Genomic DNA, 57,671 nt, shown 5'->3' with positions numbered 1-57,671 from the left:
CGAGGAAATGAGTCTCGCCGAAGGGGGTGTAGCGGGTGGCGCCTATGCTGATGAGGGCGTGGGCCGGGCGCCCCGCCTGGGCCAGCAGCCCCTGGATATGCTCGGCCGGGCCCTCATCCTGCTGATGGTTGAACTTGTCGATGGCCCAGTCGAGCAGCTGCTGATGGAAGTAGCTGTAATCCACAGCCGCGCTGTCAACCCCATAGGGATGCAGCTCGCCATCGCGCTCCAGGTAGCAGGCGATGCGATAGTCGTCGAGCTCGCAACCCGGGGCAAAATGGCTAAGGGGCAACAGAGTGGCCGCCAGCCCCTTGCTCTCCTCCCCCCAGTTCTTCTTCTCGCTGATCTTCCTGGCGTTGGGGCGACGGATGGAGCAGTCGTTGTAGGCGCCAAACGCCTTGGGATGTATGGCCACCACCTGCTCCCCGTCGTACGCCAGCTCGCACCAGAGCGCCACTTCGGGTTCGATTTGCACCTTCTCGTCGCCGCTCACCGCCGCCTCTGGCAGGAAGATGGCCTCGCCGCTCAATGGGAAGACGCCGAGCTGGCCCGGATGGCCTGGCACATAGAAGGGGAACAGCGCCTTGGGGGCAACCTTGTCCGCGACCTTGACGGCGACGAAGTCCGCCGCCTCGCCGGCCTGCTCCAGATGGCCGGCGAAGTTGCCCGCCACCCCCAATCCGATGAAGTTGCTCAATTCAGTGATCTGCATCTGTGGCTCCATTGGCGCGGCCCGGGCCGCCGCCTCGTTGTCTATGTTCAGGGCGGCAGGGCTACCGCCAAAGAGGGAGCTTATTAGAGCACAGCCCCCTGGCTGCGCCCAGTCGCCCCGCCGCAAGCTGTGCACCAGGGCGGATTTTCCCTCACCATATGGTCATAAAGAGAGCAGTCAGCGCCAAGCTGTGATCCCGGTGCTTGGGCGAGCCCCGCGCTTTTGCTAGTCTGCCCTATTCATTTTCCGTTTGGGTGCCGGTGCCGAGCCATGACCACACATTTTCAGGGTCGCTTCGAGGTGGAGTTCAAATACCGCCTGGCGGATAGCGCGGCCTTCCTCCGTGCTCTCGAGGCCCTCGGCCCCGAGCTGATGGTGGCGGACAATCATGAGCAGGACTGCTACTTCGACACGGCGGACCGCGCCCTGGCGAGGGAGCAGAAGAGCCTGGTGATCCGCACCATGGCGCCCTCCGGCATCCGGCTCTGGATAGTCAAGGGACCGGGGCCCGATCGCTGCGAGGCGGTCAACATCACGGATGCGGACAAGGCCATCAGCATGGTGCGCACCCTGGGCTACCAGCCGGTGCTGACCATCGCCAAGCGGCGCAGCATCTACTTTCTTGGCCCCTTCCACCTGACCCTGGACAGCCTTGCCGGGATAGGGGATTTTGCCGAGCTCGCCATCATGACCGACGAGGAGGCCGCACTGCCCGCTTACCGGGAGCAGTTGCTGGCGCTGGCCGCCCGGCTGGGGCTCAGCCCCGAGATGCGGGAGACCCGCTCCTATCGCACCCTGTGCGAGCAGTCAGCTCACCTTCGAACCTGTGAAAAGAGGAAACAAGAGGAATCAGCCCCATGATCGACAAACTCGCCTGGCTCACCTTCAAGGAGGGGCAACTGCTCTGTGCCCGCTCCCACGGCAAGGCACTCTATTACATCCCCGGCGGCAAGCGTGAGCCGGGCGAGAGCGACGAGGCGGCCCTGGTGCGGGAGATAGCGGAGGAGCTGGCGGTCAGCCTCAAGCCCGAGACCCTGCGCCTCGCCTGCGAGTTCAGCGCCCAGGCCGACGGCAAGCCGCAAGGGGTGCAAGTCAGGCTGCGCTGCTACACAGGGGAGGCTGACGGCAGCCCCACCGCCTCGGCGGAGATCGCCGAGCTGCGCTGGCTGGACAGCCGTCATCTGAGCGAGGTCTCCCCTGTCTCCCGCCTGCTGTTCCAGTGGCTGGCTGAGCAGGGGCTGATCCGCTAGAAAACTGACTCGTGAACAGCCTTCCAGCTCCTCCGCAGTGAGACTGGCTGACAGAGCAAGATTGAACCGTTAATCCCGAATGGATTGGCAATTGGATACAAGAAGAGGAGTTTCAATGGAGATCCTTGAGGTCGATAGCACCAGAGGCATCAAGCCTGCGTTGATCACACTGCTGCAAGATTGCGTGGCCAGCGGCGCCTCGGTGGGCTTCCTGCCGCCCCTGCAGGAAGAGCGGGGATTGGAGTACTGGCAAGGCATCGAAGGGGAGCTGGCCGACGGGGTGCGCAAACTCTGGGTGGCCTTCGATCAGCACCATCTGGTGGGCGCCCTGCAGCTCGCCCTGTGCACCAAGGCCAACGGCGGTCACAGGGCCGAGGTGGAGAAGCTGATGGTACACAGCCAGGCCCGCGGCAAGGGGGTGGGTCGCGCCCTCATGCAGGCCATGGAGCAAGGGGCCCGGGAGGCCGGGCGCACCCTGCTGGTGCTGGACACCCGGGTCGGCGACATCGCCTCCACCCTCTACCGCCAGCTGGGCTACCAGGAGGCCGGCCAGATCCCGGACTTCGCCCGCAACGCGGACGGCACCCTGGCGGCGACCCAGTTCTTCTACAAGCAGCTCTGAGGGGCGAGAGCCCAACGCAACAAGGCCAGCCCCCAGGCTGGCCTTGTTTATTGGCGCGTTCACTGCTCAAATGACCCCTTCATCCAGAAACGGCAAGGAGCCATCATGATATTGGAAGTCGCCCCGCTGCAAATCATCCCAGGCCAGGCTGCCGCCTTCGAGCAGGCATTCGCCCAGGCCCAGCGCATCATCAGCACCCTGCCCGGTTACGCCGGCCACCAGCTGCAACGTTCACTGACCGACTCACACCGCTACCTGCTGCTGGTCAACTGGCAACGGCTAGAGGATCACACCCAGGGCTTTCGCGGCTCCCCCCAGTACCAGGAGTGGAAGGCGCTGCTCCATCACTTCTACGATCCCTTCCCCACTGTGGAGCATTTTCAGGCCGTACAACCTTGATCAGCCCAGGATGAGCTTGGCCGATCACGGCTGAGGCATCACGCCACACCATCGGCCAGGCGCTCGGCCCTGTGCGCGATCCGCGGCTCGGCGAAGTCGGCCTGGGCCGCGATCAGCTGCAACTCGTAGGCATCCGCCTGCCAGGTCTGGCGCAGCACTTCATCGACAGCGGCGTTGGTGCGCTCGAAGGCGGCCACCGCATCAAATCCGGCCTGCAGGTTGGCCAGCATCAGGGCGCTGATGAGATCCCCCACCCCCACCGGCTGGCGGGCAAACTGGTAGAGCGGCCGGGCGATGAGATAATCCCCCTGCGGGGTGGCCAGCAGCATCTCGAAACGGCCGGGATCACTGGCAGCGCGCCCCAGGTGCTTGACCAGCACCATCTTGACGCCGCTTTCCAGCAGCTGGTGAGCGGCGGCGCGGGTCTGGGCCAGGGTCGTCAGGTGGACGCCGCACAAGGTCTCCAGCTCCAGCAGGTTGGGGGCCATGATGTCCGCCACCGGCAGCGCCTGCTCGGTGAGGAAGCGGGTCACGCCGGGGGCGACTATGCACCCCTTCTCCGGGTGCCCCATGACGGGATCGCAAAAATAGATGGCCGCCGGATTGGCCGCCTTGACGGCCGCAACCACCGCCAGGATCTCGTTCCCCTGCTCCGCCGATCCCAGGTAGCCGCTCAGCACCGCATCGCAGCGCCCCAGCACCTCGATATCCATCAGCCCCTGACAGAGGGCGCTGATATGGCCGGCGGGCATCGCCATCCCCTGCCATCCCGCCGCGTACTGGGTGTGATTGGAAAACTGCACCGTATTGACGGGCCAGACCTCCATGCCGAGACGGCGCATGGGGAAGACGGCGGCGCTGTTGCCGGCACAGCCAAATACCACGTGGGACTGGATAGAGAGAATGCGTTTCATCGACACCACCACTGAAGAAGCATGAGGAAAGCGGGCAATATATCGGATGCAGAGCGGGCTCTGCCAGCGATTCCCGGCAACCCTCGCCATTTATGCGGCAAAAAGACCATTCAATGGAGTGTTACACCAACTTCCCCCCACGCCTGCCCAACCCGGCAAGCCAGGACCGCCTCGGCCTCGTCGGCGTGATATGGTTTCTTCACACCCTTGCTTGATGGCATATGAGAGCGTTTTGATACCAGGCGGCGGATGGCGGGAGAGAGAGTCGAGGAAGAACAGCGAGGCGCGACGGCAGGCAAGCCGGGGCCAAGGACCCCGGGCTTTGTAGTTAAGGCTTAAGGCCTTGCGAAGTGATAGACCCAGCCTTCGTCCAGAGGGAAGTCGGAGGGCGCAGAGACAAGATCCGGCAGGGAGACGACGGCCCCACCGGCGGCATATTGCAGCGCCATCAGGGCGCAGAGGGCGGCGTCGTAACGATCCGTCCCGGCCACCACATCAGGTGGCAAGGAGGCTGCTATCTCCTCCCTGGCCGGTGAGGCCTTGCCTGCTACCTTGGCGAGGGCCGGATAGACCTCCAGCACGGCGCGATCGGCGTGGGGCTCCAGCCTGGGCACAAGCTGCAGATCCCCGAGGCGCGGCAACATGGAGAGCGCCAGGGTGGCGTTGTTGCCGAGCCTGTCGAAGGTGGCCGACAGCGGCTTCTTGCCGTATTGCTGATGCAGCCAGCGCTCGCAGTCCCGATAGGCATAGGGGTTGTCTATCTCCCGCTGGGGGACGGCGCACTCGACTCCCCTCCCCGCCAGCAACTCGCCGAGGGCACGGGGAAAGGCCAGCGGGGCATCGATGCCAAGCGCCAATCGCGGGCAGGCCAGCACCTGCATCAGCGCCATCTCGTCTTGCAGCGCCGGGCGCAGCAAGGCGTCCAGATCCGGCGCCACCCTGGAGCTCAACCTGAACAGGGGGGAGACCCCGAGCCAGTGCAACTGCTGCGTGCGGGCCTGCCAGCCCACCACGGCCACCGCCTGGGCATTGCCCTGCCAGCCCCTTACATCCCAACCGATGCCGATGGCATCCAAGTGTTCCGTTGTCATGCCCCTGTCACCTCTGCGCACTATTGATGGAGCACAGGGTAATGGCTGCGTCCCCTAAAGCAAGGCCGGGCGCCCTTCCTAGAAGGATTTCTTGAAATTGATGAGGGGCAGTATGGGGAAGATGCCGTTCTCGGCGTAGTTGGCGAGGCCTATCTGCAGGCCATCGAGGTGCTTGGTGGCATTGATGAAGCCAAGCTGGAAGGTGGTGCGCTCGGCATAGTTGACGAAGCCGAGGTTGGCCAGGGCGTTGCCCTTGGCGATGTTGACCGCCCCCCAGTTAAGCCCCCGCACGTTGTTGGTCAGGTTGACGAAACCCAGGTTGACCCCGGTGTCCTGCCCCTCATGCCAGTTGACGGCGTTGATGGCGACCCCGCCGAACTGATGGCGCACCCGGGCGGTGCCGAAGAAGATGCCCAGCTGCAAGCCGGTGAACTGATCCACATCGGAGAGGGCGAACACCGGCAGATCTATGCCCTTCACCTGACCGGTGCGGCCATACAGGAAGGAGGCGCGCGCCCCTTCCACCTGGTGGGAGGAAGGCAGGTTGATGCCGGGCAGGGAGATCTGGACCGGGGTGCTGGCCTGGGCCACGCCGGCGAGGGCCAGCGCGGAGCAACCGAGCAGCAGGGCGAGAGGTTTCATCGGGATTCCTTGGCAGTCTGAATGACGTGCCAGCCTATCAGCGCGGCGCCGGTGCGGCGAGGGCGCGCCGGACCCAGTGCGTCACCTCTCGTCTGATCCGCCTCCCTCGACGGGCGTCGCTGACAAAAAAATTCAAACAGAAATTAACATTTATGTCATTTACACCAAACCGCATTTGGTTGCAGAATGCTCAAACGTGTGTTTGAACAGAGCAAGCAACACGTAAACAGGGATGACATGCAGTACCCGTAAGAAGGGCCGATTGGCCCACAACAACACTGTTCTGCCGAACTGGAGACCGATGATGAATATGGACGTGATCAAGAGCTTTACCGAGCAGATGCAAGGCTTCGCCGCCCCCCTCACCCGCTACAACCAGCTGCTGGCCAGCAACATCGAACAGCTGACCCGGTTGCAGCTGGCCTCCGCCAACGCCTACGCCGAACTGGGCCTCAACCAGTTGCAGGCCGTGAGCAAGGTGCAGGACACCCAGAGCCTGGCGGCCCTGGGCACAGTGCAACTGGAGACAGCCAGCCAGCTCTCCCGCCAGATGCTGGATGACATCCAGAAGCTGAGCGCCCTCGGCCAGCAGTTCAAGGAAGAGCTGGATGTCCTGACCGCGGACGGCATCAAGAAGAGCACGGGCAAGGCCTGATAACCCCTGGCTGCCCGTTCGGGCAGCCACATCTCCCCACGACTCGACGGTACGGGCTAGTTCCCGCCTCGGGTGTGGGTGAAGGAGAGCACATGAGCCAACCATCTTATGGCCCGCTGTTCGAGGCCCTGGCCCACTACAATGACAAGCTGCTGGCCATGGCCAAGGCCCAGACAGAGCGCACCGCCCAGGCGCTGCTGCAGACCAATCTGGACGATCTGGGCCAGGTGCTGGAGCAGGGCAGCCAGCAACCCTGGCAGCTGATCCAGGCCCAGATGAACTGGTGGCAGGATCAGCTCAAGCTGATGCAGCACACCCTGCTCAAAAGCGCAGGTCAGCAGAGCGAGCCGGTGATCACCCCGGAGCGCGGCGATCGCCGCTTCAAGGCCGAGGCCTGGAGCGAACAACCCATCTATGACTACCTCAAGCAGTCCTACCTGCTCACCGCCAGGCACCTGCTGGCCTCGGTGGATGCCCTGGAGGGCGTCCCCCAGAAGAGCCGGGAGCGGCTACGTTTCTTCACCCGTCAGTACGTCAACGCCATGGCCCCCAGCAACTTCCTGGCCACCAACCCCGAGCTGCTCAAGCTGACCCTGGAGTCCGACGGCCAGAATCTGGTGCGCGGACTGGCCCTCTTGGCCGAGGATCTGGAGCGCAGCGCCGATCAGCTCAACATCCGCCTTACCGACGAATCCGCCTTCGAGCTCGGGCGGGATCTGGCCCTGACCCCGGGCCGGGTGGTACAGCGCACCGAGCTCTATGAGCTGATCCAGTACAGCCCGACTACCGAGACGGTGGGCAAGACACCTGTGCTGATAGTGCCCCCCTTCATCAACAAGTACTACATCATGGACATGCGGCCCCAGAACTCCCTGGTCGCCTGGCTGGTCGCCCAGGGCCAGACGGTATTCATGATCTCCTGGCGCAACCCGGGCGTGGCCCAGGCGCAAATCGATCTCGACGACTATGTGGTGGATGGCGTCATCGCCGCCCTGGACGGCGTAGAGGCGGCCACCGGCGAGCGGGAGGTGCACGGCATCGGCTACTGCATCGGCGGCACCGCCCTGTCGCTCGCCATGGGCTGGCTGGCGGCGCGGCGCCAGAAGCAGCGGGTGCGCACCGCCACCCTGTTCACTACCCTGCTGGACTTCTCCCAGCCAGGGGAGCTTGGCATCTTCATCCACGAGCCCATCATAGCGGCGCTCGAGGCGCAAAATGAGGCCAAGGGCATCATGGACGGGCGCCAGCTGGCTGTCTCCTTCAGCCTGCTGCGGGAGAACAGCCTCTACTGGAACTACTACATCGACAGCTACCTCAAGGGCCAGAGCCCGGTGGCCTTCGATCTGCTGCACTGGAACAGCGACAGCACCAATGTGGCGGGCAAGACCCACAACAGCCTGCTGCGCCGTCTCTACCTGGAGAACCAGCTGGTGAAGGGGGAGCTCAAGATCCGCAACACCCGCATCGATCTCGGCAAGGTGAAGACCCCTGTGCTGCTGGTGTCGGCGGTGGACGATCACATCGCCCTCTGGCAGGGCACCTGGCAGGGCATGAAGCTGTTTGGCGGGGAGCAGCGCTTCCTCCTGGCGGAGTCCGGCCACATCGCCGGCATCATCAACCCGCCGGCCGCCAACAAGTACGGCTTCTGGCACAACGGGGCCGAGGCCGAGAGCCCGGAGAGCTGGCTGGCAGGCGCGACGCACCAGGGCGGCTCCTGGTGGCCCGAGATGATGGGCTTTATCCAGAGCCGTGACGAAGGGTCGGATCCCGTCCCTGCGCGGGTCCCGGAGGAAGGGCTGGCCCCCGCCCCCGGCGACTATGTCAAGGTGCGGCTCAACCCCGTGTTTGCCAGCGCCACAGAGGAGGACGCCGCATGAGTGCACTGCCTCTTGAAGTGGGCCAGAAGGCCCGTCTCAGCAAGCGGTTCGGGGCGGCGGAGGTGGCCGCCTTCGCCGCGCTCTCGGAGGACTTCAACCCCCTGCACCTGGACCCGGCCTTCGCCGCCACCACGGCGTTCGAGCGGCCCATAGTCCACGGCATGCTGCTCGCCAGCCTATTCTCCGGGCTGCTGGGCCAGCAGTTGCCGGGCAAGGGGAGCATCTATCTGGGCCAGAGCCTCAGCTTCAAGCTGCCGGTCTTTGTCGGGGACGAGGTGACGGCCGAGGTGGAGGTGACCGCCCTTCGCGAGGACAAGCCCATCGCCACCCTGACCACCCGCATCTTCACCCAAGGCGGCGCCCTCGCCGTGACGGGAGAAGCCGTGGTCAAGCTGCCTTAAGCACCGGCGGCATGTAGACACAATCAGCCCGGCCCCTGCCGGGCTGATTGTTCTCTCCCGCTCCCCTTGCCCCCTTTTTCGGGGCAATTCGGCCCAGGCCCTTTCCCTGCCCCGCCTAACTGCCTAAAATGGCCGCCCTGCCGTGTAGGCATTCATCCAGCTAGAGGATTTCCCATGGAGACGTTTCTGCTCGAAGGTCACCCCTTCGTTGCCTTGTGTGACCTGATCAAGCATCAGGGTTGGGCCGATTGTGGCGGTGCCGCCAAGGCGCTGGTCGCCGAGGGCCTGGTGGAAGTGGACGGTCAGGTCGAGACCCGCAAACGCTGCAAGATAGTCGCCGAGCAAGTGGTCAACTTCAACGGCATGAAGGTGGTGGTGAAGGAAGGCGTCAGCCCCGAGATCATCTGATCCCTGCTTGAATAAGGGCGCCAACGCGCCCGTCAGCATTCAGCTGGCCTTGATCGACAGGGTCAGCACGAAACGCGCCATCGCCTCATCTCCGTTGAGCGACGGGCAGGTGGCCACCACCTGGATGGGGCGGTTGATGCGCTGCCCGGTCGCCAGGGACTCGTCTATCATGGCGTCTATGGCCTCCCCGGCCGCGCAGTCAAACTGCACGTCCCCCTCGGGGCGCTTCAGAAACTCCCCCTGCACATCCTTGAAGGCAAAGTGCACCTTCTTGCGCCGCGCCCGCCCCTTCTCCATCACCAGCAAGCCCCCCACCAGATCGGCGCCGGTGGCCAGCGCCCCGAAGTACATGCTGCCCAGGTGGTTGCGGGTACGCCAGCCGAGGGGAATGCGGATGCGCAGCGCCTTGGCATTCATCTCTTCGATGACGGGGGCACAGAATCCGATAACGGGAATATAGCGCCAGGCGAACAGGCGCAGTGCCAGATTGGCTTTGAAGCGTTGCAGGTCCATTGCAAACTGATCCGATGAGTGATTGTGACCGAAATGTTGCCAGCCCCCACCCCAATAGACAAGCCTCCATTGCCGTCGTTGTGAGGACGATCGACTCCCGAGTGCATTTGAAAATCAAATGATGGGCGCCGCTGCATTCGATGGGCAAATGATAACCCCGGGCATTCGCCGCCACAGCGACGCCATTTCCTCCTGATGGCGGAGTTTTTTTCAAGAAAGAACTCATATGGCACTTTCATGACGACCCTAGCCAGCTGAAAGCTAACGATAAACGGAGTTGCCCCGGCGCTAGTCCACTCATCCGCCAGCGCCACTGGGATTAGTCACAGTAACGAAATGCCTCCCCCCTCGCTAGGCTCTGCTGGCTCGTGAATGGCCAGCTGGCACCGAGTCATCCTGTGACACCAATCTCAGCATAAGGATAGAGAGATGAGTAACGTTCAACAGCTGTTCAACGGGGGCGAGAGCGCCGGTACCTTCCTGCTCAACTTCAACAACAACCGTGCCTTTGAGCTGTTTGGCCGGGAGTATCTCAAGTGCTACGCCAACCTGGCGGTCAAGGGCAAGATGAGCAAGCCCCTGCCCACAGGGCCGCTCAGCTACGCCGTCGACTTCGCCATGGATTGCGGCTGCAGCTCTGTGCTGTTCGACTTCAACCTCGCCTACAAGAAGACCTTTGGCAACCAGGCCCAGGCGCCCCTGTGGCGCGAGTCGGACTACGAGGCCGAAATAGTGCTCTGCCAGCTGGTGCGTGAGGCCCCCGCCAGCCGCCTGAACAACCGGGATCAGTTCGCCGAGGCCGAGGCCTTCTTCAACGACGTCAACCTGCCCACCACCGCCAGGAACCTGGGGAGCGATCCCTATGCCGACAAGGATGGCCTGGTGGAGTTCATCGTGGCCAACGAGCTGCTGGACGATCCCGCCGTCATGGCCAAGCTGGCGGAGCAGAAGGCCTACCTCATCGCCATCACCTCAGTGGTCACCGCCTACATCAACCGCTACGCCGAGGCCTATGGCGAGCAGTACAAGACGGACGCGGATCTCTGGGCCCGGGCCCTCTCCAAGATCCCCCTGATGGGGCCGAGCAAGATAGATCAGCAGAGCTACAGCCGCCACATCAAGGGGCTCAGCATCGCCACCGACTTCATCAACTTCATCATGGACGTGGTGGTGAGCCAGGGCACCACGGCGCTGGCGAGCTTCAACAAGTTCCTGCAAAAGCAGGGGGATGCCATCCGCTTCGGGGTGGAGAACAACAAGGACTTCTACAAGACCATCACGGTCGGCATCACGGTCGAGGTGTTCAAGGTGGGCAGCGAGCTGGTCTATGTGCCCAAGATCAAGCAGTACCGCATCAACTTCGACCGCCAGAACAGCAAGTTCACCTCCGCCTGTGCCAGCGCCGAATTCGTCGACATCCACTTCAACTATCTCTATGCCGCCAATGTGTTCGACTACGAGGCGCTCAAGGATCCGGAGATCAAGCGCGACTTCGACAACTTCATCCAGAAGCAGCGCAAGGCCCAGATCGAGGAGGCCGATACCTTCTTCAACGACGACTTCCCGCCTCTGCAACCCAAGCAGATCGCACGGAGCAAGGCGACGGTCTGATCTTCCCCCATCTTGGAAACAACACAGCCGGCATCTGCCGGCTGTTTTTTATAAAGGGCTTCAGGCCCTCTTCTCTTCGAGCCAGGCGCCCTGGCTCTGCATCTCGAACAGCTGGGCGTAGTGGCCCCCCAGCGCCATCAGCTCCCCATGGGTGCCGCGCTCGCTCACCTGACCGCGGGAGAGCAGCAGTATCTCGTCCGCATCCACAATGGTGGAGAGCCGGTGGGCGATGGCGATGGTGGTGCGGCCACGGCGCGCCGCCGAGAGCGCCTGGGAGAGCGCCAGCTCGGTCTGGGAGTCCACGCTCGCGGTCGCCTCGTCCAGGATGAGGATGCGCGGATCCCCCACCAGGGCGCGGGCAAACGAAAGCAGCTGGCGCTGGCCGGCGGAGAGGTTCTTGCCCCCCTCCTCCATCAGGGTCTCCAGGCCCTTGGGCAGATGGCGCACGAACGCGGCCAGTTGCACCTCCTCCAGGGCCTGCCAGAGCCGCGCCTCATCGATGCCGTCACGACCAAGGCGCAGGTTTTCTGCCAAGGTCCCGACGAAGATGAAGGGATCCTGCTGCACCAGGCCTATGCTGCGTCGCACCGCCGAGAGCGACAGCGTGCTCATGGGGTGATCATCGAAACGGATGCAGCCCTGATCCAGCGGATAGAAGCCCATCAGCAGGCTGATGATGGTGGACTTGCCGCTGCCAGTGTGGCCCACCAGCGCCAGCATCTGGCCGGGACGGGTGGCGAAGCTCACCTCCTGCAGCACCGGCTGCTGGCCATCGTAGGAGAAGCTCACCCGCTCGAAACGCACCCGTCCCGCCAGGGGCAGCGTCTCGCCTTGCGTGCTCTCCCGGGATTCGTCCAGCAGGGCGAACACCCGCTCCCCCGCCACCATGGCTTGCTGCAGCTGGTTGAGCTGGTTGGTCATCTCGATGAGGGGCTCGATCATGCGCCCCAGATAACTGATGAAGGCGTAGAGCACCCCCACCTGGATGGCGCCACCCGCGCTCAACCCCTCCTTGGCAAACAGGGCCAGCAGGCCGATGAGCACCATCATGTAGAAGAGATCGATGAGGGGGCGCAGCAGTATGCCGTTGATCTTGAGGCTCTTGATCCTGGCCTGCCAGTGCTGCTGGTTCACCTCGGCAAAGGCATTGGCGAAGTGGCGCTCCTGCACCATGGCCTGAATGACCGGCATCCCCTGCAGGGACTCGTTGAGCCGGCTGTTGATGTCGGAGAGCAGGCTGCGGGTCGCCCGCACCACGGGCACGCTCAGGCGCTGGTAGAGCCACATCACGGCCCCCACCGCCGGCAGCAGGGTGGCGCACACCAGCATCAGGCGCAGATCCAGCAGCGCCATGGAGATGAGGATGCCGCACAGCAGCACCACTTTTTGCACCAGCAGCCCTATCACCTGCACATAGAGGTTCATGATCGCCTCTGTGTCGTTGGTGATGCGGGAGATGAGGGAACCCGAGCGATGCTTGTCGAAATAGCGGGCAGGCAGCCGGATGGCGGTGGCAAACACCTGCTCGCGCAAAGTCTGCACCACCGCCTGGGCGATGCGGTTGAAGCGCAGGGATTGCAGGTAGAAACCCGCGGCCGAGAGCACCTGCAACCCCAGATAACCGGCGGCCAGGGCGGCGATGTGGGGCCACACCAGCTGGCGCGGCGCCAGGTAATCGTCGATGAAGAGCTTGATGAGCAGGGGCCCGGCCACTTCGGCGCCGGTAGCCAGCAGCAGGCAGATGCCCGCCTGCACCAGCCAGCGGGGATAGCGGGCGCAGTAGGCGAGCAGGCGTTTGATGGTTGGATTCACAGACTTGCCTCCAGCACAGCGTTCCCAAGGAATTGACTCTCTTTGCTCCCTTCTCCCCTCGCGGGAGAAGGGAGGATGAGGGGAACCACGCGTCTCATCATCAAACTCACAGGCTCTCCTCCACGTCTTGCTCCAGGCGCTGATAGCGCACCATGTCTGCATACCAGCCGTTGTGGGCCATCAGGGCGCCGTGAGCACCGCGCTCGCTGATGGCTCCCTGATCCAGCACCAGGATCTCGTCGGCCTGCTCCACCGCCGTCATGCGGTGGCTGACCAGAATGAGGGTCCGTCTGTGGGCCTTGAGCGCCAGCAGTATCTGCTGCTCGGTGTGGGCATCCACCGCCGACAGGGCGTCATCCAGCACCAGGATAGGCGCCGCCAGCAACAGGGCGCGGGCGATGGCGAGCCGCTGCTTCTGGCCCCCGGAGAGGGTCATCCCCTTCTCCCCCACCTCGGTCTCATACCCCCTGGGGAAGCGAACGATGTCGTCGTGCACGCAGGCGATGCGGGCCACCCGCTCTATCTCCTCCCGGCTCGCCTCCGGCTTGCCGAGGGCGATGTTGGCGGCGATGGTGGTGGAGAAGAGGAAGGGCTCCTGGGGCACGTAGGCAAACTGGCTGCGCAGGGTGCCCAGGGGCAGCTGGTCGATGGGCACACCGCCCATGGCAATGGCACCTGCCGTGGGATTGGCAAGCCGCATCAAGAGCTTGAGCAGCGAGCTCTTGCCCGCCCCGGTGCGCCCCACCACCCCCAGCATGGCGCCGTGTTGCAGGGTAAAATCCACGCCATGCAGCAGGCTGCGCTGCTCCAGCCGATAGCCCAGGCCCCTGGCTTCAAGCGGCAGGGCCGAGACAAAGGCCGCAGGCCGGGCCGGCTCTTCGATGTCGCTGCGCTCCCCCAGCATGCTCTCGATGCGGGAATAGGCGGCGCTGCCCCGCTCTATGATGTTGAACAGCCAGGCGATGGCGAACATGGGCCAGATGAGCTGCCCCAGGTACATGGTGAAGCTGGTGAGCTCCCCCAGGGTCAGCTTGTCTTGCAGCACCAGGGCGCTGCCGCCGGCCACCGCCAGGAAGTAGGAGCAGCCGATGCAGAGGTAAATCACGGGATCGAACTTGGCATCGATGCGGGCCACCGCCATGTTGCACTCCCCCGCCTGGCGGGTCAGCTCGGCGAAGCCCTTGTCTTCCAGGGACTCCACCGCATAGGACTTGAGCACCCGCACCCCGGAGAGGGCCTCCTGGGTCTTGTTGTTGAGGCGGGAGAAGGCCCCCTGCGCCGCCTTGAACTCCTTGTAGATCTGGGTGCCGAAGCGGTTCATGAAGAAGGCCATCACCGGCAGCGGCAGCAGGGAGAGCAGGGTCAGCTGCCAGGAGTACTGGCTGCACATGATGGAGAGCACCAGGATACCGACGATGAAGGAATCCACCAGGGTCAACACTCCTTCGCCTGCGGTCATCTCCACCGCCTGGATGTCGTTGGTGGCGTGGGCCATCAGATCGCCGGTTCGGTGGCGCTGGTAAAAGTCCGGGCTCATGCGGGTGAAGTGGCTGAACAGGCGGTTGCGCAGCACATAGGCGAGCCGGTAGGAGGCGCCAAACAGCATGACCCGCCACACGTAGCGCAGCAGGTAGATGAGCAGGCCAAGGCCCAGCAGCCCCGCCAGATAGCCCATCAGGGTGCCCTCATCGAGCTCCCCCCTGGCGATGCCATCCACCACCCAACCCACCACCTTGGGGGGGATCACGGTCAACAGGGCCACCATCATCAACAGGGAGATGGCCATCAGATAACGCCGCCACTGATCCTTGAAAAACCAGCCAAGCCGCAAAAATACGCTCACAGTAAAGTCCTTGCTCGCGGCACAGCGGGGGCCGCTTGGTCATAAGAGAAGCTCAATACAATCGCCCCCGAGGTGGGGGCGATGGGAGTGGGTCATCATAGCCTGAAGCGGACGACTTGAGAACGATTGCTATCTCACCGGTTCACAGCCGCTTGTCCGGGGGCGAGAACGGGAAGGCGACCGACTCCTGCTGCTCGCCGGTCAGCAGGAAGTGGGAGACCTCTTCCCGGGTCTGGGTGAAGACTTGCTGCAACTGGGTCAGCTCCCCCTCGCTCAGCTCCTCTTGCAGCCGCAGCCGCCACTCCAGCTCGCCGGCCAGCAGTTGCAGGCGGGAGGCGGAGATGTTGGCCGACACCCCCTTCAGGGTGTGCAGCAGACGGCAGGCCACCTCGGGTTGCTGGCGGCGCAGGGCGGAGCGAATGTCCCACAGATCGTCCTTGTGCTCGGAGAGGAACAGCTTGAACAGGATCTGCAGCGCCTCCCTGTCCTGCTCCAGCCGGCGCAGCGCATCCTCCAGATCCAGCACCCCCATCAGATCCGGCGGCTTGACCTCGAGCGGCACCCGCCGCTCGCCGCTGGCGTTCTTCACCCACTGCAGCAGGTTGTTGTAGAGATCCAGCTTGCTGACCGGCTTGGTGACATAGCCGTTCATGCCGACCCCAAGGCAACGCTCCCTGTCCCCCGGCATGGCGCTGGCGGTGAGCGCTATGATGGGGACGTCGTGCTTGTCCACCATCTTGCGGATCTGGCGGGTCGCATCCAGCCCATCGAGCACCGGCATCTGCAAATCCATCAGGATGACGTCAAAGGGCTGCTCCGCCACCTGCTCCACCGCCTCGCGGCCATTGTCCACCACAGTGACCACGGCCTCGACCCGGCGCAGGTACTCCATGATGAGCTGCTGGTTGACGCGGTTGTCTTCGGCCAGCAGCACCCGGGTCCCGTGCAGCAGCTCCCTGAAGTGCTGCTGATCCCCCTGCGCCTCGGCCTGACGGACCTTGCTGTCGTGGGAGCTGCCGTTGAGCAGCTCATCGACCTTGGCCAGCAGGGCGTTCTCTGTCATGGGCTTGGCCAGGAAGTGGGTCAGCCCCATGCTCTCCATGCGCCCGTGCAGCCCCTCCCTGGACCAGGCGCTGGTCATCAATATGGGCAGGCGCCGCCACTGGCTGTGCTGATACATCTCGAGGGCGAGATCCAGGCCGTCCTCCTGTCCCATGCGCCAGTCGAGGATGGCGAGCCGGATGTGGTGCCCCTCCTCGCGCAACACCTGGCGGGCACGGGAGAGGCTGTTGACCGCGATCACGGAGGCACCGGCCCGGCCCAGTATGTCCTTGGCGAGCTCCAGCACCAGTTCGTTGTCATCCATCATCAGGATGAGGGGCTGATGATCGAAGAAGACCCGGCGCCCGGAGACCCCATAGACGGCCTGGGACAGGGGGATCTCGAAGAGGAAGGTGGAGCCCACCCCGGGCTTGCTCTGCACCCTGATCTCCCCCCCCATCAGCCCCACCAGCCGCTGGGAGATGTTGAGCCCGAGCCCCGAGCCGCCATATTTGCGGGTGTTGCCCGCCTCCAGCTGGGTAAAGGGCTGGAACAACTGCGCCTGCTTCTCCGGCGCTATGCCGATGCCGGTGTCCCGCACACTGAAGCACACCCGCATCGGGTATTGATTGACTAGAGTGATGGCCACCTCCACCTCCCCCCGCTCGGTGAACTTGATGGCGTTGTTGACCAGGTTGACCAGCACCTGGCCGAGGCGCAGCGGATCGCCGCGCAGAAAGTCGGGCACCGCAGGCGACTTGTTGATGATGACCTCGATCTGCTTGCGCTCCGCCAGATCCGCAAACATGGCGGCCAGGGAGTCGAGCTGTTCGCTGAGATCGAAGTCGATCTCCTCCAGGGTCAGCTTGCCGGACTCCACCTTGGTGAGATCCAGGATGTCGTTGATGAGCAGCAGCAAAGTATCAGACGAGGACTTTATCTTGTTGAGATAGTCCCGCTGCTGCTGATCGAGGTTGGTCTGCAACGCCAGGGCACTGAAGCCGATGATGGCATTCATGGGGGTGCGGATCTCGTGGCTCATGTTGGCCAGGAAGTCGCTCTTGGCCTGGGCCAGCAAGGCGGCGTGGCGGGACAGCTCGCTCAGCTTCTGGTTGCGGCGCCACAGGGTCGCGGCTACCAGCGAGAAGCAGAGCAGCGCGCCACCCAGCACCATCAGGTAGAAGCGGCTCTTGAGGGAGGAGGCCAGATCCAGCTTGCTCTGTTTCCAGGCCGGCAGCGAGGCCAGCCCCTTCATCTCGACGATCTGGTTGCGCAGGCGATGGTATTCCATCACCTGCTGATTGAGCTCCTGGCTGAGCTGGGTCAGGGCCGTGACTTTAGGCTGCCCGGGGTAGGTCTCCATCAGGTGCAGTTGCAGTTGCCGCAGTTGACGCTGCTCGCTGGTGTCCCAGCTGCGCCTGAGGTAGTGGCTCAACCGGGAGAGCTCGGTGAGATCGCGGGCTTGTTCGGCCCCGGCCGGCAGGGTTGCCAGCAGCGCCTTGAGCTGGCTCTGGAAACGGGGCGCCAGGTATTCGATGGTCATCTCCATGGTGTAGAGCCTGGCGAGATCCAGCAGATAACCGTCGATGTCCCGTTGCAGCGCCAAGGACTTGGGATCATCCACCGACCCCGGGTCTTCGCGCACCTGGCTCACGAAGCGATCCAGACTGTTCGACAGCAGGCTGAGGCGCTGCTGCACGCTGCCATCGCTGGCCTTCTCGCGCCCCAGCAGATAGACGGTGTCGGTATTGACCCGGTTGAGCACCAGCTCTGCGGCCACGCTCAGATCGGAGGCGCGTTGTTGCTGGCTCAGCAACTGCCAGCAATAGGCAGAGAACGCCAGCAGCGATACGATGATAAGGCCAAAGACAACACGATGGTCCCGTGCAACACTCTTCATCCCGTCTCGATTCTCATGTCATGGTCGGCCATCCGGTGCCCCAGGGTCAGGGCCGAACAGCCGAGTGTGAAAAACAACTGAGCGCTATGTTACCGTTAGTCTGCTCTGTGAATGCAATAAAGATGTTGCCGGGCCATGAATAAAGGAGCCAATTATGTCACTTGTCACTACCTATTGTAGCCACTGCTTTACCCGCAATCGCCTGCCCGGCGACAAGGTGGATGCCAGTGCAAAGTGCGGTCGCTGCCACCAACCGCTGTTTTCCCACTCCCCGGTGTCGGGTCGCCTGGCGCACTTCGATGCCCTGATCCAGTCCGACATACCGGTGGTGGTCGACTTCTGGGCCAGCTGGTGCGGCCCCTGCCTGCAGTTCGCCCCAGTCTTTCAAGAGATAGCCCAGGAGCTCGAACCCCGCATCCGCTTCGTGAAGCTAGACACCGAACAGGAGGCCGCCATCGCCAGCCGCTACGCCATTCGCAGCATCCCGACCCTGATGATCTTCAAAGGGGGGCAGATCCTGGCTCAGCGCAGCGGCTCCCTGCCAAAGAGCCTGTTCAAGGAGTGGCTGCTTTCCGTCACGGCAGCGCCCAAATGAAAACAGAATGTTTAATTTCTGTTTAATAGCAGATCCATTTTCACTTGACTCTGTGAGTCGCCACATGATTTGACCACATCCCCCTATTTCAAACAGGGGGATAAATGTAACCTCGGCAACACAACAACAACCATAAATTAACCGAGAGAACAACATGCATACCTCTGCAGTCCCTTCCGCCCCTACACGCTGGCTGGACATCAAGGCCGGGATCGTCATCCTGGACGTTCTGCTGCTCTGCGCCATGCTCGCCTGGCTTCCGTTTGATCCCATGATCAACAAAGGCCTCGGCATCCTGATCTTCATCGCCATCCTCTGGCTGACCGAGGCGGTGAACATCACCATCACGGCCTTGTCCATCCCGGTGCTCGCCACCCTGCTCGGGGTGTTTGACATGAGCAAGTCGCTGACCGACTTCGCCAACCCTGTCCTCTTCCTCTTCTTCGGCGGCTTTGCCCTGGCGGCGGCCCTCTCCAAGCAGGGGCTGGATACCCAGATCGCCGCCAAGGTGATGCAGCTGGCCAAGGGTCACCTCGGCTGGGCAGCCATAGTGCTGTTCACCATCACGGCCGCGCTCTCCATGTGGATCAGCAACACTGCCACCGCCGCCATGATGATGCCGCTCGCCCTCGGCATGCTCAAGGGGCTCGATATTCACAAGGAGCGCCGCACCCTGGTCTTCGTCCTGCTTGGCGTCGCCTACAGCGCCAGCATCGGCGGTATAGGCACCCTGGTGGGCAGCCCCCCCAATGCCATCGCCGCCGCCCAGATGGGGCTGGGCTTCACCGACTGGCTGAAGTTCGGCATCCCGGTGGTGCTCATCTTCATGCCGGTAGGCATAGGCCTGCTCTATTGGGTGACGCGCCCCAACCTGTCGCACCAGGTCAGCACAGAGCAGGTCACCATAGAGTGGACCGGCCAGCGCAAGACCACCTTGCTCATCTTCCTGACCACAGTGCTGCTGTGGATTGGCTCCCAGCCCCTAGCCGCGGCGCTCGGCGGCATTCCCCAGTTCGATACCCTGATCGCCATGGGCGCCATCCTGGCCATCGCCGTCAGCCGGGTCGCCAGCTGGGATGACATCAACCAGAACACCGACTGGGGCGTGCTGCTGCTGTTCGGGGGTGGCCTGACCTTGAGCGCCATCCTCAAGCAAACCGGTGCCAACGCCTTCCTGGCGGAGCACCTCTCCAGTGCGCTCTCCACCATGCCCATCTTCATCATACTGCTCTGCCTTGCCGCCTTCGTGGTGTTCCTGACCGAGCTGGTCTCCAACACCGCCACCGCCGCCCTGCTGGTGCCTCTGTTCGCCGGTGTGGCCGAGGCGCTGGGGGTCTCCCCCATAGTGGTGTCTGTGCTTATCGCCGTCGGCGCCTCCTGCGCCTTCATGCTGCCGGTGGCCACCCCGCCGAACGCCATCGTCTTCGCCAGCGGTCACATCCAGCAGCGGGAGATGATGCGAGCCGGTCTGGTGCTGAACCTGGTGTTCACCGTCATCCTGACTCTGCTGGCCTATTTCTTCGGCGATATACTGCACTGATCCCAGTGCCAGGCTGATGGGCCCAGCCCCTGCGCCGCCGCACACCCCAAACCCGCTAACACACCAGAGCCCCGCACCCTCGGGGCTCTGTTTATTCTTCCCCCCTAGAGCTTCCCCCCAGCCTCTCCCCCTCTCCTTGCCACTGGCCCTGCCCCTGTGACGCGCCCCGGGCCATTAACACGGCCTTAAGAAAGTACCTCCATGATGCGGGCAACGGCGCGCCGGCAACAGGCGTATGGAAAGCCGGTATGCATCACAACGAGAGGAAAAAAATCATGGAGAAAGCGATGGAAAGCGGCAAGGCCATCAGGGTGTGGGATCCCCTGATCAGGGTGTTTCACTGGGCAACCGTCCTGCTGTGCGTGCTCAACCTGTTCATCCTGGATGAGGGCAGACGCAATCACCGCTATGTCGGATACGCCCTGGCCGGATTGCTGGTGCTGCGCATCCTGTGGGGATTTGCCGGCTCAGACTACGCCAGGTTTGCCCAGTGGTTTCCGACCCCGGCCCGCCTGGGCCGCTACCTGCAGGCCAGCTGGCAGGGCAAGCACCCCTATCATGCCGGCCACAATCCGCTGGGTGCCTTGATGATACTGCTGCTGTTGACCTGTCTGGTGGGGACAGCCGTCACCGGGATCATGACGGGGTACGAGCAGCTGTTTAATGAGGATCTCATGGAGGAGCTGCACGAGTTCTTTGCCAAGGCGCTGCAGATCGCCATCTTCATCCATGTGCTGGCGGTCATCGTCCTCGATCGCCTGACCCGGGGGGATCTCATCAGGGCCATGATCACCGGCAGGAAGCGCGTGCCGGTCGGCACCGAGATCGTCGACAAACGCTGAGGCCTTCTCGATCAGATGACATAAAAAAACCCCGCGATGCGGGGTTTTTTCATACTGGGTGTGGTCAGCCGACGTTGCAGCTCTTCAATTTCCAGATCCGGTCCACGTAGTCCTGGATGGAGCGGTCGGAGTTGAACTTGCCCATGGTGGCCGAGTTGATGATGGCCTTCTTCGCCCACAGCGCCGGATCCCGATACCAGGTATCGATCAGCTTGTGTGCTTCCGAGTAGGAGGCAAAATCGGCCAGGGTCAGGTAGGGATCCCCCCCTTCCAGCAAGGAGCGCTTGATGGAGGCGAGTTCCCCCGGGCGACCCGGCGTGAAGTAGTCGGTGTCGAACCAGTCCAGCACCGCCTTGAGCTCGGAGTTGGCATAGTAGAAGTCGTACGGGTTGTAACCGCGCGCCTTCAGAGACTTCACCTCGTCCACATTCAGACCGAAGATGGCGCAGTTCTCGGCCCCTGCCTCTTCCGCGATCTCGATGTTGGCACCATCCAGCGTCCCGATAGTGATCGCACCATTGAGCGCCATCTTCATGTTGCCTGTCCCTGAGGCCTCGTAGCCTGCGGTGGAGATCTGCTCGGAGACATCCGCCGCCGGGATCAGCTTCTCGGCCAGGCTCACGCGGTAGTTCGGCATGAACACCACTTTCAGCTTGCCCTGGATGCGGGCGTCGTTGTTGACCCGCTCCGCCAGCTTGTTGATGGCGTAGATGATGTCCTTGGCCAGCTTGTAACCGGGCGCCGCCTTGGAGCCGAAGATGAACACGCGCGGGTGCATGTCATAGTCCGGGTTCGCCAGCAGGCGACGGTAGAGCGCCATGATGTGGATGAGATTCAGCTGCTGACGCTTGTACTCGTGCAGACGCTTGATCTGGACGTCGAAGATCGCCTCGGCCGAGACATCGATGCCGGTTTCGGCCTTGATGACCTTGACCAGCTTCTCCTTGTTATGACGCTTGATGGTCATGAACTGCTGCTGGAACGCCTTGTCGTCGGCAAACTTGGTCACGCTGCGCAGCTTGTCCAACTGCAGCGGCCACTCCTTGCCCACCACCTCGTTGTAGAGGGCGGCCAGCTCGGGGTTGCAGGCCAGCAGCCAGCGACGGGGGGTCACGCCGTTGGTGACGTTGCACATCTTCTCTGGCCACAGCTCGGCATACTCGGGGAAGAGATCCTCTTTCACCAACTTGGAGTGGATCTCGGCCACGCCGTTCACCTTGGAGGAGCCGATGACGCACAGGTTGCCCATGCGCACCTTGCGCACGTCCCCTTCTTCGATGATGGAGAGCTTGGCCTTGATGGCGTCGTTGCCCGGCCACTTGGGTTCCACCAGCTCGTTCAGGAAGCGGGCGTTGATCTCGTAGATGATCTCGAGATGACGGGGCAGCACCTTCTCGAACAGGCTGACGGACCACTTCTCCAGCGCTTCCGGCAGCAGGGTGTGGTTGGTGTAGGAGAAGACCTGGTAGCAGATGGCCCAGGCGGCATCCCAATGCAGGTCTTCCTCGTCCACCAGCACTCGCATCAGCTCGGGGATGGCCACTGTCGGGTGGGTATCGTTGAGCTGGATGGCAATTTGCGCGGCAAAGTTGCGGAAGTCCGCACCATGGACCCGCTTGTAGCGGCGCATGATGTCCTTGATGGAGCAGGCACAGAAGAAGTACTGCTGGATCAGGCGCAGCTCTTTGCCTGCATCTGTCTCGTCGTTCGGGTAGAGCACCTTGGAGATGGTCTCGGCCTGGGCCTTCTCGGCTTGGGAGTCGATGTAACCACCGGCGTTGAACACGTCCCAGTCAAAGAACTCGGAGGCGCGGGACTCCCACAGCCGCAGTATGTTGACGGTGTGACCGCCAAAGCCCACCACAGGAATATCCCAAGGCACCCCTTTGATCTTGCGACCGGCGTGCCACACCTTCTTCAGGCCGCCCTTGTCACCGAACACGGTTTCCACGTAACCGTAGAGCGGGATCTCCTGCACCGACTCGGGGCGGCAGATCTCCCAGGGGTTGCCATATTCACGCCAGGAGTCCGGGCGCTCGATCTGGCGGCCATCCTGGATCTCCTGACGGAACAGACCGTGCTCGTAATGGATGCCGTAGCCCACCGCCGGGTAGTTCAGGGTGGCCAAGGAGTCGATGAAGCAGGCGGCCAGACGACCCAGGCCGCCGTTGCCAAGGGCCATGTCCGGCTCTTGTTCGCACAGATCGGTCAGTTCCAGACCGAGTTCACCCAGGGCCTCTTCGCAAATCTTGTACAGAGAGAGGTTGTGCAGGTTGTTGGAGGTCAAACGCCCCATCAGGAATTCAGCAGAGAGATAGTGAATCGCACGAGTATCTTTCTTGAAGTGAGTCTGCTGAGTACGGGTCAGGCGCTCGTACACCTGTTCGTTGACGGCGGCAGCGGTCGCTTTCCACCATGCTTCTGGCGAGGCTTTCTGTTCGCTTGTACCCAAGGTAGAACGCAGGTGACGCACGATACTCGCCTTGAGCTGATCTTTATCCAGTTGGAGATCCTGGTCTGTCTTCTTCTTGGTAGCCATAAACCATTTTCCTTCGTTACAAATAAAAAATGTTATCCCCTTGAGGGACCGGCGCTGTTGTTATCTCAGAATATGTTCCGGCGTGGGCATACTAGCTAAAGCCGGGGGTTTAAAAGTTAACGTGAGTCACACTTTAACGTATAAAAATGACAGTTTCACCATGAAAACCCTTTCCTATATCCCGCCTGAACAAAATAAAAATAACCTTAAAAATCAAAACATTGAATGAAATTCAAAAAGATGGATTCATGAATAGGTTTTCAATGATTGCCAGCGGCTGAAAATACGTGAAAATAAGCGCCAACTCGGCCGGCGATGAAATCGCTTTCAATGCTTGGTGTATCAACGCGGCAATAAAAGGAAGCTGCCCCAATTGGGGCAGCTTCCTGAGCTGAATTAACCATGGGCCTTGAACTGGTTACTCATGGGGTCGTAGTGATAACCAATCTGCTGCAGACGGGTGGCCAGCTGATCCTCCGTCATGTCGTAGTAAGCCAGCAACTCTTCCAGGCCATCGCACTCCAGCCGCAGCTTCTCGTTGATGATCCCGAGCAGAATATTGGCGTCCAGCCGTTGCAAGGTGCTCACATCCATCTTGGTCCCTCCTCTTGCCATACATACTGTATAACCATGAGCGCCGACCCGCGCTTTGTCTACAGGTTAAAAAACACCCGCCCCACCATCAATATAAATAGTATTTAAATTCAAATGGTTAATAAAAAACCCTGTTAGTCGGCTCACATTTTTAATCACAAACGCCTTGTCACTGGCATGAGATGGAACTACTGTATGCGCATACAGCATGGTTATTCATACAGGACACACATATGAGCCAGCCCCTGAGTCATCGCCCACTCTCCTCCTCTGCCGGTGTGATCACCACTTGGCCCACCCGCCATCAGGGCAAGGCGGAGCATGAGCATCGACTGGCCATGGATCTCCATGAAGCCCCGCTGCTGGATGCACTGGGAAGATTGAGCCAGAGCGACAGCGGCTGGATTTTGCTCATAGCCCCGCCAGGGCTGCCCGTGGCCAAGCAACTGCAGGCACAGGGGATCAACCCCGCCCGGGTACTGGTGGTCCACGGCCCCAAGATCAAAAACTGGCAACGTCTGCTGGAGCAGAGCCTGGCCAACGGCCATTGTGCCGCCGTCTTGACCTGGTTGCCCGAACGGGTTGCCCTGGATCGCAGCCGCCTCAGCACCCTGGGGCAGCGTGCCGGGGTCCTGACCCGCTTCTTCGAGCCCACCCCATCCAAAGGTGGCCCCCTTTGTTACGGTGGGCAGGACGTCTACCTGAACCATTGAGGCACGTCGACCCGCGCCAGCTGGCAGGGCTCCCCGCCCCCGCGCATCAGTCAGGCAGTAACCAAGACGAGAAAGGCGACCCTGGGGTCGCCTTCTGTCATATGGCCTGTGTGATGGGCTGCTATCTGCCCGGCGCCCCGCCAGGGGCTTGCACCAGATCAGGCGAGCCTGGTATCCAGCTCGGCGATCTTGGCAGACCAGTAGGCCGGGCCGGTTTCATGGATATTGTTGCCTTGGGAGTCGACCGCCACTGTCACCGGCATGTCTTCCACCTCGAACTCATAGATGGCTTCCATTCCCAGATCGGCGAAGGCTACCACACGGGCCTTCTTGATGGCCTTGGCCACCAGGTAGGCGGCGCCCCCCACGGCCATCAGATAGACGGCCTGGTGCTGCTTGATGCTCTCGACGGTTTTCGGACCCCGCTCGGACTTGCCTATCATGCCGATGAGGCCGGTTTCACCCAGCATCATGTCGGTGAACTTGTCCATCCGGGTGGAGGTGGTGGGGCCGGCCGGGCCGACCACTTCGTCACGTACCGCATCGACCGGGCCGACGTAGTAGATGAAGCGGTTGGTGAAATCGACCCCTTCCGGCATGCCTTCGCCATTTTTCAGCATGTCGGCAATGCGCTTGTGGGCCGCGTCACGGCCGGTGAGGATCTTGCCGGAGAGCAGCACTGTGTCGCCGCTCTTCCAGCTGGCGAGTTCGGCCTTGGTGATGCCGTCAACATTGACCCGGCGCACGTTGCCGCCCGCTTCACGGGTGATCTGTGGCCAGTCTTCCAGCTTCGGCGGAGTCAATTCGGCGGGGCCAGAGCCATCGAGCTCGAAGTGAACGTGGCGAGTGGCGGCGCAGTTGGGGATCATCACCACCGGCTTGGAGGCGGCATGGGTCGGGGCGGATTTGACCTTCACGTCCAACACTGTGGTGAGGCCGCCCAGACCCTGGGCACCAATCCCCAGCCGGTTGACCTTGTCATAGAGCTCGACCCGCAGCTTCTCTTCTGTGGTCTCTGGACCCCGGGCGATAAGCTCCTGAATGTCGATGTGCTCCATCAGGGCTTCCTTGGCGAGCACGGCCGCCTTCTCGGCGGTGCCGCCGATGCCGATCCCCAGCATGCCAGGCGGGCACCAGCCGGCCCCCATGGTCGGCACGGTTTTGAGCACCCATTCGACCACGTCGTCGGAGGGGTTGAGCATCACCATTTTGGACTTGTTCTCGGAGCCGCCGCCTTTGGCCGCAATGCTCACTTCCACCTTGTCCCCCGGGATCATGTCGATGTGCACCACGGCAGGGGCGTTGTCCTTGGTGTTCTTGCGACTACCGGCCGGATCCGCCAGCACGCTGGCACGCAGCGGGTTGTCCGGGTTGGTGTAGGCACGGCGGGTGCCCTCATCCACCATCTCCTGGACCGTCATGTCGCTGTCCCACTGCACCTGCATGCCGATCTTGACGAAGCAGGTGACTATGCCGGTGTCCTGGCACAGAGGGCGATGCCCTTCGGCAGACATGCGGGAGTTGATCAGGATCTGGGCCAGGGCATCCTTGGCGGCCGGGTTGATCTCGCGGTCATAGGCAGCCTTGGCGGCATGGACAAAATCGAGGGGGTGGTAGAAAGAGATGTACTGCAGGGCGTCAGCAATGGAATCGATAAAGTCCTGTTTTCTAATGATGCTCATATCATCCTCACTGGTCCTTGTCGTCGCTTGCGCGAGCAAGGGCTTCCATATGAGCCGGGCCTTCGGCAGGCGGCGAATGCGCACAGAGCCGGCGACTACGGCGTGTTTTTATAACGGTGTTTTTCTTAAAAATGCCGGCGGCCATGATACGCTTGAGCACCTGAACCGGCTAGGGAGCTGGGTGCAAACTGTTGCCTGTGTAACAAAAAATGAAACCAAGACTGCATATCCACCATTTCGACCCGCAAGCATCGCTTCACGCCCTGTTTGCCCGCTTGCAACACCAGGCCTGGGCCATCTTGCTGGAATCGGCAGGCCCAACGGGCGCCGACAACCGCTTTGACATCATCAGCGCCGATCCGCTCGCCACCCTGGAGACCCGGGGTGCCAGCACCAGCCTGCGCCACGCAGGCAGCCAGACCCTGCATGAAGAAGATCCCCTCACCCTGCTCGCCCGCACCCAGCAGGCCCTGCTGGGGGATCTGGTGCAGGATGAACATGACCTGCCCTTCATCGGGGGTGCCCTGGGGCTCTTTGGCTACGATCTGGGGCGGCGATTCGAGCGTCTGCCCACTCAGGCCAGTGCGGACATCCAGGTACCCGACATGGCGGTGGGGATCTACGACTGGGCACTGCTGCGGGAGGTCGCGACCGGCCGCTGGCAGCTGGTGCACTGGGGAGATGAGGCCGGGCTCGCCAGACGATTGCAGTGGCTGGCGGCGCAAACCCCGCAGGCCAGCGCCCCCTTCGCCTTGCAGGGAGAGTGGCAGAGCAACATGAGCCGGGCCGAGTACGGCGAGAAGTTCGCCCGCATCCAGGCCTATCTGGCGGCGGGGGATTGCTATCAAATCAACCTGACCCAGCGCTTCAGCGCCCCCTATGGCGGGGACGAGTGGTCCGCCTATCTCGCCCTCAGTGCCGCCAACAAGGCCCCCTTCTCGGCCTTTGTCCGGCTGCCCCAGAGCGCCATTTTGAGCCTCTCCCCCGAGCGCTTCCTGCTGCTCGATGGCCGCCACATCGAGACCAAGCCCATCAAGGGCACCCGGCCCCGTCATCCGGACCCCGCTACTGATAAACAAGTGGCCGAGTCGCTCGCCAGTGCCGACAAGGACAGATCGGAGAACCTGATGATCGTGGATCTGCTGCGCAACGACATAGGCCGGGTCAGCCGCCCGGGCTCCGTCAGCGTGCCTAGCCTGTTTGCGGTGGAGTCCTTCCCCGCCGTGCATCACCTTGTCTCCACCATCCACGGTGAGCTGGATGCGCGCTGGCAGGGGGTGGATCTGCTGCGGGCCTGTTTCCCTGGCGGCTCCATCACGGGGGCCCCCAAGATCCGGGCGATGGAGATCATCGAGGAGCTAGAGCCGGTGCGACGCAACGCCTATTGCGGCAGCATCGGCTACCTGAGCCAGCACGGCCGGATGGACACCAGCATCTGCATTCGCACCCTGATAGCCGAGGCCGGCCGGCTCCATTGCTGGGCGGGAGGGGGCATCATCGCCGACTCAGACCCGGACGCCGAATATCAGGAGACCTACGACAAGGTGGCCCGCATCCTGCCGCTGCTGGATGCCCTGCGCCAATGAGCCTGTGACTGCCCTCGCCCGCCCCAAGGAGACCAGGACCGAGATGGATATCGAGATGAACCGCACCGAGCTGCTGACCCGTTTCCTGTTGCAGCGCCCCGCCCCCGCCCACCGCCTGATGCTGGCGGGGCTCAAACCGGCGGCTGTGCTGATCCCCCTGGTGGAGCGTCCCCAGGGGCTGCATCTGTTGCTGACCCGCCGCAGCCCTACCCTGCGCCACCACCCGGGGCAGATAAGCTTCCCCGGCGGGCGCCAGGACCCTGAAGATGAGAGCCTGATCCACACGGCCCTGCGAGAGACCCACGAGGAGCTCGGGATCCCCGCCTCCCAGATCCGGGTCATCGGCAGCCTCACCCCCCTCAACACCATCTCCCTGTATGACGTCCTGCCGGTGCTGGCCATGATAGACCCCGACTATCGGCTTGCCCTCAGCCCCGATGAGGTGGAGCAGGCCTTCGAGGTGCCCCTCAGCCATGTGCTGGATCCGGCCCATCACATAGCCCTGACCCTCCCAAGGGCGGGCAAGCGCCACACCATCTACTGGATCCCCTGGCAACACTCCTTCATCTGGGGGGCCACCGCCAGCATGATCCGCCAACTGGCCCAGCACCTGTCAGGACAACATATTGATAACCTGGCGAGGTGAAAGATTATCCATTTAACATTCAACTAACACCGCATATGATAAATAAATTTTGATTATTTATTCTTTTGATCACATTTCTATAAGAAAGTGCGGGTTTCAGCCTCATAAAGGTGAATCTGATCAACATTTTTGATTAAAAAAAAAGTATTCTTGCGCCGACTAATTAAAACCACACATTCGGGGTGAGACACATGTCCAATACTGTCACTGGCGCACAGGACGTTGCAGCCGCACAGGAGCAAGGGATCCGCTCGGTCCAATCACGCGGTTGGAGCAAACAAGACACCACCTGGGTTATCAGCCTGTTCGGCACCGCCGTCGGCGCCGGCATCCTGTTCCTGCCCATCAACGCCGGCATGGGTGGCTTCTGGCCACTGGTGGTGATGGCGCTGCTGGTCGGCCCCATGACTTACCTGGCCCACCGTGGCCTGGCGCGCTTCGTGCTCTCCTCCAAGAAGCCAAATGCGGATATCACCGAAGTGGTGGAAGAGCATTTCGGCGTGGGCGCCGGCAAACTAATCACCCTGCTCTACTTCTTCGCCATCTACCCCATAGTGCTGATCTACGGCGTGGGCATCACCAATACCGTCGAGAGCTTCCTGGTCAACCAGCTGCAGATGACGGCGCCACCGCGCTGGATCCTCTCCATAGTGCTAATCATGGCCATGATGTCGGTCATGCTGGCCGGTGAGAAGCTGATGCTGAAGGTCACCGAGTTCCTGGTGTACCCGCTCATCGCCATCCTGGCGGGCATCTCCCTCTACCTGATCCCGGACTGGACAGGTGCCGCCCTGGCCCAGGTGCCTTCCGCCAAGGATTTCGCCACCACTCTGTGGCTGACCATCCCTGTGCTGGTGTTCTCCTTCAACCACAGCCCGGCCATCTCCAGCTTCGCCCTGGCCCAGCGCCGTGACCACGGTGACAACGCCGTCGCCAAGTCAGACGCCATCTTGAAGCGCACCGCCATCGTACTGCTGGGCTTCGTGATGTTCTTCGTCTTCTCCTGCGTGATGAGCCTGACTCCGGCCCAGCTGGCAGAAGCCAAGTCCCAGAACATTGCCGTGCTCTCCTACCTGGCCAACCAGCATGCGAGCCCCTTCATCTCCTACTTCGGCCCGCTGGTTGCCTTCGTCGCCATCGTCTCCTCCTTCTTCGGTCACTACCTGGGTGCCCGTGAAGGTCTGAAGGGCATGGTGATGCAGCAGATGCGCTCCTCCGGCAAAGAGCCGAACCACAAGAAGATTGAGCTGTTCATCATCGCCTTCTTCATTCTGACCCTGTGGAGTGTGGCCGTGATCAACCCCTCCATCCTCGGCATGATCGAATCCCTGGGTGGCCCCATCATCGCTACCATACTGTTCCTGATGCCGATGTACGCCATCAAGCGCGTCCCGGCCATGGCGAAATACCAGGGCCAGATCAGCAATGTGTTCGTGGCAACCATGGGCCTCATCGCCATCTCTGCCATCCTCTATCAGCTGGTCGGCTAACCCCGTCCCCGATAGCCAGGGTCAACCGGATCGCCGGCTGGCCCGGCCAGAGACCCACAGCCCGGCAGGCACAGCGTGCCGGGCTGTTTTCATTGCTCTGCCCCGGGGCCCCTGCAAGGGCCAGGATCAAGACCATCTTCCGTATCAAGCGCCCTCCCCCAGTCGTTTCCCCCGCTGCGTTGCCGCCCGTGCAATCTGCCCCTCTCCCCACGCCCCCCCTTGGGCGAAAAGCAGGGATGACAGCCTGGTAGCCCCTTGCTGCCGAGTGACCCGTATCCCCGCTCACTTTCCCTTCTGACCTTCGCCAGCCCTTTGCCGGGCGATGGATGCGATGCCGCGCCAGCATGGTGCCACCAGGGCCGCCCCTCAGGGGCCTGGGTTTGCACCCGATACGCGGGATGTCGTCGTTCGCCCACGATCCGATGCGGCGACACAGAACGAGAGCCCTGATGCGCCAGCCCGGCGCCCATATGCCCGCTGACGAGCCTTGGTGCTTTGCCGCTATGGCGACGCAGCGGCTGACTGCCCATTCGGGCAAGAGCCTATCGACCCCAGCCGCGCCTGCGGCCCTTCTTGCCAGAGGAGATAGGCGCGACCGCCCTCACCAGCAGGCGCGTCCTCCCATGGACGAGAGGCCCACAGCGGTAGCGAGCAGATTGGATTAAGGAAGGGACAAGTGTCGCTGACACAAGATCGCAGGCAATAAAAAGCGCCCTCCGAAGAGGGCGCCAGTATTTAGGGAAAAGCTAAGGGGATCAGGCTTCGCGGCTGGGGACCGGGGCGGCGTCCAGCAGGCTCTCATCCTCGGCCATGCAAGCGGCTGCGGTAAACAGCACGTCGGTGGAGCTGTTGAGGGCCGTCTCGGCGGAATCCTGCAGCACCCCTATGATGAAGCCAACGGCGACGACCTGCATGGCGATGTCGTTGCTGATGCCAAACAGACTGCACGCCAGCGGGATCAGCAGCAGGGAACCGCCGGCCACGCCGGAGGCGCCACAGGCGCTGACGGTGGCGACCACGGAGAGCAGAATGGCGGTAGCCAGATCCACTTCCATCCCCAGGGTGTGCACCGCTGCCATGGAGAGCACAGTGATGGTGATGGCGGCACCGGCCATGTTGATGGTGGCACCCAGCGGAATGGAGACAGCATAGGTGTCTTCCGGCAGACGCAGCTTCTCGGCCAGCGCCATGTTGACCGGAATGTTGGCGGCGGAGCTGCGGGTGAAGAAGGCGGTCACGCCACTCTCTTTCAGGCAAGTCAGCACCAGCGGATAGGGGTTGCGCTTGATCTTCCAGAACACGATGAGCGGGTTGACCACGAAGGCGATGAACAGCATGCAGCCGATCAGCACCACCAGCAGCTGGGCATAGCCAAACAGGGCATCGAAACCTGTCTCGGCCAGGGTGGATGCCACCAGACCCAGGATGCCGAGCGGCGCACAGCGGATCACAGCTCTGACGATGCTGGAAACCCCGTGGGACAGGTCGGTGATCAGCGCCTTGGTGCTGTCACCCGCGTGACGCATGGCGATGCCAAGGCCGATGGCCCAGGCCAGGATACCTATGTAGTTGGCATCCAGCAGCGCCTTCACCGGGTTGGTCACCACGTTGAACAGCAGGGTCTGCAGTACCTCGGTGATGCCGCCCGGCGGGGTGATCTCCGCGCTGCTGGCCACCAGATGCAGGTTGGAGGGGAACAGGAAGCTCGCCATCACGGCCACCACGGCTGCGAGGAAGGTCCCCAGCACATAGAGCAGCAAGATCGGCTTCATGTTGGTCTTCTGACCCTGCTTGTGACCGATGATCGCCGACATCACCAGCACGAAGACCAGCAGCGGGGCGACCGCCTTCAGGGCACCGACGAACAGGCTGCCAAGCAGACCCGCCGCCTTGGCCCATTCAGGCATGAACATGGCAAGGAGGATACCGAATACCAGACCGACCAGGATCTGGCTAACCAGACTGGTGCTGTTGACCAGTTTTATGAGGGGGTGTTGTTGTGTCATCAAATAGTCCCTGTGCACTCATGGTGCGTGAATCATTAGTCCTGTTGGCAACCTGCCGCGCGCATTGACACCGGCCTGTGGACGGTGGTGCCGTTGGCAAACCTTCTTCTGGATCTGTCCAGTACGCGTGGTGTTGCGGACAAGGAATATCCCATCTGCCACCGTTTTTTTCCACATAATCACTGAAAAATATCAGGGTTACCTCACAAAAAATCTACAACAATGTGATAACACAATATCAACCACGGTCGAATTGTCACCAAACCAGTCCGATCATCGGCCGATGTGGGGGCGACAGTGGTATCATGCCGCTCACTTTGCACTGGAGTCTGTTGCCATGATCACCTCTTTATTGACCCGACACTTCGGCTTCGATCGGCTGCGACCCGGCCAGGAAGCGGTGATCAGCCGCCTGCTGGCCGGCAAGAGTGCGGCGGCCATCTTCCCGACCGGCGCAGGCAAGTCCCTCTGCTATCAGTTGCCCGCGCTGGCACTGCCCCATCTGACCCTGGTCATCTCCCCCCTGCTGGCGCTGATGCACGATCAGCTCGCCTTCTTGCAGCGCAAGGGGATTGCCGCCGCGACCCTGGACTCCAGCCAGACCCCCGAGGAGAGCCGCCGGGTGATGCAGCAGGCCAGTGACGGCCAGCTCAAGATCCTGATGATCTCGGTGGAGCGCCTCAAGAACGAGCGCTTTCGCCGCTTCATCGCCCAGGTGCCGCTCTCCCTGCTGGTGGTGGATGAGGCGCACTGCATCTCGGAATGGGGTCACAATTTTCGGCCCGACTATCTGAAGCTGCCGGACCATCGCCGCGATCTGGCCATTCCTCAGGTACTGCTGCTCACCGCCACCGCCACTCCGGCGGTCATGGCAGACATGCAGGCCAAATTTGCCATCGAGGCCGAGGATCTGGTAGTGACAGGCTTCTATCGCCCCAATCTGGATCTCGCCGTCATTCCGCTGGCTGGCAGTGCCCGCGATGGCTGGCTGCGTGACGAGTTGCGCCGCGATCCCGCGGCCCCCACCATCGTCTACGTCACCCTGCAGCACAGCGCGCAGCAGTGTGCCGATCAGTTGCAGGCCATCGGCATCCGCGCCTGTGCCTATCATGCGGGGCTGGATCCTGCCCTGCGCAGCCAGATCCAGCACGACTTCATGGCCGGCCGACTCGACTGCATCGTCGCCACCATCGCCTTTGGCATGGGCATCGACAAGGCCGATATCCGCCGTGTCATTCACTACGATCTGCCCAAATCCATCGAGAACTACAGCCAGGAGATAGGCCGCGCCGGACGTGATGGCCTCCCCTCCCGCTGCATGGTGCTGGCGAGCCGCGCCCAGTTGCCTGTGCTGGAAAACTTCGTCTATGGGGATACCCCGGACAGGGACGCCATCCTGAGCTTGCTCCAGATCCTGCAACAGAGCGGGGCCGAGTGGGAATTTGGTCTGCTGCGCCTCTCCAACGAGACCAACATTCGCCAGCTCCCCCTCAAGACACTGCTGGTCTATCTGGAGATGGCGGGGATCATTGCCCCGGCCTACAGCTACTTTGCCGAGTACCGCTTCAAGTTCGTGCTGGAAAAACGGGAGATCCTGGCCCGCTTCAACCCCGATCGCCGCCAGTTCCTGGAGCAACTGTTTGCCTGTGCTCCCCAGGCGCGCAGCTGGTGTACCATGGATTTCGATGCGCTGTGGCAGGGTTATCAGGGGGAACGGCAAAGAGCCGCCGCCGCGCTGGACTATCTGCAGCAGCAGGGCTGGATAGAGCTGGAAAGCAAGCAGATGACGGAGGTATATCGGGTCGTGCGCCAGCATATCGACCCGACGGCACTGGCCGAAGAGCTGCATGGACTGTTTGAAAAGAAAGAGCAGAGCGAGCTGGCCCGACTCCAGGCCCTGCTGGGGTTCTTTACCTCGAGCCGCTGCCTGAGCCATGAGCTGGCCCGCTATTTTGCCGATGAAGAGGCGCCCGAGCAGTGCGGGCACTGCTCCGTCTGCCGGGGGGAGATAGCCGTGCTGCCGCCGTTGCCGCCGCAGGGCTTGCCCAACGAGCACGGCTTGCGCGCCTGGTGCGATCCTCTGATTGCCCTGTGTCACCAGCGCCATCCCCGGATCCTGACCCGCTTCCTGTGTGGTATCGCCACCCCCCTGACCACCCGGACCAAGGCGAGAAACCTGGCCGGTTTTGGCCAGTTGGCGGCCCATCCCTTCGCCGAGGTGCTGGCGGCGGTGACGGCGATCTATCCTGCCGAATCTTGATCACCAGCTTGCCGGACGCTGAAAAAATAAGACCCTCGCGGATGCGAGGGTCAAGCCAACGGAAACGTGCTTAAACAGAGCTTAGTATCTGCACAATCACCCACTCTCTTGCTAAAGCGATGACTGCTCGACACAGGGCCAATCTAGAGCAGCCAGAATGTAGCGTCAATGTAAAAATTAGAGCTTTAACACCAAACAACGGCCATTACGTTAACGTAAGCGTCACCATATTTCACCTCTTCTCCCCTGCCGCCCTTGCCCCGCCTGCACTTCAATTCCACAAACCGGGGAGCCATCATTTTCTGCCCCTGCCACACAAACATTTATTTTTTATGTCTTTGACATTTGCATCACTGTCGTGGCAAAAATAATTTAACAGTCAGTAACATAGAGATGTCATTGGCTGCCTCTTCCCGCATTAGGATCGGGAAGCTCCCGTACAAACTTAAACCAATGATGGCGATGGATTACTGGGGGCTGTTGACTAGGCTTAAGAGGTAAACAGAACAAAAGTAGTGATCCACTCTTTTTCAGGGTAAGCGACTATAACGAGGGCTAAGTTATGGGCATCTTCGAGCACTATCAACAGCGGTATGAGAAGGCCAGAGAGGAGGAGTACAGCATCCAGGAGTTTCTGGATATGTGCAAACAGGACAAATCCTGCTACGCCTCCGCCGCCGAACGACTGCTGGTTGCCATCGGCGAACCGGAAATGATCGACACCTCCGTCAATCCGCGCCTCAGCCGCCTCTTTTCCAACCGCGTCGTCGCACGCTATCCCGCTTTCAAAGACTTCTATGGCATGGAAGAGGCGATCGAGCAGATCGTCTCCTACCTCAAGCACTCCGCCCAAGGGCTGGAAGAGAAGAAACAGATCCTCTACCTGCTGGGTCCCGTTGGCGGCGGCAAATCCTCGCTGGCCGAGAAACTCAAGTCCCTGATGCAAAAAGTGCCCATCTATCGCATCAAGGGATCGCCGGTCAACGACCACCCCTTCTGCCTGTTCGACATCGAAGAGGACGGCGAGATCCTGGAAAAAGAGTACGGCATACCGCGCCGCTACCTGAGGCCCATCATGTCTCCCTGGGCGGCCAAGCGGCTGCACGAGTTTGGCGGTGACATCACCAAGTTCAAGGTGGAGAAGGTCAACCCCTCCATCCTGGATCAGATCGCCATCGCTAAAACAGAACCCGGCGATGACAACAACCAGGACATCTCCTCCCTGGTGGGCAAGGTCGACATCCGCATGCTGGAGCACTATGCCCAGGATGATGCCGATGCCTACTCCTACTCAGGCGCGCTGTGCAAGGCGAACCAGGGGATGATGGAGTTCGTGGAGATGTTCAAGGCCCCCATCAAGGTATTGCACCCCTTACTGACCGCGACTCAGGAAGGAAACTACAACGGCACCGAGGGGCTCTCTGCCCTCCCCTTCGACGGCATCCTGCTGGCCCACTCCAACGAATCCGAGTGGCAGCAGTTCCGTAACAACAAGAACAACGAGGCCTTCCTCGACCGGGTTTACATCGTCAAGGTGCCCTACTGCCTGCGTGTCTCGGAAGAGGTGAAGATCTACGAGAAACTACTGTTCAACAGCGAGCTGACCGAGGCCAAGTGCGCCCCGGGCACCCTGGAGCTGCTGGGCCAGTTCTCTGTATTGTCACGACTCAAGGAGCCGGAAAACTCCAGCCTCTACTCCAAGATGCGAGTCTATGACGGCGAGAGCCTCAAGGACACGGATCCCAAGGCCAAGAGCTATCAGGAGTATCGCGACTACGCTGGCGTCGACGAGGGCATGAACGGCCTCTCCACCCGCTTTGCGTTCAAGATCCTCTCCCGCGTCTTCAACTTCGACCATGCGGAAGTGGCGGCCAACCCGGTGCACCTCTTCTATGTGCTGGAGCAGCAGATAGAGCGCGAGCAGTTTCCGCAGGAGCTGCACGATCGCTACCTTGAGTTCATCAAGGGCTATCTGACTCCGCGCTACGTGGAATTCATCGGCAAGGAGATCCAGACCGCCTACCTCGAGTCGTATTCAGAGTACGGGCAGAACATCTTCGATCGCTACGTCACCTACGCCGACTTCTGGATCCAGGATCAGGAGTACCGTGACCCCGAGACCGGCCAGTTGTTTGATCGGGCATCGCTCAACAGCGAGCTGGAGAAGATTGAAAAACCGGCCGGGATCAGCAACCCGAAAGATTTTCGCAACGAGATCGTCAATTTCGTGCTGCGTGCACGGGCCAACAATGCAGGCCGTAACCCCAACTGGACCAGTTACGAGAAGCTGCGCACCGTGATCGAGAAGAAGATGTTCTCCAACACGGAAGAGCTGCTGCCGGTTATCTCCTTCAACAGCAAAACCTCGGCCGAGGAGCAGAAGAAGCACGATAACTTTGTCGAACGGATGATGGAGAAGGGCTACACCCGCAAACAGGTACGCCTGCTCTCCGAATGGTATCTCAGGGTACGCAAGTCATCCTGACCCTGCCGTGTTCAAGGGGGAGTTATGGCGCATTTTATCGACCGCAGGCTCAACGGCAAAAACAAAAGCGCTGTCAATCGGCAGCGCTTCATCCGCCGCTACAAGAAGCAGATCAAACAAGCGGTCTCGGATGCTGTCTCCAAGCGCAGCATTCAGGACGTAGACAAGGGCGAGAGCATCAGCATCCCGACCAAGGACATCGGTGAGCCCCATTTCCATCAAGGCCAAGGCGGCAAACGGGAGATGGTGCACCCGGGCAACGATCAGTTCGTCTCCGGTGACAAGATTGACAGACCCAAGGGAGGGGGCAGCGGTCAGGGCGGGGGCGAAGGACAGGCTTCTGATCAGGGAGAGGGAGCAGACGACTTCGTGTTCCAGATCTCGAAAGACGAGTACCTGGACCTGCTGTTTGAGGATCTGGAGCTGCCACGGCTGCAGAAGACCCAGCTCAACCAGCTGATGGAGATGAAAACCTACCGCGCGGGCTACACCTCCAACGGAGTGCCTGCCAACATCAACGTGGTGCGCTCGCTGCAAAACTCGCTGGCGCGTCGCATGGCGCTGCAGGCGGGCAAGAAGCGCCTGGTGCGTGAGCTGGAGGAGCGGCTGGCCCTGCTGGCTCTCGATCCCAACGAACATTTTGCCGAGATGGCACAGCTCGAAAAAGAGATCAGGGAGCTGAAACGACGGATCGAGGCGGTGCCCTTCATCGACACCTTCGATCTCAAGTTCAATAACTTCGTCAAACGGCCTGTGCCCTCCAGTCAGGCAGTAATGTTCTGCCTGATGGATGTCTCCGGCTCCATGGATCAAGCCACCAAGGAGATGGCCAAGCGTTTCTACATCCTGCTCTATCTGTTCCTGAGCCGGACCTACAAAAACGTAGAGGTGGTCTACATTCGCCACCACACCCAGGCCAAGGAGGTTGACGAACACGAGTTCTTCTACTCCCAGGAGACCGGCGGCACCATAGTCTCCAGCGCCCTCAAGATGATGAACGACATCATCAACGAGCGTTACCCTGCCAACCAGTGGAACATCTATGCGGCGCAGGCGTCCGATGGCGACAACTGGGCGGATGACTCGCCCCAGTGCCGGGAGATACTGATGCGCGACATCATGCCGCGGGTGCGCTACTACTCCTACATCGAGATCACCACCCGCGCTCACCAGACCCTGTGGCACGAATATGAGTCGGTGGCCGACCACTACCCCCACTTCGCGATGGAGCACATTCGCAAGGTAGAGGACATCTATCCGGTGTTCCGGGAGTTGTTCAAGAAGCAAGCGGCTTGAGGGAGCACATATGGTAGAAACCGCGAGAAAAATAGCGCCGCTGGATGATGGGCCTGACTGGAACTTCGATCTGCTGGAGACCTATCACCAGGAGATAGCCCGGGTTGCCAAGTTTTATCGGCTGGATACCTATCCCAACCAGATCGAGGTCATCACCGCCGAGCAGATGATGGATGCCTACTCTAGCGTGGGCATGCCCATCGGCTACCAGCACTGGTCATTCGGCAAGCGTTTCATCCACACCGAACGCAACTACAAGCGCGGCCAGATGGGCTTGGCCTATGAGATCGTCATCAACTCGGATCCCTGCATCGCCTACCTGATGGAAGAGAACACCATGCCGATGCAGGCTCTGGTGATGGCCCACGCCTGCTATGGCCATAACTCCTTTTTCAAGAACAACTACCTGTTCAAGGCCTGGACCGATGCCTCCTCCATCATCGACTACCTGCTGTTTGCCAAGAACTACATCACCGAATGCGAGGAGAAACACGGGATTGATGCCGTGGAACGGCTGCTCGACTCCTGCCATGCCCTGATGAACTACGGGGTGGATCGCTACAAGCGGCCCCAGAAGATCTCCCTGGCTGAGGAGAAGCGGCGCCAGAAGGCACGAGAAGATTACCTGCAGACCCAGGTCAACGAGCTCTGGCGCACCCTGCCCAAGCAGCACAAGGCAGCCGGTATCGAGGACAGGCGCTATCCGCCCGAGCCTCAGGAGAACATCCTCTACTTCATCGAGAAAAACGCCCCTCTGCTGGAGCCCTGGCAGCGGGAGGTGGTGCGCATAGTGCGCAAGATCAGCCAGTACTTCTATCCGCAGAAACAGACCCAGGTGATGAACGAGGGCTGGGCAACCTTCTGGCACTACACCATCCTCAATCACCTGTATGACGAGGGGAAGATCAGCGATCGCTTCATGATAGAGGTGCTGCACAGCCACACCAACGTGGTGTACCAGCCCCCCTACAACAGCCGCTACTACTCGGGCATCAACCCCTATGCCCTCGGTTTTGCCATGTTCACCGACCTGCGCCGCATCTGCGAGCACCCCACAGAGGAGGACAGATACTGGTTCCCCGATTACGCCGGCACCAACTGGGTCGACACCCTGCACTTCGCCATGCAGAACTTCAAGGACGAGAGCTTTATCAGCCAGTTCCTCAGCCCCAAGGTGATGCGCGACATGAAGCTGTTTGCCATCGATGACGACGATCTGAAGAACTACCTCAAGGTCTCCGCCATCCACAACGAGGAGGGTTACCGGCTGGTGCGCAACACCCTGTCGGCCCAATACAACCTGAGCAATCTGGAGCCCAACATTCAGGTCTACAACGTGGCGGTGAAGGGAGATCGCTCCCTCACCCTACGTTATGTCCCCCACAACCGGATCCCCCTCGGCGAGTCGCGCCATGAGGTACTCAAGCATCTGCACCAGCTGTGGGGATTCGATGTGGTGCTGGAGCAAGATAACGGCGAGCTCACCGCCGACATCATAGGGCGTTGCCCGGATCGCAAGAGCCTGACCTGATGGGCAGGCGAGGAGCATAAAAAAACGCGCCATTCGGCGCGTTTTTTCGTTGTGACACACATCAGTTATCACACAGGTTGCTCGGCATATCCTGGCGCAGACGAGTCCACAGCTTGCCTGACTCTATGCCGTACTGACGCACCGTCATGAACACGGCCTCGTGATTCTTGGTCTCGGCCAAGCCCAGCAGCGTCTTGTAGTAGGCATCCGCCGTCTCGCGCGCCTGCTTGTCGGAGAAGTAATAACGCCCGACGCGGCTGTACAACCCTTTGAAGCCATTGAGGATCAAGGCATAGATGGGGTTGCCGGAAGCAAATGAAAGCTGATGGTGCAGGCGATAGTCGAACTCGGCGTACGCCTCCGGGGAATTATCAACCGCATCGGCCCCGCGCAAGATCTCGGCCGCTTGCTCCGGGTTGTTGCGAATGGCGCCACGGATGAAGATGGTGCAGATGTTGGTGCGCGCCGACAGCAACTGAGCCACCAGATCCGGCACCTTGTCCTGATCGAGCCGTGCCAGGGTCTCCAGGATGTTGAGACCCGAGGTCTCCCAGAAGTTGTTGACCTTGGTCGGTTTGCCATGCTGGATGGTGAGCCAGCCATCGCGGGCAAGGCGCTGCAGCACTTCGCGCAAGGTAGTGCGAGTCACGCCAATCAGCTCGGACAGTTCGCGCTCCGCCGGCAGAATGGATCCTGGAGGAAAGCGATTGTTCCAGATGGACTCGATGATGTATTCCTCGGCAAACCCGGCAGGGCTTTGCGCTTTTATGACCATGTGGTGACTCTGTTGTAGTGCGTAAAAAGGCTCACGAATAATAGCAAAGCCGGTAATGCTGGCAAGCAGAAGGTCAGTCCTCTGCTCACATTAACCCGAACTTTTTGTTAAAAATATGTATACGACGACATGGCCGGAGCCAAGCAACACCAAATGATGGTGATATCGACGCCTCGCCGCTGGGCAAGCAGTGCGGCGTTATTTATAGTTAGCGCTCCCTTGATTAAAATCATGTGCAATCAATTTGATAAAGGTGAATATCCGGATGTTCGGGTCGAGTCGGGCTCGACTGCATAGACGCAGATACCAACAACAGAACAGAGAACCATCATTATGCCAATCAGCCTAGGGCGCGCTTTTGCAAAGAATTTTTTGGGTAATGCCCCTCGGTGGTACAAAATTGCCATCGTCATATTCCTGCTGATCAATCCGATCGTCTTCCACATTGATCCCTTCCTGGCTGGCTGGTTGCTGGTGGTCGAGTTCATCTTCACCCTGGCCATGGCGCTCAAGTGCTACCCGCTGCAACCCGGCGGCCTGCTGGCCATCGAAGCCGTGCTCATCGGCATGACCTCGGCTAACCAGATCAAACATGAGCTGGTGGCCAACATCGAAGTGCTGCTGTTGCTGGTCTTCATGGTGGCCGGCATCTATTTCATGAAGCAGTTGCTGCTCTACGTCTTCACCAAGATGCTGGTCCGCATCCATTCCAAGACCCTGCTCTCCCTCGCCTTCTGCCTGGTGTCGGCCTTCTTGTCCGCCTTCCTCGACGCCCTGACGGTGATCGCCGTGGTCATCAGCGTCGCCACCGGTTTCTACGCCATCTATCACAAGGTGGCCTCCCGTGACGAGTTTGAGGGTCAGCATCAGGATGACGAGGACATTGACGAGCTGTCTCGCCAGCACCTGAACGAGTTCCGCGCCTTTTTGCGCAGCCTGATGATGCACGCCGCCATCGGCACTGCCCTGGGGGGTGTTTGCACCTTGGTCGGCGAGCCCCAGAACCTCATCATAGGCGAGCAGGCGGGCTGGCATTTCGGTGAATTTGCCATTCGCATGGCCCCGGTCACCCTTCCCGTCTTCCTCTGCGGTCTGCTCACCTGCATCCTGGTGGAGAAGTTCCGCTGGTTCGGTTATGGCACCAAGTTGCCCGAGCCCGTGCGCCACATCATGGAAGCCTACGAGCGCGACGAAGATGCCCAGCGCAGCCCGCAAGAGAAGGCCAAGCTGCTGGTCCAGGCGGCCATCGCCATCTGGCTCATCACAGGACTGGCACTGCATCTGGCGGCGGTGGGCCTGATCGGCCTGACCGTCATAGTGCTCGCGACGTCCTTCACCGGCGTCACCGAGGAGCATGCCCTCGGCAAGGCCTTCCATGAGGCGCTGCCCTTCACTGCCCTGCTCACCGTCTTCTTCAGCGTGGTCGCGGTGATCATCGATCAACAGCTGTTCAAGCCGGTGATCCAGTGGGTGCTGGCCGCCAAACCCGAGGATCAGCTCGCCCTCTTCTATCTGGCCAACGGCTTGCTCTCCATGGTGAGCGACAACGTCTTCGTCGGCACCGTCTACATCAACGAGGTGAAGACCGCCCTGCTCAATGGCGCCATCAGCCGCGAGCATTTCGATCTGCTGGCAGTGGCCATCAACACCGGGACCAACCTGCCGTCGGTGGCCACCCCCAATGGCCAGGCAGCCTTCCTGTTCATGCTGACCTCGGCGCTGGCGCCGCTGCTGCGCCTCTCCTATGGCCGCATGGTGTGGATGGCCCTGCCCTACACCCTGGTGCTGGGGCTGGTGGGTTTCTTTGCGGTGGAGCAACTGCTCGCCCCTGCCACCGAATGGTTCTACCAGGCTGGCTGGCTGACGCAGGGTGGCGCCGTGCCGACCCTGGTACCAGCGGCACACTGATGATGCTAGGGGCCATTAGGCCCCTTTCTTTTTAAGTAGGGCTCTGCTCTAATTCAGCCACTATTTTTCTCTGTGAGATCAATCAGATGATCGAGTTTCTTCGCCGTATTGCCAGCCACCGTCTGGCCTGGGGCTTGCTGGCCGCGTCCGCCCTCTGCTTCGAGCTGTGCGCCCTCTTCTTCCAGCATGTGTTGGGTCTGCACCCTTGCGTGATGTGCATCTATGAGCGGATCGCCATCCTAGGGGTGTTCGCTGCCGGCCTGCTCGGCATGGTGGCACCAGAGAAGTGGTATCTCCGCTGGAGCGCCATGCTGCTGTGGGGCTACAGCTCATTCTGGGGCCTGAAACTGGCGCTCAAGCATGTGGATTACCAGGTGAACCCCTCCCCCTTCAATGTGTGCGAAGGCTTCGTCGATTTCCCAAGCTGGGCTCCCCTCGACAAGTGGGTGCCCTGGCTCTTCTTCCCGGACGGCGATTGCAGCGAGATCAGCTGGCAGTTCCTGAGTTTCTCCATGCCGCAGTGGCTGGTGGCCATCTTCGCCGCCTACCTGCTGGTGTTTGCTGTGGTCGCCATCGGCAACCTGGTCAAGGGCCGTTGCTGCAACTGAAGCTGACGCCGCCATATATGACGCATACAAAAGGGAGTCATCGACTCCCTTTTCAATCAGCGGTGTCAGCCACCCAAGCCAATCCCGTCTCTCCAAACCCCTGTCATCTGGTTGGTGGCCAGCTTAGCCGTCTACCTGCTGGTGTTTGCTGTGGTCGCCATCGGCAACCTGGTCAAGGGCCGCTGCTGCAACTGAAGCTGACGCCGCCATATATGACGCATACAAAGAGGGAGCCATTGGCTCCCTTTTCAATCAGCGGTGTCAGCCATCCAAGTCGATCCCGTTTATCCATGCCCCTGTCATCTGGCTGGTGGCCAGCTTAGCCGCCTACCTGCTGGTATTTGCGGTGGTCGCCATCGGCAACCTGGTCAAGGGCCGTTGCTGCAACTGAAGCTGACGCCGCCATATATGACGCATACAAAAAGGGAGCCATTGGCTCCCTTTTCAATCAGCGGTGTCAGCCATCCAAGTCGGTCCTGTTTCTCCATGCCCCTGTCATCTGGCTGGTGGCCATCTTCGCCGCCAGCCGCTGTTTGTAGTGCTCACTGCCCAAGTACTGTTTACCGTTGTTGCAGCCAAACCAGCCATGCCGGGCACAGACAGTGACAAGCTTGGATAACGAAAAGGGGAGCCACTGTGGCTCCCCTTTCTTGTGATCGCAGGCTCTGCAGCACGCGGCCTTCTTTAGCACATCCTCAACTTGCCCTGGCGGTGTTCATCCTGGCCTTCACCATGCCAACGACCATGGGCAGCAGCGAGATGCCGATGATGCCGAAGATGAGCAGAGTGAAGTTGTGACGCACCACCGGCAGGTTGCCGAAGAAGTGGCCCGCGTAGACGAACGACAACACCCACAGCAAGCCGCCAATCAGGTTGAACGCCAGGAAGCGCGGGTAGGTCATGGCTCCCATGCCGGCCACGAAGGGGGCAAAGGTACGCACTATGGGCAGGAAACGGGTGATGATGATGGTCTTGCCCCCATGCTTGGCATAGAAGGCATGGGTCTTGACCAGATAGTCGCGGCGGAAGATCTTCGAATCGGGATTGCGAAACAGCTGATCCCCGAAGAAGTGGCCTATGGTGTAGTTCACCACGTTGCCGAGCACGGCGGCGATGATCAGCACCCCCGCAAGGGTGTGCACGTCCAGCACGCTTCCCACTGTGAGGGCGCCTGCGGCAAACAGCAGGGAATCGCCGGGCAGGAAGGGGGTCACCACCAGGCCGGTCTCACAGAAGATGATGAGGAACAGGATGGCATAAACCCAGATGCCATAGTGCTCGAACAGCTCTTTCAGGTGCACGTCAACGTGCAGAATAAAGTCGATTGCAAACAGGATCAGATCCATTTTCTCATACCCATGAAGTGAACGGCGTGGAGTCTACGCCAATGCCTTGCGCCCGACAATCTGCGGCATCGCCTCTCCCCTCATTCCAGGGTATCCAGCCCCTTCCTGACCGTTGCGGGCAGGCAGGACTCCCACCCCCAGAGCAGCAACAGCAGCAGGCTGACGTCGTCGAGCCAGCCAACGAAGGGCACCAGATCCGGGATGAGATCCACCGGACTGATGCCATAGACGAGGATGAGGATCACCAGCCCCTTGGCCCACCAGGGGGTGTCCGGGTGGCGAAAACCGGCATAGAGGCGGCGCAAGCGCCGCCAGATCAGCCAGCGCTTGCCACTCATGATTCGATCAACTCGCCGCGCAGCCGCTGGATCTGATCCCGCATGGCGGCGGCCTGCTCGAACTCCAGATCCCGGGCATGCTGGAACATCTGCTCCTCCATCCGCTTGATCTCTTTGGCGATCTCGCTGGCGGAGCGGGCATGGTACTCCCCTTGCGGCTCGGCCGCCTTGCGACCGCCCCTACCCGGTTTGCCGGCAGTCCGGCTCCCCCCCATGTCCATCACATCCCCCACCGACTTGTTGAGGCCTGTTGGCGTGATGCCGTGCTCCAGGTTGTGGGCGTGCTGCAAGGCACGGCGCCGTTCGGTCTCTTCTATGGCCACCTTCATGGAGTTGGTGATGGTGTCGCCGTAGAGAATGACCTTGCCGTTGAGGTTGCGGGCGGCGCGGCCTATGGTCTGGATGAGGGAGCGGGTGGAGCGCAGGAAGCCCTCCTTGTCCGCATCCAGGATGGCCACCAGGGACACCTCCGGCATGTCGAGCCCTTCCCGCAGCAGGTTGATGCCCACCAGCACGTCGAACTTGCCGAGGCGCAGATCGCGAATGATCTCCACCCGCTCCACTGTGTCTATGTCCGAATGCAGGTAACGCACCCGCACGTCGTGATCCGCCAGATATTCGGTCAAATCCTCCGCCATCCGCTTGGTGAGGGTGGTGACCAGCACCCGCTCCTCCACCGCCACCCGCAACCGGATCTCGGATAGCAAGTCGTCCACCTGGGTGGTGACGGGGCGTACCTCGATGACAGGATCGAGCAAGCCGGTGGGGCGCACCACCTGCTGCACAACATCGCCGCCGGATTTTTCCAGCTCGTAGGGGCCAGGGGTCGCCGAGACGAACACAGTCTGGGGCATCAGGGCCTCGAACTCGTCAAACTTCAGCGGCCTGTTGTCGAGCGCCGAGGGAAGCCGGAAGCCGTACTCCACCAGGGTCTCTTTGCGGGATCTGTCCCCTTTGAACATGGCGCCTATCTGCGGCACTGTGACGTGGGACTCGTCGATGATGAGCAAACCATCCCCCGGCAGGTAGTCAAACAGGGTGGGCGGCGGCTCGCCGGGGGCACGCCCTGACAGATAGCGGCTGTAGTTCTCGATGCCGGAGCAGTACCCCAACTCCTGCATCATCTCGATGTCGAACTGGGTACGCTGGCTGATGCGCTGCTCTTCCACCAGCTTGTTCAGGGACAACAGCTGCTCGCGGCGTCCCTTGAGCTCTTCCTTGATGTGATCGATGGCGCCCAGTATGGTCTCTCTCGGCGTGGCGTAGTGGGTCTTGGGGTAGATGGTGTAGCGCACCACAGTCTGCTCTATGGCACCGGTCAGGGGATCGAACTGGGAGAGGCGCTCCACCTCCTCGTCAAACAGCTCCACCCGCAGGGCCAGCTTGTCCGATTCGGCAGGATAGATGTCGATCACCTCCCCCCGCACCCGGAAGGTGCCGCGGCTAAACGCCACGTCGTTGCGGGTGTATTGCAGCTCGGCGAGGCGGCGCAGTATGTCCCGCTGGTTGATCACATCCCCCACCTTGAGATGCAGCATCATGCTGAGGTAGGCCTGGGGGTCCCCCAGACCATAGATGGCCGATACCGAGGCGACGATCACCACGTCGCGCCGCTCCAGCAGCGCCTTGGTGGCCGACAATCGCATCTGCTCGATGTGATCGTTGATGGAGGCATCCTTCTCTATAAAGGTGTCCGTGGTCGGCACATAGGCTTCCGGCTGGTAATAGTCGTAATAAGAGACGAAGTACTCCACCGAGTTCTCGGGGAAGAACTCCTTCATCTCCCCATAGAGCTGGGCAGCCAGGGTCTTGTTGGGAGCCAGTATCATGGTCGGGCGGTTCAGGGTGGCGATGACGTTGGCCATGGTGAAGGTCTTGCCCGATCCAGTCACCCCGAGCAGAGTCTGATGAGCGAGGCCGGACTCTATGCCATCGAGCAGGCGGGCGATGGCCGCAGGCTGATCCCCCGCGGGTTGAAACTGGCTGGCCAGCTTGAAAGGCTTATTCATGACGACTCCCGACAAAAAACGGCAAGAGAGCAGTGTACCCCGAGTTGACGGGCCTGGGTATCCGCTCTCGGCCCCTGACGGCTATTGACCCCGAAATGCGACCTCTGTATGATGCTCCTCCTTGCCTGATGTTCCCCCGTAGTTCAGTCGGTAGAACGGCGGACTGTTAATCCGTATGTCACTGGTTCAAGTCCAGTCGGGGGAGCCAATTCCTCACCATCTCGGTGCAAGTTATCCACTTTAGTGCTTTCCTCTGCCAATTTTAATGCACAAGCCGTCCCTCGCGGCGCACTCCCCATTTGATCCCCGGTTCCTGGCCAGCAGCGTTTTGTTCTGCTGCGTATAACTATTTGATTTTTATAGAAACATTTTTTTACCGGTATTTTTTGAACAGCGCTTGCACCCCAGTATTGGCGCGGCTTGCAGGCTGATCACCAAGTTTCATGAACAGGGTTATCCACAGTTTCTGTGGGTAAGTGTGCCAAACCCAATGCAGGCCTAGGTTGGCAGCGATTGTCTCCGCTTTGGCGAGGCGACACACCTAGCCCCCCATTTTCTCCTGTTTTTGCCCTCCCCCCTAAATGGGTCGGACGGGGGCGAGACATCCTCTTTCTCCCGCTTTTTTTTCGCCATGCCCCGTGCCATGGGTCAGCCTCCCCCCAACGGCAAAAAGGGTTCCTTTGCATCCCTCTATCAACACCAGTCAAAAATGCTGAAAACCATGCTCAATCGCCCCCTGCGCAGCAGGTAATAAATTGTCCACAGGGCTGTCACGCCTTCCCCCGCCGACAGCAGAAATCACTCATTGACAGCGAGAACGGCAGCGGAAAATAGAGGTATTTTCCCCAAGTCGCCCGCGCATCCCTCCCCTCCCCGGGGAGACCAGCACTTAACTGGCTGTTAATCCGCTTTCGCGCTTCTTTCTTGATGAGGGATACGGCACAATATCGGCCCCACTTTTTTCCTCGGTTTTTCCGGGCATGACCATAGATTTCGTGACACTGCTACATCAAAGCGACTCCCTGCTGCTGTTCGTGGTGCTGGCCTTCGGCCTGTTGCTGGGCAAGGTGCGCATCGGCAACTTCCAGATTGGCAACACCATAGGGGTGCTGTTCACCGCCCTGCTGTTTGGCCAGATGGGGTTCCAGTTCTCCACCTCGACCGAGAACGTCGGCTTCATGCTGTTCATTTTCTGTGTGGGGATCGAGGCTGGCCCTCACTTCTTCAGCGTCTTCCTGCGCGACGGCATCCACTACATCACCCTGACCCTGGTGATCCTGCTGACCGCCTTGCTGCTGACGGTGGGACTGGCCAAGTTCTTCAACCTGGGGCCCGGCATGGCGGCGGGGATACTGGCGGGGTCGCTCACCTCGACCCCGGCGCTGGTAGGGGCCCAGGATGCCCTGCGCAGCGGCCTGCTCAACCTGCCCCACGGCACCGACATGCAACCCGTGCTCGACAACATGGGGATAGGCTACGCCCTGACCTACCTGGTGGGCCTGGTGGGGCTGATGCTGGTGGTGCGCTACCTCCCCTCCCTGGCTCGCCTCGACCTCAATACCGAGGCGCAAAAGATAGCCCGCGAGCGGGGACTCTCCGACAGCGAGAGTCGCAAGACCTATCTGCCCATCATCCGCGCCTACAGGGTCGGCCCCGAGCTGGCCGCCTGGATAGGTGGCCGCACCCTGCGCGAAACCGGCATCTACCCCCACACCGGCTGCTATGTGGAGCGGATCCGTCGCAACGGTATTCTGGCCAGCCCCGATGGCGATGCCGTCATTCAGGAAGGGGACGAGATCGCCCTGGTGGGCTATCCCGAGAGCCACGAGAAGCTGGACGTCAACTACCGCAACGGCAAGGAGGTGTTTGATCGCAACCTGCTGGACCTGCAGATAGTCACCGAAGAGATAGTGGTGAAGAACGATTCAGTGGTGGGCCGCCATCTGGTGGAGCTCAACCTCACCGAGAAGGGCTGCTTCCTCAACCGGGTGGTGCGCTCCCAGATCGAGATGCCGTTCGATCGCAACATCATGCTGCAAAAGGGCGACGTGCTGCAGATTAGCGGCGAGAAGCAGCGGGTAAAACTGCTGGCCAACAAGATAGGCTTCATCAGCATCCACAGCCAGACCACGGATCTGGTGGCCTTCACCACCTTCTTCGTGCTGGGCCTGCTCATCGGCTCCGTCTCCCTGGTGTTCGGCCAGATAGAGTTCGGTCTCGGCAACGCCGTCGGCCTGCTGCTGGCGGGCATCCTGATGGGTTACCTGAGGGCCAACCACCCCACCGTCGGCTATGTGCCGCCGGGGGCGCTGCGCCTGGCCAAGGATCTCGGCCTCGCGGTCTTTATGGTGAGCACTGGCCTGAAGGCCGGTGGCGGCATCCTGGATCACCTCAGCGAGGTGGGGGTGGTGGTGCTCTTCTCCGGCATGCTGGTGACCACCTTGCCGGTGCTGGTGGGCTACCTGTTCGGGGTCTGGGTACTGAAAATGAACCCGGCCCTGCTGCTCGGGGCCATCACCGGGGCCCGTACCTGCGCCCCGGCCATGGATGTGGTCAACGAGGCCGCCAACAGCTCGATTCCGGCGCTCGGCTACGCCGGCACCTATGCGGTGGCCAACGTGATGCTGACCCTGGCGGGCTCCTTCATCATCGGCTTCTGGTTCTAGCCCGGGTCGCCTTGACAGGATGTAAACCGCAAAGAGGGAGCCCATGGGCTCCCTCTTTTGTTGGCGGGGCTGAGGGCTTTCAATGGCCAATGGGGGCTCGGCGCTGGATAGCAAGAATCGTGCTATCAGATGGCGTCTATGAAACTCAAAGAGCTAAAGCCCCCCCTGCGCGGCACTTACACTCAGTAAAACGAGTGAGGTGATCTTTATGAAACGCTTATGGATTTTCCTTTTTTGGGTACTGGGCTCCCTGCCACTGGCCTGGAGTGCCGAAGCGGACAAGGCGGCAACCGAAGCAGAGGAGCGCAGCGCCCTCAGCTTCGCCAGCGAGGAGCTCGCCAAGCCCATGTTGGGGGATCTCGACGCCATGATGGAGCGGCGCACCATCAGGGTGCTGACCACCTACAACAAGACCGGCTACTTCATCCACAAAGGGGTGCAACGGGGGGTCACCTACGACGCCTTCATGCAGGTTGAAAAACGGCTCAACGAGCAACTGCGCAAGGACAAGGCCATCAAGCGCCACCTCAAGCTGAACTTCGTCTTCATTCCGGTCGCCAGGGAAAACCTGCTGAAGGCCCTCATTGACGGCAAGGGGGACATCGCAGCCGCCAACCTCACCATCACGGACAAGCGCAAGCAGCAAGGCGTGGAGTTCAGCGCCCCCCTCATCGAGAACGTGCGCGAGCTGCTCATCTCGGGGCCGGACTCCCCCAAGGTGGAGAGCGCCGCCGATCTGGGAGGCAAGAGCATCTATGTCAGGCCCTCCTCCAGCTACTTCGAGAGCCTCATGGCCTACAACCAGGCGCGCAAGGAGGCGGGGGAGCCCCTCATCGACATCCAGCCCGCCTCCGAGGTGCTGGAGGATGAAGATCTGGTGGAGATGGTCAATGCGGGCCTGCTCCCCTTCATCGTCATGGATGAGCACAAGGCCCGCTTCTGGCAGAAGATCTTCCCGGCTATCCAGATCCACGAAGAGCCGGTGTTCCGCGACGGCGGCATCATCGCCTGGGCGGTACGCAATGAGAGCCCCCAACTGCTCACCATGCTCAACGAACAGATCAAGGCGCTGCGGGGCAAGGCCACCGGCGAGGCCATCCTGGCCCGCTACCTCAAGCAGAACAAATTCATCAAGAGCGCGGCCGCCGAGGCAGAGCGCAAGAAATTCCTGCAGGTGGTGGAGCTGTTTCGTGAATACGGCGGCAAATACGACGTGGACTGGCTGTTGATCGCGGCTCAGGGCTATCAGGAGTCGGCCCTCAACCAGAAGGCGCGCAGCCACGTCGGCGCCATCGGCATCATGCAGATCATGCCCGCCACAGGGAAGGGGCTCAAGGTGGGGGACATCCGCCAGCTCGAGCCCAACATCCACGGCGGCGTCAAATACATGCGCTGGATGATAGATCACTACTACGCCGACGAGCCCATGACGGCCCTCGACAAGGCGCTGTTCTCGTTTGCCTCCTACAACGCCGGTCCCGCCCGGGTGGCGCGGCTGCGGGCCGAGGCCAAGAAGCGGGGGCTGGATCCCAATGTGTGGTTCCACAACGTCGAGTACGTGGCGGCGGAGAAAATTGGCCCGGAGACAGTGACCTATGTGGGCAACATCTACAAGTACTACATCGCCTACAAGCTGGTGATGGAGCAGTTGCAGCTCAAGGAGCAGGCCACAGAGACTCTCAAACAGCAGGAGAAGATGGTCGAGAAAGTCTCGGCGGCAGAGAAATCATAGGCAGCTCAAACCAAGACCAGCCGCAGGCGGGGCTCCCTCTTCAGCAGAGGCGAGCCCCGCCTCTTTTTAGGCGAAAAGACCCCTTCTCCCCATGACCAGAATGAACAGAATGGGCACAACAGCCTTAATAGCCATTACGGCCAGATTGTTTTCCAATCAGACACGATTAATTAACCTCCTCGCAACAATCACAAGGAGAACACCATGTTGCAAGGAACCTTCAAGCGCACCCTGCTCTGCTGCCTGCTGGGCGCCAGCCTCGGCGTCCAGGCCAAGATAGACGAAGTCCACTTCCTGATCCCGGGCGGCGCCGGCGGCGGCTGGGACAACACGGCCCGTGGCACCGGCGAGGCCCTCACCAAGTCCGGCCTCATCACCACAGCCTCCTACCAGAACATCTCGGCCGGCGGCGGCGCCAAGGCGATCGCCCACCTTATCGAGACCTCGGCCCAGTCCGACAAGACGCTGCTGGTCAACTCCACCCCCATCATCGTCAAGTCCCTCTCCAAGGAGCTGCCGCAATCCTTCCGGGATCTCACCCCGGTCGCCGCCATCATCGCCGACTATCAGGCGCTGGCGGTGCCCCTGGACTCCCCCTATCAGAACTGGGCCCAGTTGCTGGCCGCCTATGAAGCCAATCCCGCCAAGGTGAAGATTGCCGGCGGCTCAGCCCGCGGCAGCCTGGATCACCTGGTGGCGGCCATGACCTTCAAGAATGCGGGAGCCGATGCCGGCAAGCTGCGCTACGTGGCCTATGACGCCGGAGGCAGTGCCATGGCGGCTGTGCTGGCGGGGGAAACCCAGGTGCTCTCCACCGGCTTTGGCGAGGCGATGGAGGCGGTCAAGTCCGGCCAGATGCGGATCCTCGGCGTCACCGCCCCGGAGCGGATGCCGGACGCCAGCCAGGTGCCCACCTTCTCCGAGCAGGGCAACCCCACCGTCTTTGCCAACTGGCGTGGCTACTTCGCCTCCCCCGACGTCAGTCCCGAGCAGTCCGCCGAGTTCGCCGCCCTGCTCAAGCAGATGTACGACAAGCCGGAGTGGGAAGTGGTGCGCGCGCGCAACAGCTGGATCAACCAGTATCAGGCCGGTCCCGAGTTCACTGCCTTCCTCAACAGTCAGGAGCAGCAAATTGGCGGCCTGATGCGCGAGCTCGGCTTCATCAAGTAACCCTCAGCCCGTGGCGGGCCAGGCCCGCCCATCGGAGTCATCATGCGACTGACCAAGGAAAGGTTCGGGGGGCTGCTGTTTTTGCTGCTCTCCCTCGCCTACGGCTATCACGCCACCCAGATCCCCGGTTACCCGGGGGACGAATATGAACCCTTTACCGCCAGCACCCTGCCCTATGCCCTGGCGGGTGTCGGGGTCCTGCTCTCCCTGATCCTGATCTGCTCGCCGGGAGGAGAGCGACTGGGCAAGGAGTCCGGCAACTGGCGACTGGTGTTCGCCCTGCTGGGGCTGATGCTGGTCTATGGCCTGGCCCTCGGCTGGCTCGGCTTCCTTATCGCCACCATCTTGTTCCTCATCGCCGGCATACTGCTGATGGGCGAGCGTAGCCTCGCCTTCGCCTGCAAGGTGAGCATACCTTTCACCCTCATCTTCTGGGCCCTGCTGACCAAGGGGCTCAATGTCTATCTCGAGCCGGGTCGGCTGTTCACCCAGCTGCTGGGATAAGGAGAACCCATGTTAGACGGAATCCTGCAAGGGCTCGGCACCGCCATGATGCCCATCAACCTCTTCATGGTGGTGGTCGGTTGCTTCGTCGGCACCTTCATCGGCATGCTGCCGGGGCTGGGCCCGGTCACCGCCATCGCCCTGATGATCCCCATCACCTACGGGCTGGATCCGGCCTCCGGCATCATCTTGATGGCCGGGGTCTATTACGGCTCCATGTTCGGCGGCTCCACCGCCTCCATCCTGATCAACACCCCGGGCTGCTCCGCCAGCATGATCACCGCCATCGACGGCTATCCGCTGGCCTGCAAGGGGCAGGCGGGCAAGGCGCTGGCCATCGCCGCCTACGCCTCCTTCGTCGGCGGCACCCTGTCGGCCATCTTCCTGATGGTGGCGGCCCCCCTGCTCGCCAAGGTCTCCCTCTCCTTCCAGTCGGCGGACTACTTCGCCCTCATGGTGCTCGGGCTCTCCGCGGTGGCGGCCTTCGCCGGCAAGGGCCAGGTGCTCAAGGCGCTGATCATGGCGCTGTTTGGCATCATGATCTCCACCGTCGGCATCGACCGCAGCGTCGGGGTGGACAGATTCACCTTCGGCCTGCCGGACTTGCGCGATGGCTTCTCCTTCCTGCTGCTGGCCATGGCCACCTTCGCCCTGGCGGAGATCCTGATGACGGTGCTGCGCCCGGGCAAGGACACCAGCCAGGAGGAGGCGAGCAAGATGCAGCAACTCGGCTCCCTCAAGCTGAGCCGGGACGAGGTGAAGGAGATAGCGCCCCCCATAGCCCGCTCCTCTGTGCTGGGGTTCCTCATCGGCGTGCTGCCGGGAGCCGGTGCCACCATCGCCTCCTTCATGGCCTATGGGGCCGAGCGCAACTTCGCCCGCAAGGGCAAACGGGACGAGTTTGGCAAGGGCAGCCTGACCGGCATAGCCGCGCCGGAAGCGGCCAACAACGCCGCCTCCAGCGGGGCCTTCGTGCCGCTGCTGACCCTGGGGATCCCGGGCTCCGGCACCACGGCCCTGATGCTGGGGGCCCTCATCGCCTACGGCATCCAGCCTGGCCCGCGCCTCTTCATGGAGCACCCGGATGTGTTCTGGTCGGTGATCATCTCCATGTATCTGGGCAACGTGGTGCTGCTGATCCTCAACCTGCCGCTCATTCCCTATCTGGCCAAGATACTGCAAGTGCCGCGCCCCGTGCTCATCCCCATGGTGCTGCTGTTCTCGCTGATCGGGGTCTATCTGGTCTCCTTCAACACCATGGACATCTATGTGATGGTGCTGGTGGCCCTGGTGGCCATAGGGCTGCGCCTGCTGGACTTCCCCATGGCCCCCATGCTGCTCGGCTTCATCCTGGGGGGCATGCTGGAGGACAACCTGCGCCGGGCCCTGGTGATCAACGACGGCTCCCTGAGCTTCCTGTGGGAGCGCCCCATCACCCTGGGCTTCACCCTGATCACCCTGGTGATGCTGTTGCTGCCGCTCTGGCAGTGGTGGCAGGCTCGTCGCACGCCGGTAGCGACCCTGCAATCCGACCCGACCTGATCCCAGCCATCACAAGAAGAGCGCCAACAGGCGCTCTTTTTTTTGGGGTTAGAACCCGCCACTCAACGCTGGCGGTAGCGCCGCTCCGGCCGCCCGACGGTGCCGTATTCGAGCTCGGGGCTCGCGAGTTGCTGACCCACCAGAAACTCCAGGTAGCGGCGCGCCGTGGTGCGGCTCACCCCGACCCGATTGCCTATCTCCTCGGCGCTGGCCCCCTGCGGGTTCAGGGCCGCCAGTACCCGTTGCAGGGTGAGGGCGTCAATCCCCTTGGGCAGGCCGCCCGCCGCCACCTGTTGCAGCGGGGTGCCAAAGAGCGCATCCACCGCCTGCTGATCGATGTCCGCCAGGGCCGCCAGCGCGGCGCGGCTCTCGGCATAGTTGCCCAGGGTATCGCGCAGTCGCTCGAACACCACGGGTTTCAAGATGAAATCCACCACCCCGAGGCGCATCGCCTCCTGCAGTGCCGCGGCCTCACGGGCGGCGGTGAGCAGGATGACATCGAGGTGGGCCCCGCTCTGGCGTAGCTCCCGCAACAGGGAGAAGCCCTCCCCGTCCGGCAGCCACACATCCAGCAGCACCAGATCGGGCTTGAGTATGGCTATCTGCTCTCTGGCATCGAACAGGGTGAGCGCCACCCCCAGCACCTCGAACCCCGCCAGCCGCTGCACGAAGCGACGGTGGATCTCGGCAATGGCCGGATCATCCTCGACGATCAGGATCTTGATCACTCACACCTCCTTGGGAATGTAACAAACGACGCAACTTCCCTGCGCCGTGGCTTCTATGGTGATGGTCCCCTGCAGGGCATCCAGGGTCTTGCGCACCAGGGCCAGCCCTATGCCGTGGCCGGGCTCCGCCTTGCTGCTGACCCCGCGCTCGAACAGGCTGTCCGCCAACCGGGGATCGACGCCGCCGGCCCCGTCCTCCACCTCCAGGATGAGATCCTGGCCGAGATCGCTCAATGAGACCCGGATCGGCTGGTAGGGGGCGCCGTGGCGGCGGGTCGCCTCGAAGGCGTTGTCGATGAGGTTGCCAAGCAGGGTCACCAACTGGGAGCCGCTGACCCGGGCGGGAATGTCGTGCAGGCGGGAATCCGGGTCCACTTCCAGCACCAGTCCCAGCTCATGGGCCCTGTGGTACTTGCCAAGCAGCAGGCCCGCCACCTTGGGCTTGGCGATGGCCCCCATCAAAAAGCTCAGCAAGGTCTGCTCGGTGGCCGCCTCCCGGCCGATGAAGGCGAGCGCCTCCCGGGTGGCGCCCAGCTCGATGAGACCGGCTATGGTGCCGAGCTGGTTGTTGTGTTCGTGGGTCTGCACCCGCAGCAGATCGCTGTAGGCCTGCACCTGGGAGAGCTGGGCACTGAGCTCGGCCAGCTCGTCCTTGCGTCGAAAACTCGAGACGGCGCCGATCAGCCTGCCCTCCTGCACCAGGGGCAGCCGGTTGACGATGAGGGACTGACCGTTGAGCACTATCTCCTCGTCATACTGGGGCCGGGGATCCTGAATGAGAGAGAGCATGCGGCTGCCGGGCAGCAAGCGGGTGACGGGCTGGCCTATGGCGGCCTGCGCGGCCCGCTCATCGAGGCGCAGCAGCCGGATGCCGTTGGGGTTGAGGGAGGTGAGCCTGCCTTGCTCATCTATGGTGAGTATCCCCTCGCGCACTGTGCGCAGGGTGCAGTCGAGCTCCGCATAGAGACGCCCTATCTGCTCGGGCTCAAACCCCAGCAGGGCCCGCTTGTAGCGTTTGGCCAGCCAGGCTGCGGCGGCGCTGTTGAGCAGCACTATGAGCAGGGTCATGGCGAGGCCAAAGCGCAGGAAGCCCTGCAGGTCCGCCTCTATGTCCCGCACCAGATAACCGACCGAGACCACGCCTATGACCCTGCCCATCTCATCCCGGATGGGCCCCTTGCCGCGCACCGAGACCCCGAGGGAGCCTTGCGCGCGGGAGATGTAGAACTCCCCCTGCAGGGCGCGGGCAGGATCGTCCCCCATCATGGGTTTGCCTATCCGGTCCGCATTAGGGTGCACCAGGCGGCGCGCCTCCTCATCGCCGATGACGATGTAGCTGGCGCCGACCTCGGCCCGCATCCGCTCCACCAGCACGTTGAGCCGCGCGCTATCGACCCGCTTCACCCCGGCGATGACGCCGGGCTCACGGGCCACCAGCCGCGCCACGTCCAGGGCCTGATCCCCCACCTCCCGGTAGCGCTGCTCGGCGACGTAGTAGTAGCTGGCCCCGCTCAGCAACACCAGTTGCAGCAGGCTGACCAGGCAGAGCATGAGCAGGATGCGTCCTTGCAACCCGAGCCTCATGCCTCCCTGTCACCTCGCAACAGGTCGAGCAGCAGGCTGCCATCCCGCAGGGCCTTGTGCACCTGCACCGAGGTGGGCTTGGTGGGATCTTCGTAAAAATGGGTGGACTCGATCTGCAGGCGCACCAGGTATTCCGCCGGCAGCTGGCTCGCCAGGGACTGGTGCAGCATGGGGAACAGCAGCCGATCGGCCCGGGTGATCTCCCCCCCCAGCAGCAGCTTGCCCGGGTTGAGCAGGCAGATGAGGTTGGCAAGCACCCGGGAGAGCCGGCCCGCCGCCTGATGCAGTATGTCCTGGCACAGGCTGTTGCCCGCCAGCGCCAGCTCGCACAGCTCGCGGATGTTGACGCTCGCCGGCAGATCATGCTCCTGCATCCGCTCGCGCAGGTCCCGGTACTGGGCCTCCAGGGCCTGGTTGGTGACCAGGGTGCAGGCGCAGCCGAAGCCGCCGCAGTAGCAGCGCTGGCCATAGGGTTCGAGCTGCAGGTGGCTGAGATCCCCGAGCAGGGCCGACTCGCTCTCGATGAGCTGGCCGTTGACCACCATGCCCACCCCTATGTCGTTGTGGACGAACACCAGCACCGCATCGGCGCAGTTCCTGGCGGCGCCCCACTCCCGCTCGGCCTGGATCCAGGTGCGCACGTCGCCGCTCACCAGCACGGGCACCTCGAAGGCCTCTTGCAGGGTCGGACCAAGGGGCCAGTTGCGCAGATCGTAGAAGGGGAAGTGCTTGACCATGCCGGAGTGGCGCTCCACCTGCCCGGGCAGGCAGAGGGCGATGCAGGCCAGCCGCAGGGCCTTCTTCGGCAAGAAGCCCTCGATGGCCCGCACCAGGCTGGCCAGCAGGTCTTCGCGTTCCGACTCGCTGAAGAGGTGGCGATGGCGCGCCAGGGAGTGACCGGCGAGATCGAACAGGGCCATGTCCACGTAGCCGCGGCCAAGACGCATGGAGAGAAACTGGAAGCGGCGCTCGTTGATGCGCAGCAGGGTCTGACGACGGCCGCGGCCCACCGAGCTCTCGCCACAGGTGACCACCAGACCGCCATCGAGCAGTTCGCGGGTGATCTTGGTGATGCTGGCCGGTGAGAGGCCGGTCAAACGGGACAGATCGGTACGGGACAGTTCCTTGTGCTCTTCCAGGCTGGCGTAGACCAGGCCGTAGTTGAGCTGACGGATCAAATCGATACTGCCTTTCACGATCTCATTCATAGGGTAGGGGCTAACGAAAGGAACGAATGGCGCGATTTTCCCACATTCTGCGCCGAT

46 protein-coding genes and 1 tRNA gene (1 of these 47 cut by a window edge) are annotated in these 57,671 nt (G+C 61.7%); 28 read left to right on the top strand and 19 right to left on the bottom strand.

The features are described from left to right. Positions 1-712 carry the 5' portion of a DUF5718 family protein gene (locus G4923_RS18215; RefSeq protein WP_163137897.1) on the bottom strand. The gene continues 134 nt to the left of window position 1, outside the view, so 712 of the gene's 846 nt are visible here — the first part of the coding sequence; its start codon is at positions 710-712; the stop codon falls past the left edge of the window. Positions 713-982: 270 nt separating this feature from the next. Between G4923_RS18215 and G4923_RS18210 the strand changes: the two genes are divergently transcribed. From G4923_RS18210 to G4923_RS18195, 4 genes are all read left to right on the top strand, one after another. Next, positions 983-1,573 carry a class IV adenylate cyclase gene (locus tag G4923_RS18210; RefSeq protein WP_163137896.1) on the top strand — a complete coding sequence of 197 codons (591 nt, stop codon included), beginning with the start codon at positions 983-985 and terminating at the stop codon, positions 1,571-1,573. After that, on the top strand, positions 1,570-1,962 hold the full coding sequence (locus G4923_RS18205; RefSeq protein ID WP_163137895.1) for an NUDIX hydrolase: 393 nt from the start codon (positions 1,570-1,572) through the stop codon (positions 1,960-1,962). Before G4923_RS18210 ends, G4923_RS18205 begins: the two co-directional genes overlap by 4 nt. Positions 1,963-2,077: 115 nt before the next feature. Continuing rightward, the gene (locus G4923_RS18200; RefSeq protein WP_106886678.1) at positions 2,078-2,584 is read left to right on the top strand and encodes a GNAT family N-acetyltransferase; all 507 of its coding nucleotides are present in this window, start codon (positions 2,078-2,080) and stop codon (positions 2,582-2,584) included. Positions 2,585-2,689: 105 nt separating this feature from the next. Beyond that, positions 2,690-2,983, top strand: coding sequence for an antibiotic biosynthesis monooxygenase family protein (locus G4923_RS18195; protein WP_025327104.1), 294 nt, complete (start codon positions 2,690-2,692; stop codon positions 2,981-2,983). A 38-nt stretch (positions 2,984-3,021) separates the two neighbouring features. Here the strand turns inward: G4923_RS18195 and pdxY are convergent, their stop codons facing one another. The 3 genes from pdxY to G4923_RS18180 form a co-directional block, all read right to left on the bottom strand. Further along, entirely contained in the window at positions 3,022-3,897 is an 876-nt protein-coding gene (gene pdxY / locus G4923_RS18190) for a pyridoxal kinase PdxY (protein WP_163137894.1), read from the bottom strand. Positions 3,898-4,232: 335 nt separating this feature from the next. Beyond that, positions 4,233-4,988 carry a DUF429 domain-containing protein gene (locus G4923_RS18185; RefSeq protein WP_163137893.1) on the bottom strand — a complete coding sequence of 252 codons (756 nt, stop codon included), beginning with the start codon at positions 4,986-4,988 and terminating at the stop codon, positions 4,233-4,235. Between the two features lie 78 nt (positions 4,989-5,066). Further along, the gene (locus G4923_RS18180) at positions 5,067-5,630 is read right to left on the bottom strand and encodes a VC2662 family protein (RefSeq protein ID WP_163137892.1); all 564 of its coding nucleotides are present in this window, start codon (positions 5,628-5,630) and stop codon (positions 5,067-5,069) included. Between the two features lie 304 nt (positions 5,631-5,934). Between G4923_RS18180 and G4923_RS18175 the strand changes: the two genes are divergently transcribed. The 4 genes from G4923_RS18175 to ybcJ all read left to right on the top strand — a co-directional run bounded on the left by G4923_RS18175 (position 5,935) and on the right by ybcJ (position 8,971). Beyond that, positions 5,935-6,285: a phasin family protein gene (locus tag G4923_RS18175; protein ID WP_025327108.1), complete on the top strand. Its 351-nt coding sequence runs from the start codon at positions 5,935-5,937 to the stop codon at positions 6,283-6,285. A gap of 92 nt (positions 6,286-6,377) precedes the next feature. After that, positions 6,378-8,162: a class I poly(R)-hydroxyalkanoic acid synthase gene (locus G4923_RS18170; RefSeq protein WP_163137891.1), complete on the top strand. Its 1,785-nt coding sequence runs from the start codon at positions 6,378-6,380 to the stop codon at positions 8,160-8,162. Continuing rightward, positions 8,159-8,563: a MaoC family dehydratase gene (locus G4923_RS18165; protein ID WP_139745378.1), complete on the top strand. Its 405-nt coding sequence runs from the start codon at positions 8,159-8,161 to the stop codon at positions 8,561-8,563. Before G4923_RS18170 ends, G4923_RS18165 begins: the two co-directional genes overlap by 4 nt. Positions 8,564-8,737: 174 nt before the next feature. After that, the gene (ybcJ, locus tag G4923_RS18160; protein ID WP_163137890.1) at positions 8,738-8,971 is read left to right on the top strand and encodes a ribosome-associated protein YbcJ; all 234 of its coding nucleotides are present in this window, start codon (positions 8,738-8,740) and stop codon (positions 8,969-8,971) included. Positions 8,972-9,010: 39 nt separating this feature from the next. Here the strand turns inward: ybcJ and G4923_RS18155 are convergent, their stop codons facing one another. After that, complete coding sequence (locus G4923_RS18155) at positions 9,011-9,484, bottom strand: DUF4442 domain-containing protein (RefSeq protein WP_025327111.1); 474 nt, start codon at positions 9,482-9,484, stop codon at positions 9,011-9,013. Positions 9,485-9,913: 429 nt separating this feature from the next. Here G4923_RS18155 and G4923_RS18150 point away from each other — a divergent pair, with 429 nt between their 5' ends. Beyond that, entirely contained in the window at positions 9,914-11,095 is a 1,182-nt protein-coding gene (locus G4923_RS18150; RefSeq protein ID WP_106886671.1) for a hypothetical protein, read from the top strand. A gap of 60 nt (positions 11,096-11,155) precedes the next feature. On the opposite strand, the gene G4923_RS18145 is transcribed toward G4923_RS18150, so the two are convergent. The 3 genes from G4923_RS18145 to G4923_RS18135 all read right to left on the bottom strand — a co-directional run bounded on the left by G4923_RS18145 (position 11,156) and on the right by G4923_RS18135 (position 17,691). Then, a complete protein-coding gene (locus G4923_RS18145) occupies positions 11,156-12,907 on the bottom strand; it encodes an ABC transporter transmembrane domain-containing protein (RefSeq protein ID WP_163137889.1) in 1,752 nt (583 codons plus the stop codon). A gap of 106 nt (positions 12,908-13,013) precedes the next feature. Then, on the bottom strand, positions 13,014-14,750 hold the full coding sequence (locus G4923_RS18140; protein ID WP_163137888.1) for an ABC transporter transmembrane domain-containing protein: 1,737 nt from the start codon (positions 14,748-14,750) through the stop codon (positions 13,014-13,016). 142 nt (positions 14,751-14,892) lie between these two features. Next, complete coding sequence (locus G4923_RS18135; RefSeq protein WP_163137887.1) at positions 14,893-17,691, bottom strand: hybrid sensor histidine kinase/response regulator; 2,799 nt, start codon at positions 17,689-17,691, stop codon at positions 14,893-14,895. Between the two features lie 154 nt (positions 17,692-17,845). Here G4923_RS18135 and trxC point away from each other — a divergent pair, with 154 nt between their 5' ends. The 3 genes from trxC (at position 17,846) to G4923_RS18120 (ending at position 20,668) form a co-directional block, all read left to right on the top strand. Then, on the top strand, positions 17,846-18,286 hold the full coding sequence (trxC, locus tag G4923_RS18130) for a thioredoxin TrxC (protein ID WP_106886667.1): 441 nt from the start codon (positions 17,846-17,848) through the stop codon (positions 18,284-18,286). A gap of 154 nt (positions 18,287-18,440) precedes the next feature. Further along, entirely contained in the window at positions 18,441-19,826 is a 1,386-nt protein-coding gene (locus tag G4923_RS18125; RefSeq protein ID WP_111911840.1) for an SLC13 family permease, read from the top strand. 287 nt (positions 19,827-20,113) lie between these two features. Further along, positions 20,114-20,668, top strand: a complete 555-nt coding sequence (locus G4923_RS18120) for a cytochrome b/b6 domain-containing protein (RefSeq protein WP_163137911.1) — start codon at positions 20,114-20,116, stop codon at positions 20,666-20,668. A gap of 64 nt (positions 20,669-20,732) precedes the next feature. On the opposite strand, the gene G4923_RS18115 is transcribed toward G4923_RS18120, so the two are convergent. Both G4923_RS18115 and G4923_RS18110 read right to left on the bottom strand, forming a co-directional pair. Further along, positions 20,733-23,207, bottom strand: coding sequence for a glycogen/starch/alpha-glucan phosphorylase (locus tag G4923_RS18115; RefSeq protein ID WP_111911836.1), 2,475 nt, complete (start codon positions 23,205-23,207; stop codon positions 20,733-20,735). A gap of 396 nt (positions 23,208-23,603) precedes the next feature. After that, positions 23,604-23,801: a DUF4250 domain-containing protein gene (locus tag G4923_RS18110; protein ID WP_005323525.1), complete on the bottom strand. Its 198-nt coding sequence runs from the start codon at positions 23,799-23,801 to the stop codon at positions 23,604-23,606. Positions 23,802-24,034: 233 nt separating this feature from the next. On the opposite strand from G4923_RS18110, the gene G4923_RS18105 reads away from it, so the two are divergent. Further along, entirely contained in the window at positions 24,035-24,514 is a 480-nt protein-coding gene (locus G4923_RS18105; protein ID WP_163137886.1) for a cell division inhibitor, read from the top strand. Between the two features lie 158 nt (positions 24,515-24,672). Here the strand turns inward: G4923_RS18105 and G4923_RS18100 are convergent, their stop codons facing one another. Continuing rightward, positions 24,673-26,196: a fumarate hydratase gene (locus G4923_RS18100; protein ID WP_163137885.1), complete on the bottom strand. Its 1,524-nt coding sequence runs from the start codon at positions 26,194-26,196 to the stop codon at positions 24,673-24,675. A gap of 209 nt (positions 26,197-26,405) precedes the next feature. Here G4923_RS18100 and pabB point away from each other — a divergent pair, with 209 nt between their 5' ends. From pabB to G4923_RS18085, 3 genes are all read left to right on the top strand, one after another. Then, a complete protein-coding gene (gene pabB / locus G4923_RS18095) occupies positions 26,406-27,782 on the top strand; it encodes an aminodeoxychorismate synthase component I (RefSeq protein WP_163137884.1) in 1,377 nt (458 codons plus the stop codon). 55 nt (positions 27,783-27,837) lie between these two features. After that, entirely contained in the window at positions 27,838-28,428 is a 591-nt protein-coding gene (locus tag G4923_RS18090; protein WP_163137910.1) for a CoA pyrophosphatase, read from the top strand. Between the two features lie 191 nt (positions 28,429-28,619). Next, positions 28,620-29,918 (top strand): HAAAP family serine/threonine permease, encoded by a 1,299-nt coding sequence (locus G4923_RS18085; RefSeq protein ID WP_106886661.1) that lies wholly within the window; start codon positions 28,620-28,622, stop codon positions 29,916-29,918. 755 nt (positions 29,919-30,673) lie between these two features. Here G4923_RS18085 and sstT read toward each other — a convergent pair. Continuing rightward, positions 30,674-31,924, bottom strand: coding sequence for a serine/threonine transporter SstT (sstT, locus tag G4923_RS18080; RefSeq protein WP_163137883.1), 1,251 nt, complete (start codon positions 31,922-31,924; stop codon positions 30,674-30,676). A gap of 337 nt (positions 31,925-32,261) precedes the next feature. On the opposite strand from sstT, the gene G4923_RS18075 reads away from it, so the two are divergent. The 4 genes from G4923_RS18075 (at position 32,262) to G4923_RS18060 (ending at position 39,496) form a co-directional block, all read left to right on the top strand. Continuing rightward, positions 32,262-34,184, top strand: a complete 1,923-nt coding sequence (locus G4923_RS18075) for a RecQ family ATP-dependent DNA helicase (RefSeq protein ID WP_163137882.1) — start codon at positions 32,262-32,264, stop codon at positions 34,182-34,184. 562 nt (positions 34,185-34,746) lie between these two features. Continuing rightward, positions 34,747-36,669, top strand: a complete 1,923-nt coding sequence (locus G4923_RS18070; protein ID WP_005327853.1) for a PrkA family serine protein kinase — start codon at positions 34,747-34,749, stop codon at positions 36,667-36,669. Positions 36,670-36,693: 24 nt separating this feature from the next. Then, positions 36,694-37,965 (top strand): YeaH/YhbH family protein, encoded by a 1,272-nt coding sequence (locus G4923_RS18065; protein WP_163137881.1) that lies wholly within the window; start codon positions 36,694-36,696, stop codon positions 37,963-37,965. A 10-nt stretch (positions 37,966-37,975) separates the two neighbouring features. Next, positions 37,976-39,496 (top strand): SpoVR family protein, encoded by a 1,521-nt coding sequence (locus tag G4923_RS18060; protein ID WP_106886657.1) that lies wholly within the window; start codon positions 37,976-37,978, stop codon positions 39,494-39,496. A 61-nt stretch (positions 39,497-39,557) separates the two neighbouring features. Here the strand turns inward: G4923_RS18060 and fadR are convergent, their stop codons facing one another. Continuing rightward, the gene (gene fadR, locus G4923_RS18055) at positions 39,558-40,271 is read right to left on the bottom strand and encodes a fatty acid metabolism transcriptional regulator FadR (protein WP_163137880.1); all 714 of its coding nucleotides are present in this window, start codon (positions 40,269-40,271) and stop codon (positions 39,558-39,560) included. 333 nt (positions 40,272-40,604) lie between these two features. Between fadR and nhaB the strand changes: the two genes are divergently transcribed. After that, complete coding sequence (gene nhaB / locus G4923_RS18050) at positions 40,605-42,179, top strand: Na(+)/H(+) antiporter NhaB (RefSeq protein WP_139744303.1); 1,575 nt, start codon at positions 40,605-40,607, stop codon at positions 42,177-42,179. Between the two features lie 86 nt (positions 42,180-42,265). After that, complete coding sequence (dsbB, locus tag G4923_RS18045; protein ID WP_163137879.1) at positions 42,266-42,787, top strand: disulfide bond formation protein DsbB; 522 nt, start codon at positions 42,266-42,268, stop codon at positions 42,785-42,787. Positions 42,788-43,482: 695 nt separating this feature from the next. On the opposite strand, the gene G4923_RS18030 is transcribed toward dsbB, so the two are convergent. The 3 genes from G4923_RS18030 to uvrB all read right to left on the bottom strand — a co-directional run bounded on the left by G4923_RS18030 (position 43,483) and on the right by uvrB (position 46,480). Beyond that, positions 43,483-44,133, bottom strand: a complete 651-nt coding sequence (locus G4923_RS18030; protein ID WP_106886652.1) for a DedA family protein — start codon at positions 44,131-44,133, stop codon at positions 43,483-43,485. Positions 44,134-44,213: 80 nt separating this feature from the next. Then, positions 44,214-44,471, bottom strand: a complete 258-nt coding sequence (locus G4923_RS18025) for a YkvA family protein (protein WP_025327135.1) — start codon at positions 44,469-44,471, stop codon at positions 44,214-44,216. After that, positions 44,468-46,480 (bottom strand): excinuclease ABC subunit UvrB, encoded by a 2,013-nt coding sequence (gene uvrB, locus G4923_RS18020; RefSeq protein ID WP_106886650.1) that lies wholly within the window; start codon positions 46,478-46,480, stop codon positions 44,468-44,470. Before uvrB ends, G4923_RS18025 begins: the two co-directional genes overlap by 4 nt. A gap of 132 nt (positions 46,481-46,612) precedes the next feature. Between uvrB and G4923_RS18015 the strand changes: the two genes are divergently transcribed. The 6 genes from G4923_RS18015 to G4923_RS17990 all read left to right on the top strand — a co-directional run bounded on the left by G4923_RS18015 (position 46,613) and on the right by G4923_RS17990 (position 54,094). After that, a tRNA-Asn gene (locus G4923_RS18015) sits at positions 46,613-46,688 on the top strand. Between the two features lie 772 nt (positions 46,689-47,460). After that, entirely contained in the window at positions 47,461-49,146 is a 1,686-nt protein-coding gene (locus G4923_RS18010; RefSeq protein WP_025327138.1) for an aspartate:alanine antiporter, read from the top strand. 208 nt (positions 49,147-49,354) lie between these two features. Then, positions 49,355-50,878, top strand: a complete 1,524-nt coding sequence (locus G4923_RS18005; RefSeq protein WP_163137878.1) for an MltF family protein — start codon at positions 49,355-49,357, stop codon at positions 50,876-50,878. A gap of 204 nt (positions 50,879-51,082) precedes the next feature. Next, complete coding sequence (locus G4923_RS18000) at positions 51,083-52,048, top strand: tripartite tricarboxylate transporter substrate binding protein (protein WP_005327879.1); 966 nt, start codon at positions 51,083-51,085, stop codon at positions 52,046-52,048. A 42-nt stretch (positions 52,049-52,090) separates the two neighbouring features. Then, entirely contained in the window at positions 52,091-52,552 is a 462-nt protein-coding gene (locus tag G4923_RS17995; protein ID WP_163137877.1) for a tripartite tricarboxylate transporter TctB family protein, read from the top strand. Between the two features lie 9 nt (positions 52,553-52,561). Beyond that, positions 52,562-54,094 (top strand): tripartite tricarboxylate transporter permease, encoded by a 1,533-nt coding sequence (locus tag G4923_RS17990; RefSeq protein WP_163137876.1) that lies wholly within the window; start codon positions 52,562-52,564, stop codon positions 54,092-54,094. A 62-nt stretch (positions 54,095-54,156) separates the two neighbouring features. Here G4923_RS17990 and G4923_RS17985 read toward each other — a convergent pair whose 3' ends face one another. Genes G4923_RS17985 through G4923_RS17975 form a run of 3 tightly spaced genes read right to left on the bottom strand, consistent with a single transcriptional unit; the run spans position 54,157 to position 57,614 of the window. Further along, the gene (locus G4923_RS17985) at positions 54,157-54,822 is read right to left on the bottom strand and encodes a response regulator (RefSeq protein WP_163137875.1); all 666 of its coding nucleotides are present in this window, start codon (positions 54,820-54,822) and stop codon (positions 54,157-54,159) included. Next, positions 54,823-56,406 carry an ATP-binding protein gene (locus tag G4923_RS17980; protein WP_163137874.1) on the bottom strand — a complete coding sequence of 528 codons (1,584 nt, stop codon included), beginning with the start codon at positions 56,404-56,406 and terminating at the stop codon, positions 54,823-54,825. Beyond that, entirely contained in the window at positions 56,403-57,614 is a 1,212-nt protein-coding gene (locus tag G4923_RS17975; protein WP_106886644.1) for an ROK family protein, read from the bottom strand. Before G4923_RS17975 ends, G4923_RS17980 begins: the two co-directional genes overlap by 4 nt. Positions 57,615-57,671 lie beyond the last annotated feature (57 nt).

It is taken from the genome of Aeromonas rivipollensis (genome assembly GCF_010974825.1).
GTDB classification, from domain to species: domain Bacteria; phylum Pseudomonadota; class Gammaproteobacteria; order Enterobacterales; family Aeromonadaceae; genus Aeromonas; species Aeromonas rivipollensis.
Note: the sequence above shows the minus strand (reverse complement) of the source record. Positions and strands in the feature narration are given on the sequence as shown.

Bases quoted from the DNA above. Each gene is read 5' to 3' on its own strand.
- G4923_RS18210 (WP_163137896.1), top strand. From the start codon at position 983: ATGACCACACATTTTCAGGGTCGCTTCGAGGTGGAGTTCAAATACCGC.
- G4923_RS18205 (WP_163137895.1), top strand. From the start codon at position 1,570: ATGATCGACAAACTCGCCTGGCTCACCTTCAAGGAGGGGCAACTGCTC.
- G4923_RS18200 (WP_106886678.1), top strand. From the start codon at position 2,078: ATGGAGATCCTTGAGGTCGATAGCACCAGAGGCATCAAGCCTGCGTTG.
- G4923_RS18195 (WP_025327104.1), top strand. From the start codon at position 2,690: ATGATATTGGAAGTCGCCCCGCTGCAAATCATCCCAGGCCAGGCTGCC.
- pdxY (WP_163137894.1), bottom strand. From the start codon at position 3,897: ATGAAACGCATTCTCTCTATCCAGTCCCACGTGGTATTTGGCTGTGCC.
- G4923_RS18185 (WP_163137893.1), bottom strand. From the start codon at position 4,988: ATGACAACGGAACACTTGGATGCCATCGGCATCGGTTGGGATGTAAGG.
- G4923_RS18180 (WP_163137892.1), bottom strand. From the start codon at position 5,630: ATGAAACCTCTCGCCCTGCTGCTCGGTTGCTCCGCGCTGGCCCTCGCC.
- G4923_RS18175 (WP_025327108.1), top strand. From the start codon at position 5,935: ATGAATATGGACGTGATCAAGAGCTTTACCGAGCAGATGCAAGGCTTC.
- G4923_RS18170 (WP_163137891.1), top strand. From the start codon at position 6,378: ATGAGCCAACCATCTTATGGCCCGCTGTTCGAGGCCCTGGCCCACTAC.
- G4923_RS18165 (WP_139745378.1), top strand. From the start codon at position 8,159: ATGAGTGCACTGCCTCTTGAAGTGGGCCAGAAGGCCCGTCTCAGCAAG.
- ybcJ (WP_163137890.1), top strand. From the start codon at position 8,738: ATGGAGACGTTTCTGCTCGAAGGTCACCCCTTCGTTGCCTTGTGTGAC.
- G4923_RS18155 (WP_025327111.1), bottom strand. From the start codon at position 9,484: ATGGACCTGCAACGCTTCAAAGCCAATCTGGCACTGCGCCTGTTCGCC.
- G4923_RS18150 (WP_106886671.1), top strand. From the start codon at position 9,914: ATGAGTAACGTTCAACAGCTGTTCAACGGGGGCGAGAGCGCCGGTACC.
- G4923_RS18135 (WP_163137887.1), bottom strand. From the start codon at position 17,691: ATGAAGAGTGTTGCACGGGACCATCGTGTTGTCTTTGGCCTTATCATC.
- trxC (WP_106886667.1), top strand. From the start codon at position 17,846: ATGTCACTTGTCACTACCTATTGTAGCCACTGCTTTACCCGCAATCGC.
- G4923_RS18125 (WP_111911840.1), top strand. From the start codon at position 18,441: ATGCATACCTCTGCAGTCCCTTCCGCCCCTACACGCTGGCTGGACATC.
- G4923_RS18120 (WP_163137911.1), top strand. From the start codon at position 20,114: ATGGAAAGCGGCAAGGCCATCAGGGTGTGGGATCCCCTGATCAGGGTG.
- G4923_RS18115 (WP_111911836.1), bottom strand. From the start codon at position 23,207: ATGGCTACCAAGAAGAAGACAGACCAGGATCTCCAACTGGATAAAGAT.
- G4923_RS18110 (WP_005323525.1), bottom strand. From the start codon at position 23,801: ATGGATGTGAGCACCTTGCAACGGCTGGACGCCAATATTCTGCTCGGG.
- G4923_RS18105 (WP_163137886.1), top strand. From the start codon at position 24,035: ATGAGCCAGCCCCTGAGTCATCGCCCACTCTCCTCCTCTGCCGGTGTG.
- G4923_RS18100 (WP_163137885.1), bottom strand. From the start codon at position 26,196: ATGAGCATCATTAGAAAACAGGACTTTATCGATTCCATTGCTGACGCC.
- pabB (WP_163137884.1), top strand. From the start codon at position 26,406: ATGAAACCAAGACTGCATATCCACCATTTCGACCCGCAAGCATCGCTT.
- G4923_RS18090 (WP_163137910.1), top strand. From the start codon at position 27,838: ATGAACCGCACCGAGCTGCTGACCCGTTTCCTGTTGCAGCGCCCCGCC.
- G4923_RS18085 (WP_106886661.1), top strand. From the start codon at position 28,620: ATGTCCAATACTGTCACTGGCGCACAGGACGTTGCAGCCGCACAGGAG.
- sstT (WP_163137883.1), bottom strand. From the start codon at position 31,924: ATGACACAACAACACCCCCTCATAAAACTGGTCAACAGCACCAGTCTG.
- G4923_RS18075 (WP_163137882.1), top strand. From the start codon at position 32,262: ATGATCACCTCTTTATTGACCCGACACTTCGGCTTCGATCGGCTGCGA.
- G4923_RS18070 (WP_005327853.1), top strand. From the start codon at position 34,747: ATGGGCATCTTCGAGCACTATCAACAGCGGTATGAGAAGGCCAGAGAG.
- G4923_RS18065 (WP_163137881.1), top strand. From the start codon at position 36,694: ATGGCGCATTTTATCGACCGCAGGCTCAACGGCAAAAACAAAAGCGCT.
- G4923_RS18060 (WP_106886657.1), top strand. From the start codon at position 37,976: ATGGTAGAAACCGCGAGAAAAATAGCGCCGCTGGATGATGGGCCTGAC.
- fadR (WP_163137880.1), bottom strand. From the start codon at position 40,271: ATGGTCATAAAAGCGCAAAGCCCTGCCGGGTTTGCCGAGGAATACATC.
- nhaB (WP_139744303.1), top strand. From the start codon at position 40,605: ATGCCAATCAGCCTAGGGCGCGCTTTTGCAAAGAATTTTTTGGGTAAT.
- dsbB (WP_163137879.1), top strand. From the start codon at position 42,266: ATGATCGAGTTTCTTCGCCGTATTGCCAGCCACCGTCTGGCCTGGGGC.
- G4923_RS18030 (WP_106886652.1), bottom strand. From the start codon at position 44,133: ATGGATCTGATCCTGTTTGCAATCGACTTTATTCTGCACGTTGACGTG.
- G4923_RS18025 (WP_025327135.1), bottom strand. From the start codon at position 44,471: ATGAGTGGCAAGCGCTGGCTGATCTGGCGGCGCTTGCGCCGCCTCTAT.
- uvrB (WP_106886650.1), bottom strand. From the start codon at position 46,480: ATGAATAAGCCTTTCAAGCTGGCCAGCCAGTTTCAACCCGCGGGGGAT.
- G4923_RS18010 (WP_025327138.1), top strand. From the start codon at position 47,461: ATGACCATAGATTTCGTGACACTGCTACATCAAAGCGACTCCCTGCTG.
- G4923_RS18005 (WP_163137878.1), top strand. From the start codon at position 49,355: ATGAAACGCTTATGGATTTTCCTTTTTTGGGTACTGGGCTCCCTGCCA.
- G4923_RS18000 (WP_005327879.1), top strand. From the start codon at position 51,083: ATGTTGCAAGGAACCTTCAAGCGCACCCTGCTCTGCTGCCTGCTGGGC.
- G4923_RS17995 (WP_163137877.1), top strand. From the start codon at position 52,091: ATGCGACTGACCAAGGAAAGGTTCGGGGGGCTGCTGTTTTTGCTGCTC.
- G4923_RS17990 (WP_163137876.1), top strand. From the start codon at position 52,562: ATGTTAGACGGAATCCTGCAAGGGCTCGGCACCGCCATGATGCCCATC.
- G4923_RS17980 (WP_163137874.1), bottom strand. From the start codon at position 56,406: ATGAGGCTCGGGTTGCAAGGACGCATCCTGCTCATGCTCTGCCTGGTC.
- G4923_RS17975 (WP_106886644.1), bottom strand. From the start codon at position 57,614: ATGAATGAGATCGTGAAAGGCAGTATCGATTTGATCCGTCAGCTCAAC.